General features: G+C 64.3%; 56 protein-coding genes, 1 tRNA gene and 1 riboswitch (2 of these 58 running past the window's edge). Of the genes, 18 read left to right on the forward strand and 39 right to left on the reverse strand.

Annotated features, from left to right (window positions below; translation table 11 throughout):
- From thpR to fabG, 3 genes are all read right to left on the reverse strand, one after another.
- Positions 1–204: the 5' portion of an RNA 2',3'-cyclic phosphodiesterase gene (thpR, locus tag BMG00_RS01880; RefSeq protein ID WP_078573220.1), read on the reverse strand. Its footprint begins 354 nt before the window's first position; 204 of the gene's 558 nt are visible here — the first part of the coding sequence; the start codon lies at positions 202–204; its stop codon lies off the left edge, out of view.
- An 84-nt stretch (positions 205–288) separates the two neighbouring features.
- The gene (locus tag BMG00_RS01885; protein WP_038073067.1) at positions 289–522 is read right to left on the reverse strand and encodes an acyl carrier protein; all 234 of its coding nucleotides are present in this window, start codon (positions 520–522) and stop codon (positions 289–291) included.
- A 214-nt stretch (positions 523–736) separates the two neighbouring features.
- Positions 737–1,474, reverse strand: coding sequence for a 3-oxoacyl-ACP reductase FabG (gene fabG / locus BMG00_RS01890; RefSeq protein WP_078528037.1), 738 nt, complete (start codon positions 1,472–1,474; stop codon positions 737–739).
- 152 nt (positions 1,475–1,626) lie between these two features.
- Here fabG and BMG00_RS01895 point away from each other — a divergent pair, with 152 nt between their 5' ends.
- Positions 1,627–2,361, forward strand: coding sequence for a DUF2726 domain-containing protein (locus tag BMG00_RS01895; protein WP_078573221.1), 735 nt, complete (start codon positions 1,627–1,629; stop codon positions 2,359–2,361).
- Positions 2,362–2,419: 58 nt separating this feature from the next.
- Here the strand turns inward: BMG00_RS01895 and fabD are convergent, their stop codons facing one another.
- The 5 genes from fabD to BMG00_RS01920 all read right to left on the reverse strand — a co-directional run bounded on the left by fabD (position 2,420) and on the right by BMG00_RS01920 (position 6,549).
- Positions 2,420–3,349: an ACP S-malonyltransferase gene (gene fabD, locus BMG00_RS01900; protein WP_078528041.1), complete on the reverse strand. Its 930-nt coding sequence runs from the start codon at positions 3,347–3,349 to the stop codon at positions 2,420–2,422.
- A 92-nt stretch (positions 3,350–3,441) separates the two neighbouring features.
- Positions 3,442–3,999, reverse strand: coding sequence for a sugar O-acetyltransferase (locus BMG00_RS01905; protein ID WP_078528043.1), 558 nt, complete (start codon positions 3,997–3,999; stop codon positions 3,442–3,444).
- A 78-nt stretch (positions 4,000–4,077) separates the two neighbouring features.
- Entirely contained in the window at positions 4,078–4,497 is a 420-nt protein-coding gene (locus tag BMG00_RS01910; RefSeq protein WP_146642535.1) for a glyoxalase superfamily protein, read from the reverse strand.
- 234 nt (positions 4,498–4,731) lie between these two features.
- Entirely contained in the window at positions 4,732–6,141 is a 1,410-nt protein-coding gene (gene glnA, locus BMG00_RS01915) for a type I glutamate--ammonia ligase (RefSeq protein ID WP_078573223.1), read from the reverse strand.
- 69 nt (positions 6,142–6,210) lie between these two features.
- Positions 6,211–6,549, reverse strand: coding sequence for a P-II family nitrogen regulator (locus tag BMG00_RS01920; protein WP_038073056.1), 339 nt, complete (start codon positions 6,547–6,549; stop codon positions 6,211–6,213).
- 185 nt (positions 6,550–6,734) lie between these two features.
- Here BMG00_RS01920 and BMG00_RS01925 point away from each other — a divergent pair, with 185 nt between their 5' ends.
- The 3 genes from BMG00_RS01925 to BMG00_RS01935 all read left to right on the forward strand — a co-directional run bounded on the left by BMG00_RS01925 (position 6,735) and on the right by BMG00_RS01935 (position 11,442).
- On the forward strand, positions 6,735–8,297 hold the full coding sequence (locus BMG00_RS01925; protein ID WP_078573224.1) for an NAD(P)H-hydrate dehydratase: 1,563 nt from the start codon (positions 6,735–6,737) through the stop codon (positions 8,295–8,297).
- A 146-nt stretch (positions 8,298–8,443) separates the two neighbouring features.
- Positions 8,444–10,141, forward strand: a complete 1,698-nt coding sequence (locus BMG00_RS01930) for a type I secretion system permease/ATPase (RefSeq protein ID WP_078574225.1) — start codon at positions 8,444–8,446, stop codon at positions 10,139–10,141.
- Positions 10,138–11,442: an HlyD family type I secretion periplasmic adaptor subunit gene (locus BMG00_RS01935; protein WP_078573225.1), complete on the forward strand. Its 1,305-nt coding sequence runs from the start codon at positions 10,138–10,140 to the stop codon at positions 11,440–11,442. The genes BMG00_RS01930 and BMG00_RS01935 overlap by 4 nt, the downstream gene beginning before the upstream one ends.
- A 99-nt stretch (positions 11,443–11,541) precedes the next feature.
- Here the strand turns inward: BMG00_RS01935 and BMG00_RS01940 are convergent, their stop codons facing one another.
- The 4 genes from BMG00_RS01940 to BMG00_RS01955 form a co-directional block, all read right to left on the reverse strand.
- Positions 11,542–12,126 carry a hypothetical protein gene (locus BMG00_RS01940; RefSeq protein ID WP_078528055.1) on the reverse strand — a complete coding sequence of 195 codons (585 nt, stop codon included), beginning with the start codon at positions 12,124–12,126 and terminating at the stop codon, positions 11,542–11,544.
- Between the two features lie 35 nt (positions 12,127–12,161).
- Positions 12,162–14,588 (reverse strand): calcium-binding protein, encoded by a 2,427-nt coding sequence (locus BMG00_RS01945; protein ID WP_078573226.1) that lies wholly within the window; start codon positions 14,586–14,588, stop codon positions 12,162–12,164.
- A gap of 286 nt (positions 14,589–14,874) precedes the next feature.
- Complete coding sequence (locus BMG00_RS01950) at positions 14,875–16,275, reverse strand: surface lipoprotein assembly modifier (RefSeq protein WP_093469866.1); 1,401 nt, start codon at positions 16,273–16,275, stop codon at positions 14,875–14,877.
- A gap of 116 nt (positions 16,276–16,391) precedes the next feature.
- Complete coding sequence (locus tag BMG00_RS01955) at positions 16,392–16,583, reverse strand: hypothetical protein (RefSeq protein ID WP_078528063.1); 192 nt, start codon at positions 16,581–16,583, stop codon at positions 16,392–16,394.
- 233 nt (positions 16,584–16,816) lie between these two features.
- Here BMG00_RS01955 and BMG00_RS01960 point away from each other — a divergent pair, with 233 nt between their 5' ends.
- Positions 16,817–17,569, forward strand: a complete 753-nt coding sequence (locus tag BMG00_RS01960) for a Crp/Fnr family transcriptional regulator (protein ID WP_078528065.1) — start codon at positions 16,817–16,819, stop codon at positions 17,567–17,569.
- Here BMG00_RS01960 and BMG00_RS01965 read toward each other — a convergent pair.
- Together BMG00_RS01965 and BMG00_RS01970 are read right to left on the reverse strand one after the other, a co-directional pair.
- A complete protein-coding gene (locus BMG00_RS01965; RefSeq protein WP_078573228.1) occupies positions 17,566–18,297 on the reverse strand; it encodes a Crp/Fnr family transcriptional regulator in 732 nt (243 codons plus the stop codon). The two genes, BMG00_RS01960 and BMG00_RS01965, sit on opposite strands and share 4 nt — an antisense overlap.
- A 288-nt stretch (positions 18,298–18,585) precedes the next feature.
- On the reverse strand, positions 18,586–19,062 hold the full coding sequence (locus tag BMG00_RS01970; RefSeq protein WP_158521666.1) for a Hint domain-containing protein: 477 nt from the start codon (positions 19,060–19,062) through the stop codon (positions 18,586–18,588).
- A gap of 178 nt (positions 19,063–19,240) precedes the next feature.
- Here BMG00_RS01970 and BMG00_RS01975 point away from each other — a divergent pair.
- The 3 genes from BMG00_RS01975 to tig all read left to right on the forward strand — a co-directional run bounded on the left by BMG00_RS01975 (position 19,241) and on the right by tig (position 22,419).
- Positions 19,241–19,324 (forward strand) — tRNA-Leu (locus BMG00_RS01975).
- A 123-nt stretch (positions 19,325–19,447) separates the two neighbouring features.
- Complete coding sequence (locus BMG00_RS01980; RefSeq protein ID WP_146642537.1) at positions 19,448–20,437, forward strand: hypothetical protein; 990 nt, start codon at positions 19,448–19,450, stop codon at positions 20,435–20,437.
- A 653-nt stretch (positions 20,438–21,090) separates the two neighbouring features.
- Entirely contained in the window at positions 21,091–22,419 is a 1,329-nt protein-coding gene (tig, locus tag BMG00_RS01985; protein ID WP_078573231.1) for a trigger factor, read from the forward strand.
- 130 nt (positions 22,420–22,549) lie between these two features.
- Here tig and BMG00_RS01990 read toward each other — a convergent pair whose 3' ends face one another.
- The 5 genes from BMG00_RS01990 to rpsF all read right to left on the reverse strand — a co-directional run bounded on the left by BMG00_RS01990 (position 22,550) and on the right by rpsF (position 25,566).
- Positions 22,550–22,807 (reverse strand): hypothetical protein, encoded by a 258-nt coding sequence (locus BMG00_RS01990; protein WP_078573232.1) that lies wholly within the window; start codon positions 22,805–22,807, stop codon positions 22,550–22,552.
- A gap of 73 nt (positions 22,808–22,880) precedes the next feature.
- On the reverse strand, positions 22,881–24,188 hold the full coding sequence (locus tag BMG00_RS01995) for a mechanosensitive ion channel family protein (RefSeq protein WP_078573233.1): 1,308 nt from the start codon (positions 24,186–24,188) through the stop codon (positions 22,881–22,883).
- A 149-nt stretch (positions 24,189–24,337) separates the two neighbouring features.
- The gene (rplI, locus tag BMG00_RS02000; protein WP_078528078.1) at positions 24,338–24,952 is read right to left on the reverse strand and encodes a 50S ribosomal protein L9; all 615 of its coding nucleotides are present in this window, start codon (positions 24,950–24,952) and stop codon (positions 24,338–24,340) included.
- Between the two features lie 12 nt (positions 24,953–24,964).
- On the reverse strand, positions 24,965–25,189 hold the full coding sequence (rpsR, locus tag BMG00_RS02005; RefSeq protein ID WP_038073027.1) for a 30S ribosomal protein S18: 225 nt from the start codon (positions 25,187–25,189) through the stop codon (positions 24,965–24,967).
- 23 nt (positions 25,190–25,212) lie between these two features.
- The gene (gene rpsF, locus BMG00_RS02010; RefSeq protein WP_078528080.1) at positions 25,213–25,566 is read right to left on the reverse strand and encodes a 30S ribosomal protein S6; all 354 of its coding nucleotides are present in this window, start codon (positions 25,564–25,566) and stop codon (positions 25,213–25,215) included.
- 291 nt (positions 25,567–25,857) lie between these two features.
- On the opposite strand from rpsF, the gene BMG00_RS02015 reads away from it, so the two are divergent.
- Entirely contained in the window at positions 25,858–26,265 is a 408-nt protein-coding gene (locus BMG00_RS02015) for a GFA family protein (protein WP_078528082.1), read from the forward strand.
- Positions 26,266–26,274: 9 nt separating this feature from the next.
- Here BMG00_RS02015 and BMG00_RS02020 read toward each other — a convergent pair whose 3' ends face one another.
- A complete protein-coding gene (locus BMG00_RS02020; protein ID WP_245794932.1) occupies positions 26,275–27,156 on the reverse strand; it encodes a DUF1223 domain-containing protein in 882 nt (293 codons plus the stop codon).
- 271 nt (positions 27,157–27,427) lie between these two features.
- On the opposite strand from BMG00_RS02020, the gene acnA reads away from it, so the two are divergent.
- From acnA to BMG00_RS02035, 3 genes are all read left to right on the forward strand, one after another.
- Positions 27,428–30,178, forward strand: coding sequence for an aconitate hydratase AcnA (gene acnA / locus BMG00_RS02025; protein ID WP_078528084.1), 2,751 nt, complete (start codon positions 27,428–27,430; stop codon positions 30,176–30,178).
- Between the two features lie 242 nt (positions 30,179–30,420).
- On the forward strand, positions 30,421–31,212 hold the full coding sequence (locus tag BMG00_RS02030) for an abortive infection family protein (protein ID WP_078573234.1): 792 nt from the start codon (positions 30,421–30,423) through the stop codon (positions 31,210–31,212).
- Between the two features lie 153 nt (positions 31,213–31,365).
- On the forward strand, positions 31,366–31,980 hold the full coding sequence (locus tag BMG00_RS02035) for a thioredoxin family protein (RefSeq protein ID WP_210401978.1): 615 nt from the start codon (positions 31,366–31,368) through the stop codon (positions 31,978–31,980).
- A gap of 58 nt (positions 31,981–32,038) precedes the next feature.
- Here BMG00_RS02035 and BMG00_RS02040 read toward each other — a convergent pair whose 3' ends face one another.
- Entirely contained in the window at positions 32,039–32,245 is a 207-nt protein-coding gene (locus BMG00_RS02040) for a cold-shock protein (RefSeq protein ID WP_078530713.1), read from the reverse strand.
- A gap of 164 nt (positions 32,246–32,409) precedes the next feature.
- The gene (locus BMG00_RS02045; RefSeq protein WP_146642538.1) at positions 32,410–33,174 is read right to left on the reverse strand and encodes an alpha/beta fold hydrolase; all 765 of its coding nucleotides are present in this window, start codon (positions 33,172–33,174) and stop codon (positions 32,410–32,412) included.
- A gap of 202 nt (positions 33,175–33,376) precedes the next feature.
- On the opposite strand from BMG00_RS02045, the gene BMG00_RS02050 reads away from it, so the two are divergent.
- On the forward strand, positions 33,377–33,955 hold the full coding sequence (locus tag BMG00_RS02050) for an ImuA family protein (RefSeq protein ID WP_078530711.1): 579 nt from the start codon (positions 33,377–33,379) through the stop codon (positions 33,953–33,955).
- Between the two features lie 5 nt (positions 33,956–33,960).
- On the opposite strand, the gene BMG00_RS02055 is transcribed toward BMG00_RS02050, so the two are convergent.
- The 13 genes from BMG00_RS02055 to speB all read right to left on the reverse strand — a co-directional run bounded on the left by BMG00_RS02055 (position 33,961) and on the right by speB (position 47,153).
- Complete coding sequence (locus tag BMG00_RS02055; RefSeq protein ID WP_078573236.1) at positions 33,961–34,725, reverse strand: DUF6969 family protein; 765 nt, start codon at positions 34,723–34,725, stop codon at positions 33,961–33,963.
- Positions 34,726–34,811: 86 nt separating this feature from the next.
- Positions 34,812–35,552, reverse strand: a complete 741-nt coding sequence (locus BMG00_RS02060; protein ID WP_078573237.1) for a protein tyrosine phosphatase family protein — start codon at positions 35,550–35,552, stop codon at positions 34,812–34,814.
- A 42-nt stretch (positions 35,553–35,594) separates the two neighbouring features.
- Positions 35,595–36,248, reverse strand: a complete 654-nt coding sequence (locus BMG00_RS02065; RefSeq protein WP_078530708.1) for a DUF6691 family protein — start codon at positions 36,246–36,248, stop codon at positions 35,595–35,597.
- Positions 36,245–36,760, reverse strand: coding sequence for a YeeE/YedE thiosulfate transporter family protein (locus tag BMG00_RS02070; RefSeq protein WP_078573238.1), 516 nt, complete (start codon positions 36,758–36,760; stop codon positions 36,245–36,247). The genes BMG00_RS02065 and BMG00_RS02070 overlap by 4 nt, the downstream gene beginning before the upstream one ends.
- A gap of 381 nt (positions 36,761–37,141) precedes the next feature.
- Positions 37,142–38,755 (reverse strand): FMN-binding glutamate synthase family protein, encoded by a 1,614-nt coding sequence (locus BMG00_RS02075; RefSeq protein WP_078530706.1) that lies wholly within the window; start codon positions 38,753–38,755, stop codon positions 37,142–37,144.
- 76 nt (positions 38,756–38,831) lie between these two features.
- The gene (locus BMG00_RS02080) at positions 38,832–39,623 is read right to left on the reverse strand and encodes a cobalamin-binding protein (protein WP_078573239.1); all 792 of its coding nucleotides are present in this window, start codon (positions 39,621–39,623) and stop codon (positions 38,832–38,834) included.
- On the reverse strand, positions 39,623–40,369 hold the full coding sequence (locus BMG00_RS02085; protein ID WP_078574227.1) for an ABC transporter ATP-binding protein: 747 nt from the start codon (positions 40,367–40,369) through the stop codon (positions 39,623–39,625). Before BMG00_RS02085 ends, BMG00_RS02080 begins: the two co-directional genes overlap by 1 nt.
- Entirely contained in the window at positions 40,369–41,352 is a 984-nt protein-coding gene (locus BMG00_RS02090; protein ID WP_078573240.1) for a FecCD family ABC transporter permease, read from the reverse strand. The genes BMG00_RS02085 and BMG00_RS02090 overlap by 1 nt, the downstream gene beginning before the upstream one ends.
- Entirely contained in the window at positions 41,349–42,098 is a 750-nt protein-coding gene (locus tag BMG00_RS02095) for an ABC transporter substrate-binding protein (RefSeq protein WP_245794933.1), read from the reverse strand. The genes BMG00_RS02090 and BMG00_RS02095 overlap by 4 nt, the downstream gene beginning before the upstream one ends.
- A gap of 88 nt (positions 42,099–42,186) precedes the next feature.
- On the reverse strand, positions 42,187–44,052 hold the full coding sequence (locus BMG00_RS02100) for a TonB-dependent receptor plug domain-containing protein (protein WP_158521667.1): 1,866 nt from the start codon (positions 44,050–44,052) through the stop codon (positions 42,187–42,189).
- A 138-nt stretch (positions 44,053–44,190) separates the two neighbouring features.
- A riboswitch (cobalamin riboswitch) is annotated at positions 44,191–44,396 on the reverse strand.
- Between the two features lie 29 nt (positions 44,397–44,425).
- Positions 44,426–45,472 carry a DUF475 domain-containing protein gene (locus BMG00_RS02105; protein WP_210401977.1) on the reverse strand — a complete coding sequence of 349 codons (1,047 nt, stop codon included), beginning with the start codon at positions 45,470–45,472 and terminating at the stop codon, positions 44,426–44,428.
- 287 nt (positions 45,473–45,759) lie between these two features.
- Positions 45,760–46,176 carry a DUF1499 domain-containing protein gene (locus BMG00_RS02110; RefSeq protein ID WP_078573243.1) on the reverse strand — a complete coding sequence of 139 codons (417 nt, stop codon included), beginning with the start codon at positions 46,174–46,176 and terminating at the stop codon, positions 45,760–45,762.
- A gap of 5 nt (positions 46,177–46,181) precedes the next feature.
- A complete protein-coding gene (gene speB, locus BMG00_RS02115) occupies positions 46,182–47,153 on the reverse strand; it encodes an agmatinase (protein ID WP_078573244.1) in 972 nt (323 codons plus the stop codon).
- 196 nt (positions 47,154–47,349) lie between these two features.
- On the opposite strand from speB, the gene BMG00_RS02120 reads away from it, so the two are divergent.
- On the forward strand, positions 47,350–48,408 hold the full coding sequence (locus tag BMG00_RS02120; RefSeq protein WP_078530698.1) for a cytochrome-c peroxidase: 1,059 nt from the start codon (positions 47,350–47,352) through the stop codon (positions 48,406–48,408).
- A gap of 403 nt (positions 48,409–48,811) precedes the next feature.
- Here the strand turns inward: BMG00_RS02120 and BMG00_RS02125 are convergent, their stop codons facing one another.
- Genes BMG00_RS02125 through BMG00_RS02135 form a run of 3 tightly spaced genes read right to left on the reverse strand, consistent with a single transcriptional unit; the run spans position 48,812 to position 51,566 of the window.
- Positions 48,812–49,822: an SLAC1 anion channel family protein gene (locus tag BMG00_RS02125; protein WP_078530697.1), complete on the reverse strand. Its 1,011-nt coding sequence runs from the start codon at positions 49,820–49,822 to the stop codon at positions 48,812–48,814.
- Positions 49,823–49,835: 13 nt separating this feature from the next.
- Positions 49,836–50,192, reverse strand: a complete 357-nt coding sequence (locus BMG00_RS02130) for a DUF5368 domain-containing protein (RefSeq protein ID WP_078530696.1) — start codon at positions 50,190–50,192, stop codon at positions 49,836–49,838.
- A gap of 12 nt (positions 50,193–50,204) precedes the next feature.
- Positions 50,205–51,566 carry an NAD(P)/FAD-dependent oxidoreductase gene (locus BMG00_RS02135; protein WP_078530695.1) on the reverse strand — a complete coding sequence of 454 codons (1,362 nt, stop codon included), beginning with the start codon at positions 51,564–51,566 and terminating at the stop codon, positions 50,205–50,207.
- A gap of 176 nt (positions 51,567–51,742) precedes the next feature.
- Here BMG00_RS02135 and BMG00_RS02140 point away from each other — a divergent pair, with 176 nt between their 5' ends.
- From BMG00_RS02140 to BMG00_RS02145, 3 genes are all read left to right on the forward strand, one after another.
- Complete coding sequence (locus BMG00_RS02140) at positions 51,743–52,231, forward strand: RrF2 family transcriptional regulator (protein WP_078530694.1); 489 nt, start codon at positions 51,743–51,745, stop codon at positions 52,229–52,231.
- Between the two features lie 213 nt (positions 52,232–52,444).
- Positions 52,445–52,579 carry a hypothetical protein gene (locus BMG00_RS17855; protein WP_273068572.1) on the forward strand — a complete coding sequence of 45 codons (135 nt, stop codon included), beginning with the start codon at positions 52,445–52,447 and terminating at the stop codon, positions 52,577–52,579.
- Positions 52,580–52,773: 194 nt separating this feature from the next.
- Positions 52,774–53,121, forward strand: a complete 348-nt coding sequence (locus tag BMG00_RS02145; protein WP_078573245.1) for a TfoX/Sxy family DNA transformation protein — start codon at positions 52,774–52,776, stop codon at positions 53,119–53,121.
- Here the strand turns inward: BMG00_RS02145 and ndk are convergent.
- Positions 53,118–53,540, reverse strand: a complete 423-nt coding sequence (ndk, locus tag BMG00_RS02150; RefSeq protein ID WP_078530692.1) for a nucleoside-diphosphate kinase — start codon at positions 53,538–53,540, stop codon at positions 53,118–53,120. The genes BMG00_RS02145 and ndk overlap by 4 nt on opposite strands.
- A gap of 261 nt (positions 53,541–53,801) precedes the next feature.
- Between ndk and BMG00_RS02155 the strand changes: the two genes are divergently transcribed.
- A protein-coding gene (locus BMG00_RS02155) for an ABC-F family ATP-binding cassette domain-containing protein (RefSeq protein WP_078573246.1) crosses the window boundary here: on the forward strand, positions 53,802–55,303 show its 5' portion. The gene runs 352 nt beyond the window's last position; only the first 1,502 of its 1,854 coding nucleotides appear in the window; its start codon is at positions 53,802–53,804; its stop codon lies beyond the right edge, outside the window.

Here is a 55,303-nt window from a genome sequence, read left to right on the forward strand (position 1 = left end):
CACCTGCGGCCCCGGCCCCCAGTCGACCCCCTCCAATGCCTCGTGAAGCTGCTCGGCTTCGAAGGGCTCGATCTCGCCCAGAAAAGCCAGCGTGAGATGCAGATTGTCGGGCTGCACGATGCGCCCCACCCCCAACTGGGCCTGCAAGACCGCGATCGCCTCGCAGATCGCCTCGGGCAACTCGATCGCGACGAAAATCCGCATCCGCCCCTCCCTGCCAACAGCCAGAAAAGCAAAACGGCGCCCCGGTTTCCCGAAGCGCCGTCCGCTAACTCGTTCTCGAAAGGCTTACGCGGCTTCCGAGATGAATTTCACCGCATCGCCGACGGTCTGGATGTTCTCGGCGGCGTCATCGGGGATCTCGATGCCGAATTCTTCTTCGAAGGCCATGACCAGCTCGACGGTGTCGAGGCTGTCGGCGCCCAGGTCGTCGATGAACGAAGCGCTCTCGGTCACTTTGTCCTCTTCCACGCCGAGATGCTCCACGACGATCTTCTTCACGCGATCAGCGATGTCGCTCATGTCAATTCCTCAAAGTTTATAGGGCAAATGGCCCGTTCCTGCTTGCTCGTTCGAGCGTCTCAACCCGCGCGCCCGGGTACAACCCCAAGACCGCAATCGGAACCGTGGCGCATGCGCCCGGCCCGTCTGCAGCGCTCATAGCGACTGCCGTGACGCATGGCAAGCCGTTTCTCTTGCATAACAAAGCGGAACCTGCCGTGGCGTCACAACTGCGTCAGACCATCGTCATGCCGCCATTGACATGCAGCACCGCCCCGGTCACGTAGCCCGCCTCTGGGCTCGCGAGATAACGTACCGCCGCAGCGATCTCCTCGGGCGTGCCCATGCGTCCGACCGGGATATTGCCCATCAGGGCCGCTTTCTGGTCGTCCGAGAGCTTGTCGGTCATCGCGGTCTGAATGAAACCGGGCGCGACGCAGTTCACCGTCACGCCCCGGCTCGCCACTTCCTGCGCGAGCGATTTCGACGCGCCCACGAGACCTGCCTTCGCCGCGGCATAGTTCACCTGGCCCGGGTTGCCCGTCTGACCGACGATCGAGGTGATGTTGATGATCCGCCCCCAACGCGCCTTCATCATCGGACGCATAACGCCGCGCATCAGGCGGAACGCGGCGGTGAGGTTCACGTCGATCACCGTCTGCCAATCCTCGTCCGACATCCGCATCATCAGCTGGTCGCGCGTGATGCCCGCGTTGTTCACGAGGATATCCAGACCGCCCATCGCCGCCAGCGCCGCTTTCGGCAGCGCCTCGACCGAATCCGGATCGCTCAGGTTCGCAGGACAGACATGCGCCCCCTCGCCAAGCTCGGCGGCCAGCGCCTCGAGCGGCTCGACCCGCGTGCCCGAAAGCGCGACGACCGCGCCTCCCGCATGCAGTGCCCGCGCGATCTCCGCCCCGATGCCTCCCGACGCTCCGGTCACCAGCGCACATTTCCCCGACAGTTTAAACATCATCTTCCCTCACCAGCTATCCGGGCGACTACTTAGCAGCGAAATCCGTGCGAGGCCACCTCCCGTCACGTCGGATCCGACTCGCCATAATCTCGCCCGGAACACCTGCCAAGATAGCTTTTTCGCCCGAGTTTTCTGAGAGAGATCCGCATATGTCGTTCATTTCCGCCCCAAGCAGCTCGGCCCCTTCCGCTATCAGCCCGGTCGCAGGTTTCCTCGAAGGGCTCGGATTTTCCGCCGAAGCCTCGCGCATGCTCATTCCACTCGCCCTGGCGCTTCTCGTCATCGCGGGGTCGGAGATTCTTCGACGCGCAAAGTTCAGGCGCCGCCGCTCGAATGGCTTTGCGGGCCGCTCTGCGCAACGCGACACCGGCCCCCGCCTCGTCCATGGCGACGATCACATGCGTCTCGTTGCCGGCGCGGAGTTCGAACGCACGCCGTTGTTGAACAGATCAGAGGCGCGGATCCTGCCGATCCTCGAAGGGATCGCCCGCGAAGTCGGGCGCGGCTACCGGGTGATGGCGCAGGTCTCGATGGGCGAAATCCTGTGCGCGAAAGGTTCGAATGGCAGCCGCGATCACCGCGCCGAAGCGAACCGTGCGATCAACGCCAAGCGGCTCGATTTCGCGATTTTCGACCCGCGCGGCCTTATCGTCGCCGCGATCGAATATCAGGGAAGCGGCCATCATCTCGGCTCGGAGGCGTTCATGCGCGACGCGGTCAAACGCGAGGCGCTTCGCAAGGCCGGCATCAATCTCGTCGAGCTCCAGCCCGACGCGGATGCCGCCTCGATCCGGATGCTGCTGCAAGAACTGACCGATTTACCACTGCGCAAGCCGCGCCCGGATGCGCCGAGGGCGCAAGCCTCGCGCGCCCCTTCTTCTTGATCCAAATATCTCAGGGGGTCCGGGGGAGGATCCCCCGGCCTGCCCCGCCCGCCCCCGCTCAGCCCTTGAGCGCGGCGATATCCTCAGGCGTGCCCACCGCGCGGCAGGTCACGTCCTTGGCGATCCGGCGGATCATGCCCGAAAGCGCCTTGCCCGCGCCGATCTCCCAGATCTCGTCGACGCCCTGACCGGCCATCCAGGCGACGCTCTCGCGCCAGCGCACCGATCCGGTGACCTGCTCGACCAGCAGCTTGCGGATCTCTTCGGGATCGCTCACCGCTTCGGCGCGCACATTGGCCACGACCGGAACGGCAGGTGCGTTGATCTGCGTGGCGGCGAGCGCCTCGGCCATCGCATCGGCGGCAGGCTGCATCAGCGCGCAATGGAAGGGCGCCGAGACCGGCAGCATCACCGCGCGCTTGGCGCCGGCTTCCTTGGCGAGAACGGTCGCGCGCTCTACCGCATCCTTGTGCCCCGAGATCACGACCTGGCTCGGATCGTTGTCATTGGCGGCCTGGCAAACTTCACCCTGCGCCGCCTCGGCGGCAACCTTTGCCGCCGTCTCGAAATCGAGCCCGAGCAGCGCGGCCATAGCGCCCACGCCCACCGGCACCGCCTCCTGCATCGACTTGCCCCGCAGGCGCAACAGCTTTGCGGTATCGGCCAGGCTCAGCGCGCCCGCCGCACACAGGGCGGAATACTCGCCAAGGCTGTGACCGGCGACGAAAGCCGCGTCAGAGATCGCGTAGCCCTCGGCCTCGAGCGCGCGCATCGCCGCGATGGAGGTCGCCATCAGCGCGGGCTGGGCATTGGCGGTGAGGGTCAGCTCTTCGATCTCGCCCTCCCAGATCAGCGCGGAAAGCGTCTCGCCCAGGGCTTCATCGACTTCGGCGAAGACCGCTGCAGCGGCCGGATAGGCCTCGGCCAGCGCCTTGCCCATCCCGATGACCTGCGCGCCCTGACCGGGGAATACGAATGCTCGGCTCATGACATGCCCTCCTCATAAATCGTTGCGCGTTCATTACCGCGCCCCCGCCGCTGGGGCAAGTTATGCAAATGCGACGCAGCCGCAGGCCGCGCTCACCCCTGTGGCGCGACTGCGCGCGCCGGTTTGCCGACGACCGTCGCGCCTGCGGCGACATCGCGCGTGACCACCGCACCGGCGCCGATGATCGCATCATCGCCGATCGTCACCCCCGGCAGGATGATCGCCCCACCCCCGATCCAGACATTGTCCCCGATCCGAACCGGACGTCCGAATTCCAGCCCCTCGCGGCGCTGCGCCGGGTCCCGCGGATGATCGGCAGTCAGGATCTGAACGCCGGGGCCGATCTGCGTCCCCGCCCCGATCGTGACCTCGACCACATCGAGCACGACACAGCCGAAATTCAGAAACGCCCCCGCGCCGAGACGGATATTGCTGCCGTAATCACAGTGAAAGGGCGGACGGATCCGCGCACCGTCACCCACTTCGGCGAAGATTTCGCTCAGGAGCGCATGGCCTTCCTCGGCGCTCATCGCAACCGAGGCATTGAAACGATCCATCCAGGCGCTCGCCCGGGCGGCGTCCGCCGCGATCTCCGGGCCGGTCGCCACATAAAGCTCGCCCGCGAGCATCTTCTCTTTTTCGCTGCGCATCCTTTTCTCCCTTGCCTGCCCGCATCCTGCCCGGCCTGCGCGCAAAGCAAAAGGGGCGCTCGAAAGCGCCCCTTTCCCTCAGTCCAGTTCGAGATGCGCAACCCCGTCCGACCGCCGCCCGATCGAGCGCCCATCCGCCCCGATGGTTGCGCGCACACGCCGCCTGAGCGATGAAAACGCTGCGCTTTCAACGACATCGACAGGCTCATCAAGCGCGATCTCGATATCGACATGCGCCTCGCCCTTGCGCCGCAGCGCATGGATCCGGCCGCTCACCGGATGGCCCAGATAACGCCCGCGCACCGTGTCCCCCAAGGCCAAACCCTGCGCCTCGGGACGCTTGAGCGCCGCAACCATCGTGTTCCAGTCGGCGTAACCCGCCGCCTGTGCATTGAGCTCATAGGCCTTCGACAGCGCCACGGGAGTGCCCGCGCGCGCCATGGCGTCAGCCAGACGTTTCGCCTGCGCCTTCGCCTCTTTTACCGTTTTCACAGTCATCTTTCTGGTCTCCACGGGGATCATCCACCGCTTCGGGGCCCGCATTGCCGAAGAGCCCCCGAAAATGGAGAGCCGTCGCGATCCGGATTTCACCATGGGTCTCCCCCGCGGGCGGCTGGCATCCGGCAGCCAAGGCCGACAGATGGGCGGTCGCACCCTCTGTGTCAAGAGCGCGCCCTGCACGCAAAGGGGCGCCCCGAGAGGCGCCCCTTTCCGAAACTCGTTCCGCTGCGATCAGCAGGAGTAGTACATCTGGTACTCGACCGGGTGCGGCGTGTGCTCGTAGGCGTAGACTTCGTCCCACTTGAGCGCCATGTAGCCCTCGATCTGGTCCTTGGTGAACACGTCGCCGGCCAGCAGGAAGTCGTGATCCTTCTCGAGGCTCTCGAGCGCTTCACGCAGCGAGCCGCAGACGGTCGGGATCGCGGCCAGTTCTTCCGGCGGCAGATCATAGAGGTCCTTGTCCGAGGACGGGCCCGGTTCGATCTTGTTCTTGATGCCGTCGAGGCCAGCCATCAGCAGGGCCGCGAAGCACAGGTAGGGGTTCGCCGACGGATCGGGGAAGCGGGCTTCCACACGCTTGGCCTTGGGCGACTCGGCCCACGGAATACGGACACAACCCGAACGGTTGCGAGCCGAGTAGGCGCGCAGAACCGGGGCTTCGAAGCCCGGGATGAGACGCTTGTAGGAGTTGGTCGACGGGTTGGTGAAGGCGTTGAGCGTCTTCGCGTGCTTCAGGATGCCGCCGATGAAGTACAGCGCTTCCTGCGACAGGTCAGCATATTTGTCGCCCGCGAAGAGCGGCTTGCCGTCTTTCCAGACCGACATGTTCACGTGCATGCCCGAACCGTTGTCGCCCTTGATGGGCTTGGGCATGAAGGTCACGGTCTTGCCGTAGGCGGCCGCGACGTTGTGGATCACGTATTTGTACTTCTGGAGGTTGTCGGCCTGCTCGACGAGTGTGCCGAAGATCATGCCCAGCTCGTGCTGACAGGTCGCCACTTCGTGGTGGTGCTTGTCGACCTTCATGCCGATGCGCTTCATCGTCGAGAGCATTTCCGAACGGATGTCCTGGCCCTCGTCCGACGGGTTCACCGGGAAGTAGCCGCCCTTGTAGCCCGGACGGTGAGCGAGGTTGCCCATTTCCATCGGGGTGTCGGTGTTCCACGCCGCGTTCTCGGCGTCGACCTGATAGGAGACCTTCTCGGGGGTGACCGCGTAGCGGACGTCGTCGAAGATGAAGAATTCGGCTTCGGGGCCGAAATAGGCGGTGTCACCGATACCCGAGGCCTTGAGATAGGCTTCGGCCTTCACGGCGGTGCCGCGCGGATCGCGGGCATAGGGCTCGCCGGTGTCGGGCTCGACAACCGTGCAGTGCACGCACATCGTCTTTTCCGCGTAGAAGGGGTCGATATAGACCGACGCCGCATCCGGGATCAGTTTCATGTCGGACTGGTCGATCGACTTCCAGCCGGCGATCGAGGAGCCGTCGAACATGAAGCCTTCTTCGAAGAAGTCCTCATCGACCTCGGTCGACATCAGCGTCACGTGCTGAAGCTTGCCACGCGGATCGGTAAAGCGGACGTCGACGTATTCGACCTCCTCGTCCTTCATCAGTTTGACAGCGTCCTTGATGCTGCTCATGTCACGATACCCTTTCGTTGAACATGGATTGTGCCCGAACCCCGCCGGCCCGGACGTGAAGTTGTACGATTACAGCGCGTCGTCGCCGCTTTCGCCGGTGCGGATACGGATCGCCTGCTCCATCGGAGAGACGAAAATCTTGCCGTCGCCGATCTTCTCGGTGCGCGCGGCACTGGTGATCGCCTCGATGGCGGCATCGACCATATCGTCGGGCAGCACCATCTCGATCTTAACCTTGGGAAGGAAATCCACGACATACTCGGCGCCGCGATAAAGCTCGGTATGGCCCTTCTGGCGACCGAACCCTTTCACCTCGATCACCGAGAGGCCCTGAATGCCGACCTCCTGAAGCGCCTCCTTCACCTCGTCGAGTTTGAAGGGCTTGATGATCGCCTCCACCTTCTTCATGCCGCCGACTCCTCCGTCGTTCTTAGTTCCGCCCCCCTCAGACCACTTTCCCAAAGCCCCCGCAATCGGCTAGGCTGGACGGGTGCGGAAAGGGGGTCGGAAATCCGAAACCCGCGCCCATCAATCGGGCGTCTAGCACAAAAAAAGAGCAGTTTGAAAACATTTCACTTCGAGGCCCTGCGAGAATGCGTGAAATCCTGACCGCCGAGCAGATGCGCGCCCATGAGCGCGCAGCGATCGAAGGCGGCGCCGTGACCGGGCTGGAGTTGATGGAGCGCGCGGGCGCGGGGGTGGTCGAGGCGATTTTCGCCCGCTGGCCCGATCTGGCCACCACCGGGGCCGTCATTCTCTGCGGGCCGGGCAACAATGGCGGCGACGGGTACGTGATCGCGCGTTTGCTGTCGGCGCGGGGCTGGAATGTGAGTTGCTTCGCCTATGGCGATCCCGCGCGGCTCCCCCCCGATGCGAAGGCCAATCACGACCGCTGGGCTGCAACCGGGGCGGTGCTGCGCTGGGACGATGCCGCGATCGAGGACCGGATCGACACTCTGCAAGACGGGCTGGTGATTGACGCGCTCTTCGGCACCGGCCTGACCCGCGCGATGCCCGAGGACACGGCGAAGACCTGGCGCGCGATCTATCCGCGCCGCTTCTCCAATCCGTCGGGGCCGCGCCCGCGCTTTGTCGCCGTCGACATCCCGAGCGGGATCTCTTCCGATAGCGGGCGCAATCTCGACGGTGCCTTTCCCGCCGATCTTACCGTCTCCTTTCACCGCGCGAAATGCGGCCACTATCTCGACCCCGACATGGACCCCGACCGCCCCGGCGGCGGCGCGACGATGAGCGGTGAGGTGGTCGTGGCGGATATCGGCCTGCCGCAAACGGGGGTGAAAGACGCGGCACAACTGATCGAACGTCCGTCGAATTTCCTCATGAAACGTACGGGGCACAAATACAGCCACGGTCACGCGCTGGTGCTTGCGGGCGGCACCGGCAAGGGCGGCGCTGCGCGGCTCGCGGCGCGGGCAGCCCTGCGGATCGGCGCGGGTCTGGTGACGCTGGCCTGCCCGCAATCGGCGCTCGCCGAGAATGCGGCCCAGTTGACGGCGGTGATGCTCACCCCCCTGCCCGATGGCTACAGCTTGCGCGGGATGCTGGCCGATGCCCGTCTCAACGCGCTCTGCCTCGGCCCCGGGCTGGGGCAGGCCCGCGCGCAGGAGATGGTGCCCGCCGCGCTTTGGGGCAAACGCGCCACCGTTCTCGATGCCGACGCGCTCACCGCTTTTCGCGATGACCCAGAGACGCTGTTCGCCCAACTGCACGAGGGCTGTGTGATCACCCCGCATCCGGGTGAATTCCGCGCCCTCTTCCCCAATCTCGCCGACGCCCTCGTCGATCCCGCGCGGCCAGCCTATTCCAAGCTCGACGCCACCCGCGAGGCCGCCGCGCGCGCTGGCTGCACGGTGCTGCTCAAGGGGCCCGACACCGTAATCGCCACGCCCGAAGGACGCGCGGCGCTTCACTCCGCCACCGGCGCGCATGCCGCACCCTGGCTTGCGACGGCCGGCGCGGGCGATGTGCTCGCGGGATTGATCGCAGGATTGCTGGCGCGCGGATTTTCCCCGTTCGACGCGGCATGCTCCGCCGCATGGCTTCACGCCGCAGCCGCCCGCAGCTTCGGTCCCGGCCTCATCGCCGAAGATCTCCCCGAGGAACTGCCCAAGATCCTGCGCGCTCTCGATTTGTGACCGCCCCGGGGTCGCCCTCCTCGGTTTCATTGACATGCATCAATGCTTTTGCCGTCCCGGGCGTGATGATCGGGACCGGGATGGAACTTTCATGGGGTGACTTCGTGGGCAATCACACCACGCCGTCGCAGCCTTCCGGGGCCGCGATGAAAAATGTATTCAAGGGCATGCGCGGGCTGATCGGCTCGGCTTTTCTGTTCAGCCTTTTCACGAACCTTCTGCTGCTTACCGGGCCGCTCTTCATGTTGCAGGTCTATGACCGGGTGATCGGGTCGCGTTCGGAAGAGACGCTGGTCGCGCTCTTCGGGCTCGTGGTCTTTCTCTACCTCTTCTACACGATCCTCGAATTCGTCCGCGCGCGCGTGATGGCGCGGGTCGGCGCACGCATCCATGCGCAGCTCAACGAACGGGTGTTCGACGCGATGCTCGAACGCTCGGCGCTGCGCAAGACCAACAAGGGCGCGAGCGCGCTCCAGGATCTCGATGCGGTGCGCACGGTCTTCGCCTCGCCGGTGCTGCTGTCTCTGATGGACGTCCCATGGACCCCGGTCTTCGCCGCCGCGATCTTCATCTTCCATCCGCTGCTGGGCTGGCTTGCGATCGCGGGCGGAGCGCTTCTGATCGCGACCTCTCTGGCGAACCACTGGCTGACCAAACGCCGGCTGAACGAGGCGCAATCGGTCGGTTTCGCAAGCAACCAGATCGCGCGGCAGAGCGAGGACGGCGCGGATTATCTCTGGGCGCAGGGCATGGGTCCGGTGATGCGCCGCCGCTGGCTGAGCAAACAGGAAGAGGCGCAGGGCAAGACACTTGCGGCGGCCGACTGGACGGGCGCATTCGGCTCCTTCTCGAAAGGGTTCCGGATGCTTCTGCAATCGGCGGTGCTTGCGGTCGGCGCCTGGCTGGTGCTGCGCCACGAGATGACCGCAGGCGCGATCATCGCGGGCTCGGTGCTGCTGGGTCGCGCGCTTGCCCCGGTCGAACAGGTTCTGGGCCAATGGAGCCTGCTGCATCGCGCCCGCACCGGCTGGCGCGGGCTTGCGGAATTCCTCGACGAGATCCCCGAACGCCCCGAACCGACCCGCCTGCCCGCCCCTGACGCCCAGCTGAGCGTGCGCGGCCTCTCGCTCTCGCTTCGTCGCGGCGAGAAACCGATCCTCTATAATATCGGCTTTGACGTCTCCCCCGGCGAGGCCGTGGGCGTGATCGGCAAGAGCGGCTCGGGCAAGACCACGCTCGCCCGCGCGCTCGTGGGCCTCGTCACCCCCACAGCGGGCGAAGTCCGGCTGGCAGGGGCGAAGCTCGACCAATACAGCCCAGAGCGCCTCGGCCAGTTCATCGGCTACCTGCCGCAGGTGGTGAAGACCTTTGATGGCACGATCGCCGAGAACATCGCGCAGATGGCGCTCGAACCCGATCCCGACCGGATCGTGGCCGCCGCGCAGAAAGCGCAGATCCACGACATCATCCTCAAGCTGCCGAAAGGCTACGACACGCGCCTGAGCGGCAGCGATTCCGTCCTGTCGGGCGGCCAGCGCCAGCGTCTGGGCCTTGCCCGCGCGCTTTATAACGACCCCGTGCTGCTGGTGCTCGACGAGCCGAACTCGGCGCTCGACGCCGATGGCTCGGAAGCGCTCAACGAGGTGGTGCGCGTGATGACCGAAGAGGGCAAGGCAGTGGTGCTGATGACCCACCGCACCAACGCGATCAAGGGCTGCACGCGGCTCATCATCCTCGAGAACGGACAGGTCTCGGCGCAAGGCCCGCGCGACGAGATCATCCGCTCGATGATCAAGAACGCGCAGGATGTGAAACGGGTGCTGTCGATGAGGGCGGATTCATGAGCAAGACATCGGAACTCAAGAGCACGCGGCTTCTGCTCGCGGCGGGCTTTGGCTCGATCGCGATCCTCGTGGGCGGGATGGGCGCCTGGAGCGTCGGGACGAACATCTCCGGCGCGGTGGTCGCGCGCGGCACCGTCAAGGTCGAGAGCGACCGTCAGGTGATCCAGCATCCCGATGGAGGGGTCGTGGGCGAGATCCTCGCGCGCAACGGCGATCACGTGAAGGCGGGCGACGTGCTGGTGCGCCTCGACGACACCTTCCTGAAATCCGAGCTTGCGATCGTGCAAAGCCAGCTGATGGAGATCGCCGCGCGGCGGATCCGACTCGAGGCGGAACGCGACGGGCGCGACACACTCGATTTTTCCACCCAACCGACCTATTCGCTGCTGAACCCGAAACAGGTGGCCGACCAGATCGAGGGGCAGCGCAACCTCTTCGCGGCGCGGCGCAGTTCGCTGGCGCAGAAGACCGGGCAGCTGCGTGAACAGCAACAGCAGATCCGCAAGCAGGTCGAGGGGATCGAAGCGCAGCTCGCCTCGCTCAACGCCCAGCTCGAGCTGATCGCGCAGGAGCTGGCCGACAAGCAGTCGCTTCTCAAACGCAAGCTGATGGAGGCCTCGCGCGTGTTGCAGGTCCAGCGCGAACATGCGCGGCTGACCGGCGAAATCGGGCGGCTCAATTCGGCCATCGCGGAATCGCGGGTGAAGATCTCGGGCATCGAGATCGAGATCCTCGGGCTGGCCGAACAGCATCGCGAATCCGCGATCACCCAGCTGCGCGACCTGCAATATAACGAGATCTCGCTGCTCGAACGCGAAACGACGCTGCGCGAAAAGCTCACCCGTCTCGACGTGCGCGCGCCGGTGGACGGGGTCGTGTTCGGCTCGCATGTCTTCGCCCTGCATTCCGTCGTTCAGGCCGCGCAGCCGATGATGTATCTCGTGCCGAGCGATCAGCCGCTGGAGGTCTCGGTCCGCGTCGACCCGACCAATATCGACCAGGTCTATGCGGGCCAGGAAGTGTCGCTGCAATTCTCGACCTTCAACCGCCGCACGACGCCTGCGGTCGCGGGCGAGGTGGTCCGCGTCTCGCCCGACGTTCAGACCGACGAGGCCACCCGCGAGACCTATTACGAGGCGACGGTCGAGCCCGATGCACAGGTGCTGGCCTCGCTGGAGGACGTGAAGCTGATGCCGGGCATGCCGGTCGAGGCCTTCCTGAAAACCGACGCCCGCACGCCGCTGTCTTATCTGACCCACCCGCTGACGGTCTATTTCAACCGCGCCTTCCGGGGCGATTGAGGAGGCGTCGGGGGCGAGCGCAGCCCTCGTCAACCGCTGCGGGGGAAACACAAAAAGGCCCGGCAATCGCCGGGCCTTTTCTTTGGTGGGGTCGTCGCCTCAGGGCGTCTGGGTCGCGATGAAGAGGCCGGGGTTCGGAAGGCCGCCATCGATGGAGATCGAAGCATCGCCCGCAACGGTGTTCGTGCCGTTGCCGTCGTAGAAGTTGCCGGTCAGGTTGATATCCGTGGCATAATCCGTTCCGCCATTCGTAAGCGTCCCCGTGAGGTTCCCTGAGAACTCATCGGGATCAGTGTTTTGAATGGTCGTCGTCGGCATAGTCAGCGTGCCGGTATAGGCGCCATCGACCTCATGCTGGAAATTCGTCGCAGAACCGCTGATCTCGGTCCGCGAAAGCGCGACCTCGAGGGTAAGATCACCGATGAGCCCCGCCCCGTTGGCATCCCCCTCGACATAGCCCTTGTAGGTGCCCGACCCATCAGCCGGCACATCCGCGAGCGCCGTGCCGACGATCGTGCCACTGCCGCTATCGATGACACCGGTGGCATCCCCCATAGCCTGCGCCTTGGCGAGCATGCTGTCATAGGTTTCACCGGTCGAAAGCGTAGTTCCGCCGCCTCCACCACAGCCGGCCAGAGCCGCCACCGTGCCCGCCAGCACGAGATACTTCATTTGATGTTTCATCTTCTTGGTCCTTTCAAATTCGTCAGCAGGCAGGGTCAAACGGTCAGAGTGGTATCGGGAATGAAGTCAGCCGGATCGATCTGGGAGGAGTCGACGCCCCGCAGGATCATGTAGTCATTCCCCGCGGTCAAAAGCGTGCCGATCGAGCCATAATCGGAGACGGCAACTTCGCTCGCATCGAAGCCGGACAGCTGGATGGAATCCACGCCCACTTCGAAGTCGAAGACCATGTCCACGTTCGTCCCGTCCGCGAAGACGAAGGTATCCGCGCCGAGCCCGCCATAGAGCAAGTCGAAACCGGCGCCACCGTCGATCGTATCGTCGCCCGAGAGGCCATAGATCGTGTCGTTCCCGCCGAGGCCAAGAATCGTGTCATCGCCCAGCGTCCCGTTGATCAGTTCGGCGGCATCGGTTCCGACGATCGGTTCATCCGGGCTCGGCGCAACGCCCGCGCCGGGATTGGCGAGCAGGAAATCGGCCTCCATGTCGAGCTTCCCGCTCGGACCGAGATCGCCCGCCACGCCCGTCAGCGTCGCAAGCAGAACCGGGTCGGCATCAGTCCCTTCCCCGTCACTGTCGAGCCAGATCTCGAGATCATCCCCGTTCAGCGCCTGGAAGACCTTGTGGTCGAAATCGCTGACACCGTTCTCGTCGAGCACATCGCTCACCCCGAGCCCGATCAGGCCGATCGCATCCTTTCCGACCTCGAAATCGGTGATCGTGTTGGCGGTCAGCGGCACGCCCTCGACCGAAGAGCCGTAGCTGAGCACGAAGAGATCCGCGCCCGCGCCACCGGTGAAGTTGTTCGACCCGATCCCGACGAGGAAGTCATCGCCATCCGTGCCATTCACCTCGGCATCAGCGGCGAAGGGCGTGATGCGCTCATAGCTCATCACCAGCTCGGCGCTGTAGACCGTCGCGGGCTTGATGTCGCCCTTGATATAGACCGCCACGTCGAAGCCGTCGGTATAGTTCATCCCGTTGATCGAGACCTCGCCGGGCTTGTCCTGCCAGCCCGCGCTGATCGCGAGCGGCTGGGCCGGCATGCCCCAGTCGAGCAGGTTCAGAACGGTCTGCGTCTCTGCACCGACCTCGTATTTCACCTCGTCCTTCGTGGGCGGCGGCGGCTCGCTCGGATCGACCGGGATCACCACCGAGGGCAGGTCCTGGCCATATTTGTCCGGCATCAAGCGCCAGCGCGGACCGCTATCGGCATAATCCGTGCCGTCCTCGTTGAGCACCGGCTCGAAGGGCTCGCGGTCCATCGTGGTGTACCAGGCATTGGTGAACCCGTCCGCCCCGTCAACGGCACCGATCTGGCCAAGGGTGCTTGCGTCCCAGAGATCCGCCAGCGCCTGATCGCGCAGGATCGTACCCGCCGGATAAAGCGTGCCATCCCCGGCATAATAATCCTCGGCCGTCACCCAGACTTCGCGCGGCGCGCCGCCGTCGAGATCGTAGTTTTCGATGACTTCGTAATAGGGCAACGTCCCGATCGCGGCCTCGTTCTCGAAATCCTCGGGACGGACCTGATCGTTGGGGTTGTTGGTGATCGTGTGATGGATCACCAGCTCGGCCTGGGTCACCGCGTAGAGATCGCGCAGCGAGGTATAGGGGTTATACTCGCTCCAGTCGTCGGGCAGGTCGAGCGTCGCCTCGAGCCGCACGTCATTGGGCTTCTTGATCACGTTGCCCCAGCGATAGAGCAGCTTGCCGTCATCCTTGAGCGTGACCGAGTAATCCGAGCTGACCGCGATATTCTCGGTGATCTCGGTCTCGTTGGGCTGGAGGATATCCTTGATGTCGATGACGCCGTCGCCGTTCACATCCTCGATGATGAACTCGGGCCCGTAGTCTCCGGCCAGCAGACCCTGCACGGACATTCCGTCATAGGTGCCGCCCACGACGATCAGATTGTCGTCGAGCGGATAGAGCGCATCAGGGTCACCCGGATATTTCTGATCCGAGAGCACGTTCTGCATCACCACGTAATGCTCGGTCGAGGCCTTCACGGTCTCACCGCCCAGACCACCCAGCCAGGTGCCGAAAACAGCCGGGGTCTTGAAGGTGTCGGTGGGCGAATCCGAAATGACGATGCCAAGCTGGTTGCCCTGCGCGTCGGTCAGGTCACCCGCCCAGCCTTCCTCGTAAAGATAGACCGGGTTGTTATTTTCATCGTAGCTGATGATTTCCTTCTGCTCCGCGTCGGTGAAATCCGCGACGACATAGCCGAACTCGCTATTGATCGGAAACAGGGTCACCCCGTCCTGGGTGACCTTGGTGCCGTTCGCGCCGGAAGTGTCGTAATAGATCGACGGATCTTCCGCCGTCCCGACAGTCATGCCGTCGAAGGTCACCGTAAGGTCGGCGGTGCTGAAGACATGCGACGAGCGGAACATCGGATCGGTGTTCAGCGGTTCATCCCAGTCGTCTACGTTGGTTGGATCAATTGGCGTCGCCATGGCGTGTCCCCTCTGTCAAAAATCGGGTGACGACACCGCAGGCAATTCAGCCCCCACACGCGACATCCATAGCCGCAATGCGTCACCCCCAAAACATCCGACCTTTCCGAAAAGGAGGCTCTCCACTCCTTTTCCCACCACGGTCGGACCTGTCTCGGTCATCACGCTCGCGTGAGGCCGCCATGATTCGCATTGATGCTTGTCAATGACCCGCGCAAGCCTGTGTTCTGCGCGAAAAAGATCACATTTTCAGGAAGATCGCGCCGACGACAGCGCTCTGCCCCGATCAGAAGACCGAGCGCAGACCAAGCCGGATCGTGGTGTCGTAGCGCTCGTAGTAATCGACATTCGAATTCGTCTTCTCGGCCTCGATCCGCAGAGTCGGGGAAAAACCGTAATAGTCGAGTTTCGGGAAGCCGATGCGCAACGCGACCTGCCGCCGCCAGTCGCGCCGCGCGCCGGTCGCATAAAGCGAGGCATCATAGTCGCGCCGCTCGATCTGGAATCCCGCGCCAAGCGAGACCCGCCCTGCGATCGGGCGCCCCAGATCGTAGCTCACCCCGGCGATCACCGCGCGGTGGTCGATCTCGATCGAGTCCGAATTTGCCTTGCGCACGCCCAGTGACAGCCCGAGCCGGTCGCCCGACGGCAAGAGCCAGTCGCGCCGCGCCGCGAGCGCGAGGATCGTCGCGGTCTTGCGCCGGTCATCGAGCCGGATCTGACGCTCGCCAGTCACGGTCAGGGTCGTCACCGCACGCCGCGCATCCCCCCATTGAGCCGCCCCCGAAAGCCGCAGGTAATTGCTCAGATCCGCGCCGCCATACCAGTTCTTGCCGATCACCCCGTCGAGACGCACCCGCAGCGGATCGCTCGGCTTGTTGAGCGCCTGACCGAGAGACAGTTCCACAGCGCTGAAAGCGTAATCACTCCCCTTCGCGTCGGGCACGGTCCGCTTGGCCTTGTCCGAGAGCACGACCTGCTGGGTAAAGACCGTCAGCCCCGCCTGCGCGGGCAGATCACCGAAGCCCTTGAACCGGTAGCGCAGACCCAGCTGCGCCGCGATCTCATAGCCCGAGAGCGCGCGCGCATCGGGATTCAGGATGAAGTCGATCCCTCCGATATCGACCTGATCGGCGAGACTTCCATTATTCACGTTCGAGGACGGACCGGCATTCAGATCAAAGCTGATTTCCCAAGGGGTCGCGGCCATCACCGCGCGCAGATCGCGCAGGCTGCGGGCCTTGAGAGTATCGTCGGGCGCCATCTGCACCGCGCGGCGCAACCAGAGCTGCGCAGTCATCGGATGGCCGAGATCATAGCTCGCCGCCGCCAGCTCGACCGCGCTGATGTAATGTTCGCGCGGGTCGCGCGAAGCCGCCTCCGCGCGTTCGGCCGCAGCCTGCGCCCCTGCCGCATCGCCTTGCGCCCGCAGCGCCCGCGAGAGCACGACGAGCGTGCCGACATCCTCGGGCCGGTTCTGCAAGATCGCGCGGGCCAACGCCTCGGCCCCGCGCCAGTCCTTTTGGCGCAACAGATCAAGGAGCTGCTGATCCTGGCGCGCCGCCACCGTTTGATCCTGCGCCAGAGCAGACGACACCGGCGCAAGCACCAGCATCCCGCCGAGCATCACCCCCGCTAGGCTGCGGCCCAGCCATGCCAATGCTCTAGATCCGAAAGCCCCGCCCATCCCTGATCCTGCCTTGCCCCGTGCTCAGCCTAGCCCGTCTGCGCCATCGTGGAAAAGGCCCGCCTTGTCGCAGCGGACAAGACGGGCCCTGAATGCGTGCGTGACTGAGCGCCGTCTTAGCGGCTCGTCTGCTCGCGATCGCGCTCGTTGGTCGTCTCGTGGGTGCCCGAGGTGGAATCCGCCGTGTCCCCCGACGTTTCAGCCGCCATCGCGGCCTCGTCGGCCACATCGGAGCCCGCCGGCTGCTGCATCATGTCACAGCCCGCCAGCAGCCCCGTAACGCCAAGAATGATAAGAAGATTTTTCATGTGTCCCTCCATTGTTCGGAAGTAACGCTATCGGCGCGCCCCGATCCGATTCATTGATGCCCGTCAACGAGATGCGCGCTGACGAAGATATTTCTTGCTCCGGCGCGCGCGCCCAGATTGCACAGCTTGGCACTTCGCCGCAGACGTCGTCGGGCGCGCAATCTCCCGTTGGATTTTCGCCCCGCGCATTCTAGGCTAGCGCGAGTTGCGAACAGAATGGTGAAACGCGCCCCATGACAGAACATCAACGCCAAGTGACCTCCTCAGCTCTTGAGGGGCGGGCGGCCAATGGCAAGATGCAACGCCTTCTCGACGCATTGCCTGCTGATCTCCGCAACGACATGCTCGCCATTTGGGAGCGCGAGAAAGTCCCCGTCGGCCACATTCTGATCGAAGAGAACGCCGAGGCCGAGCGCATCGGCTTCGTGCTCGACGGGCTGCTCGCGATGGTCAAGACGCTGCCCGACGGGCGCCGCCACATCATCGGATTGCTCACTCCCGCGGATCTGTTCGGCCGCGCCTTCAACGGCAAATCCGGCTACCGGATCGAGGCGTTGACCGACGCCGAGTTGCTCACCTGCCCGCGCACGCCCTTCGAAGAGCTCCTGACCCGTTCGCCCGAAGCGGAACGGTTGTTCCTCCTCAACGTGCTCGACGAGTTGGATGCGGCGCGGGAATGGGTGATGGTTCTGGGCAGCGGCAAGGTGGTGCAACGGGTCGCGTCGCTCCTGTTGATCCTGTGCCGCCACAAGGTGCAGGGCGCCATCGCACCGCGCGCGCCGATCAACCTGCACATCCAGCTCAAACGGGTCGATATCGCCCATCTTCTGGGGACATCGCCGGAATCGCTGAGCCGGTCTTTCAAACAGCTCGAACGCGACGGGATCATCGCGATCAACACGCCCTACAATATGGATGTGCTCGATCTGTGCGAACTGACCGAGGCTGCGGGCAACGCTCTGCTGATCGAGGATTTCGGCCTCTAGGCAGAGACCAGCCCATCAAGCCCCTCGGCAAGCCGCTCGAAATCGATCAGACGGATCTTGCGCGGATTGATGATCTCGATCAGCCCTTCATCTTGGAACTGATGCAGCAACCGGCTCACCGTTTCTTGCGTCGTAGCGAGATAATCCGCGATGTCCTGACGCGGCAACTCGAGCGACAACACCCCAGTCCCGTCCTCGAGCGGGCGCCAGGGCAGCCAGTCACGCGCCAGCAGAAGGATCGCCCGCAGCCGGGCGTTTGACCCCAGCGCGCCCAACAGCCAGGTCAGGCGGCGGGTCTTCTCCAGCCAGATCTGCGACTGCTGGAACAGCGCGCGGCGCAATTCCGGTTCATCGAAGAGCAGCAGTTCGAACGTCTGCCGGTCGAAACGACACAGCCGCACCGGCGTCGCGGCCTCGACCTCGTAAACTCCGATCCCGCCGCGCGGCGGACCGATGCTCTCGCCCGGACGCGCCATTCCGAGAATCTGGCGCCGTCCCGCCATCGAATGGCTCTGCATCCGCAGGTAGCCGCTCTGCACGAGATGGAAATGCGAACATCCCCGCTCTGCATCGCAGACCCGCGCGTTTGCCGGAAGACTGACCGATTGCGCCAACGACCAGATACGGCCGAGCGCTGACTCTGAAAGGCTTCCGCAGACACCGCTGTCACGCCCCCGACACGCGGCACAGGCAAATGCAGCCTCCGCATTTCGCAAAGGTGCTGTCATGAATTTTCTCCGGGTTTTTCCCACAGGCAGGCGTGTTTTACCACGCAGCGCTCACCCCCTAAGCAACTGTCAAAAAATGGCAAGTTGGAGAGGGCCCTGTCAATCGCAAATGCAAATTAAGGGACACTAACGGGGTATTAACCTCGCAAGTCGCGTGTCCACGCCTCGGTTTGATGCATTTTGCAAAAAGCGAACGCAAAGCGCGAACGAGAGAAACCGCTCCGGCTGCCCAAAGGTTAATGTCTGACAGAATCTCTCCGGGTTGAGGTCAGACCCGCCCGGCAGCCGTCAGACCTGCGCATGCTCCGCCGCAGCCGCGATTTCCACCCCATCGGCATAAATCACCTCGGGCACCTCGAACTCCAACCGGAAAAGCCGCGCGCGGCCACGTCCGAGCGTGACATAGCGCCCGTCGACCATCGCTTGCGCAGGCACCAGCGCCTCACGCTTGCCGTAGATGACCTCGACCCGCCAATCACGCATCAAGAGCCGCGCCGCGGACCCGAGCAGAAGCGGCGCCCCGGGCCGGTCATGGCCGAGCGCGCCCGGCGCGACGCGGATCAGGCTCCCCGCGTAATCGCCCGAGACGACGCGCCGCAGCCGCCGCGCGCCTGCCCGCGTCACCACGCGATCGCCGGGTTCGAGAAATTCCACCGGAAGCGCGCCGTCGAGCGTGTAGATGCGCGCACCTGCGGCAATTCCATCCGCCAGAAGGCTTCCCGGCGCTGCGTCGGGGTGGTCGATATCGAGAACTTGCCGGAGCACGGAAATACCGCCCTCCCGCCGCGGATCCTGCTCCATGGCGATACCTGCTCTGCCTACTGCACTTTCGGCGTCTGACGCGCCTTTTATGAAACGCTACCCCTGAAGGCGGGGTTAACACGAGCGAAAACGCGCAGCCCCCCTTCCCCAGCGCGCGGGCTGTTGCTATTACGCCCCGCATGCGGGTGTGGCGGAACTGGTAGACGCACCAGATTTAGGTTCTGGCGCCTTTGGCGTGGGGGTTCGAGTCCCTTCACCCGCACCAACTCCCCGATATTTCAGGTCAGCGCCGCTCGCGGTCTCGTGCGCACCGCACGACCTCCGGCCCCTTTCTTTTGCAAGGTTTTGTTTTATCATCGCTTTCGGGAAACGTACGTAGGGGAAAGCGATGACCGACCTTTCGAAGGGTCGGCGGTCGCCAGACAGGCCACAGCCGACGGATGACGACAGCCTCCGCCTGACCGGATCGGCGCCCCCCCTTGGCATGGGCGCGAAGGGGCCCCTGCACGGGGTCGCGATGCGGCGCTGCGAGATCGCCAATCATCCGCAATTCTTCAGTGCAGAGAAACAGATCGCGGTGGTTTTGCTCGACGTTCAGACCGCGAACCCGCGTATGGCGCGCCTTCTGGCCTCCTACCGCAAATGGCTCGTGACCCATGCCTGTTTCGCGTTGAGCATGCGCGGGCGCTTTGCGCCGGGCGATATCGGCCTCACGCCCGGTCGTCTGCATGAGGTGCTGCGACCGCATGTGAAGGTCAACCGCAACACGCTCAGCCTCTATATGTCCGAACTCGCGGCCTATGGTTTCCTGAACTGGCTCGACGACCGGGAGGACGCGCGCTTGCACCCCGCCACGACGACCGAGCTGGCCGAGACCGGGATGCAGCTGTGGTGCCGGGGCCATCTGCGCTGCCTCGATCTTCTCGACGGCGGCAATCGCGATGAGGTCGCGGGCGAGGATACCGACATCCTGTTTCGCGCTCAGTCACGCATGCTCGAACTGATCCTGAACGATCACGAATGGCTCAACCCGCCCCCCTCGATGGCGCATTTCCTGAGCTCGGATGTCGGCGGGCTGCTGCTCCATTACCTGATCTCGAAACTCACCACGCTCGAGGCCCCCGAAGGGCGGATCCGGCTCGAACCGATCAGCATCGCAGCGCTGGCCGAACGGTTCCTGATCTCGGTCTCCAATGTGAAACGCATGATCCACAAAGCCGAGCTCGACGGGCTGCTGGGATGGGAACATCCGCGACGCCGGGGCTGCCTTTGGGTCACGAGCGACTTCGTGAGGGATCATTTCCGCCGTCAGGCGGTGAAGTTCGAGATGGTTGATCGGGCCTTGCGCGAAACGGTCGCCGCGGATGCGGGCCGCTGACCGCGCCAAACCGCCGATCTGCCCGGAATTGGACGCTGCATCGCCCTTACGCTTTCCCTAATGTCACCCACGAGGGCATTGCGCATGGGTCAGGCGAAGACCGTACCATGCGCGACCGGGGGCAAGACATGTCGTGCAGCGCGAGACGAGACGCCGGACACCGTCACCCGGGCGGATCTCCCTCCGCCGCGGCGCGCGATGCGACCGCCTTGCCCAGCCCTTCGCGCGTCATCGGCCCGGCCGGTGACGCGACCGCATCTGGCGAGACCCGCGCCGCCTCCGCATCGGGGGCAGCCCTGTGCGCGCCGGATCCGGGTCATCGACGCCGCCTCGACCGGCACGACGCCTGAAAGGGGGTCCGCGTGGCTTGTGTGGGCAAGCCGGACCGGACGGTGCGTGCGGGTCTGGCGGCGTCGATGACTCGCCCATCCGGGGCGTTGCCTTGAGCATCCGGGAACGCCGCGCCAGGCAGGCAAGCCGCAGCGAACGCCCCCTTCCCCGTCCACGCCGGCCCGCGCGCGTCACATTCCCTTCGGGACGGGCCCGGCACACCCCGTTTTCGCCTTGCCACCAAGGCGCGCGCCCAATAGAAGGGCGGCTGAAATTGCGAACCCGGCCGCGATCCGCGCGGCGCATAAAGATAAGGACATCCCATGCAGGTCACCGAGACCCTCAACGACGGCCTCAAGCGCGGCTACGAGATCACCATCACCGCCAAGGAGCTCGACGACAAGGTCACCGCCAAGCTCCAGGAAGCGCAGCCCGAGATCGAGATGAAGGGCTTCCGCAAGGGCAAGGTGCCGATGGCGATGCTGCGCAAGCAGTTCGGCCCGCGCATCCTCGGCGAAGCCATGCAGGACGCCGTTGACGGCGCGATGAGCGACCATTTCGACAAGACCGGCGACCGCCCCGCGATGCAGCCGAAAATCGAGATGAAGGACGGCGAGAACTGGAAAGAGGGTGACGACGTGATCGTGACCGTCGAGTACGAAGCGCTGCCGGAAATCCCGGAAGTCGACCTCTCGGGCGTCTCGCTGGAGCGTCTGGTCGTGAAGGCTAACGAAGCCGAGGTCAACGAGGCACTCGACAGCCTTGCGGCCACCGCGAAGAACTTCGAAGCCAAGGACGGCAAGGCGGAGAACGGCGATCAGGTCGTGATCGATTTCGAAGGTTTCGTCGATGGCGAAGCGTTCGAAGGCGGCAAGGGCGAAGGCTACCCGCTCGAACTCGGCTCGGGCTCGTTCATCCCGGGCTTCGAGGATCAGCTCCTCGGCGCCAAGACCGGTGACGATGTCGACGTGACCGTGACCTTCCCGACCGAATACGGTGCCGAGCACCTCGCGGGCAAGGAAGCGCTCTTCAAGTGCAAGGTGCACGAGGTGAAGACCGCGAAAGCCGCAGAGATCAATGACGATCTCGCCAAGCAGTTCGGCGCCGAGGATCTCGCCGCGCTGAAAGGCCAGATCGCCGAGCGTCTCGAAGCCGAATATGTCGGCGCGGCGCGTCAGGTGATGAAGCGCGGCCTGCTCGACCAGCTCGACGAGAAGGTCAAGTTCGACCTGCCGCCCTCGCTGGTGGAAGCCGAGGCCAAGCAGATCGCGCACCAGCTCTATCACGAAGAGCATCCCGAAGATCACGGCCATAACCACGGCGAAATCGAAACGACCGACGAGCACACCTCGCTCGCCGAGCGTCGCGTGCGCCTTGGTCTGCTGCTCGCCGAAATCGGCCGCAAGCAGGAAATCGAGGTCTCCGATGCCGAGATGACCCAGGCGGTGATGAACCAGGCACGTCAGTACCCGGGCCAGGAACGCGCCTTCTTCGAATTCGTGCAGCAGAACCCGCAGATGCAACAGCAGCTGCGCGCGCCGATCTTCGAAGACAAGGTCGTCGATTACATCGCGGGCGAAGCCAAGGTGACCGAGAAGGAAGTCACCAAGGAAGACCTGCAAAAAGAGATCGAGAAGCTCGACGAGGTCTGACCCCCGTCAGCGATCGCAATGATCGAAAGGCCGCTCCTTCGGGGGCGGTTTTTTTTTGCCATGCGCGATGCGCGGGTCAGGACCAAGAGGCAGAGAGTCGACGCGGCCACAGCGCCTTGGGGAATGCGCCTCAGGGTTTGGCGGTGATCATGTTCGTAGCCGCCGCCCCGATCTCGCGGCGCGCACCTTCGAATTTTGCGCCGATGCTATAGGCCGCGGTGCGCAGCGCCTCGGTGCCTTCCTGATCGCCCTTGATCACGGCCTGAAGCACTTCGCCCGCATCCGCCAGCCGCCCCTCGAAGGCGGCCGGGTTGTGCAGGTAGAGCAGACCAGCGGTGACCAACGCGGTGTGGGTCAGCGCCCCGTGGATGATCGAAAACAGCTTCATCTTGCTTCTCCAGATCGGCTGAAGGGCCAGTCTGGCGCGCAAAAACGGCGAATTTGAGGCTTGGCTTCCGGGCTCAGGCCTCCGGTGTCGGGGCGATCCCGGGCGTGCGCATCTCGATCACGCGGCGCGGATAGGGGATCTCGATCCCTTCGGCCTTGAGCGCGTTCCAGATCAGGAAGAGCACATCGGAAGTGTATTTGTTCGGCCCGTCATCAAGCCCGCTCACCCAGAACTCCACCGCGAAATCAATCCCGCTCTCGCCAAAGCCGCGCAGTTCGCAATCGGGGGCCTGGGGTTCGGACAGCACCGCCGGGTGGGTCGAGACGGCGGCCTCGACGATCTCGGGCACGCGGTTGATATCGGTCTCGTAGCTGACCGAGAACGGCGCCTCGAGCCGGTTGGCCGAGCCCTGATCGGAATAGTTCACGACGCGGGTGGTGATGAAATGCTCGTTGGGCACAACGATCCACTTGCCGTCGAAAGTCTCGAGAATGATCGAGCGCATGGTCATCTTCACGATTGTGCCCTGCTCGCCCCCGTCCAGCTCGACGTAGTCACCCACCGTCGCCTGCCCTTCGAGCAGCAAGATGATACCCGAGATGAAGTTCGACGCGATCTGTTGCAGGCCCAGACCGATACCGACGCCAAGCGCACCGCCGAGCACGGCAAGCGTCGTCAGGTCCACGCCCATCACGTTCATCAGGATCAGGAAGGCGGCACCGAAAATCGCGATCTCCGAAGCCTTGATCGCGAGGATGCGGGTGGCGGGGCGCAGCTCCTCCTGGTTCTCGAGGTAGCTTTGCGATCGCTCGTTGGACCAGCGGCCCAGCCAGAAGATCAGGCCGCCGAAGAGGCCGAACTTGATCGCCCAGAGCAGGCTGAAAGACAGGTTGCCCAGCGGCACCTTGACATTGGCAAGCGCCGCGCTGGCCGCGGGCAGAAGCCCCACGACATAGACCAGCGCGATCGGCAGCACGAGAAAGCGGCCGAAGGCGCGCAGGAACGGATCCTTGAGAACGTCGCGCACATAGGCACGCACGGCGAGGAACAGAAAGAGACGCTTGAGGAAGCCGACGATCCCGGCGGTGCCGAAGATCGATGTGAGAATGCTTTCGGCCAGAAGCGCGAGCGCCGCCGCGAGCAACGGCCAAAGCAACGGCATCAGGCGCAGGATCTGACGTCGCGCCGTCGCACGCAGCCCCTTGTCCCCTTCGGCCGGGGTCAGCCAGCTGCGCAGGCGCGGACGCAACAGCCGCGTGAAGAGCCCCGCGAGCGCAAGCACCACCGCGATCGCCGCGATCTGCCCCCAGGCGGCGGGCGTCTGCGCCCAAGCCCAAGCCGTTTCCACATAGGGTTGGATGCGCTCGATCAACTCGTCCATGACTGCCCTCTTCTCCTCGCGCTTTCACCTAACGAAGGGCGCCCCCGCGAGGCAAGCGCCTTTGCGCGCACATGGAGCAGGACAAAGAAAAACCGCGCCCCGGGAGGCGCGGTTTCAAACTTTGGCAGTTCTGCCGGAGCGAGCTCCGATCAGGCCTTGTCGGCTTCGGCTTCCGGGGTCGCGACCGGGCCTTCGTCCTCGTCCGAGGCGGCGCCGCCGATATCGTCGAACAGTTCCGCGATCTCGAATTCGGCCGCGGCTTCTTCTTCCGCTGCCAGTTCCTGGATCGACTTGCCCGAGGCTTGCAGTTCGGCTTCTTCGGCCGAGCGCGCGACGTTCAGGTTGATCTCGCACATCACTTCGGGGTGCAGGTGCACTTCAACGGTGTGAAGGCCGAGGACCTTGATCGGCTGACGGATCACGACCTGCTTGCGGTCGATCGAGAAGCCCTCTTCGGTGGCGATCATCGCCGCGTCGCGGGTGGTGACCGAGCCGTAGAGGTTGCCGCCGTCGGATGCCGAACGGATCACGACGAACTGCTGGCCGTCGAGGCGCGATGCCAGCGCTTCGGCTTCCTGCTTGGTTTCGAGGTTGCGCGCTTCGAGCTGAGCCTTGCGCTCTTCAAAGCCCTTGATGTTGGCTTCGTTGGCACGCAGCGCCTTGCCTTGCGGCAGAAGGTAGTTGCGACCGTAGCCGTCCTTGACGGTGACCACGTCACCCATCTGGCCGAGCTTGGCCACGCGTTCGAGAAGGATCACTTCCATTGGTCGGTCTCCTTATTTCACGGCGTAGGGCAGCAGGGCGAGGAAGCGGGCGCGCTTGATCGCGCGGGCCAGTTCACGCTGCTTCTTCGCCGAAACGGCGGTGATGCGGGCGGGGACGATCTTGCCGCGCTCAGAGATGTAGCGCTGCAGAAGACGGGTGTCCTTGTAGTCGATTTTCGGCGCGTTCTCACCCGAGAACGGGCAGACCTTGCGACGACGGAAAAACGGTTTTGCCATGGGTACTACTCCTTAGCTCGGGATCAACGACGCTCACGGCGCTCGGAGCGCTCGTCGCGTTTCTGCATCTGGACCGAGGGGCCCTCTTCGTGGGCGTCGACCTTGATGGTCAGCACGCGCATCACGTCGTCATGCAGACGGGCCAGACGCTCCATTTCCTGCACGGCCGACGACGGGGCGTCGGTTTTCAGGAAGGCGTAGTGCCCCTTGCGGTTCTTGTTGATCTTGTAGGCCATGGTCTTCACGCCCCAGTATTCGGATTCGACGACTTTGCCGCCGTTGTCCGACAGGACCGTGGAGAAATGTTCGACAAGGCCTTCGGCCTGCGCGTTGGACAGATCCTGACGCGAGATGAGGACATGCTCGTAAAGCGGCATGCGAACTCCTGTTTTTTCAAGGCGGCTTCAAAGTTGGGCAAATGAGGCTTCCGCGACCCAACACGAGAGGCTCCGCCGGTTCATAGCAAACGCGGAAGATGCGGCCTTATACGGGATGCGCTCCGGGATGCAAGGAAAAATCCGCCGCGCGCCGCCTCCGCCGTCGCCCGCCTAAACGCGCTGCGCGGGCAGGTTTGATCTCACCGTGGATCCCCGTTATGCAAGGATCATCGCGCGGACGCAGGCAAAGCGATGATCTGCGTTCGACATCTTCGCACCGGAGACCCGCCGATGGAACATCTGGCCTCGGGAAGCTGCCTTTGCGGCGCCGTCAGGTTTCGCCTTTCGGGCACATTCGAGAGTTTCTTTCTCTGCCATTGCTCGCGATGCCGCAAAGATACCGGCTCGGCCCATGCGGCGAACCTGTTTTCCTCCGGCGCGTCGATCAACTGGCTCGCGGGGGACGACAAGGTGAAGACGTTCACCCTCCCCCATACACGCCACGCGAAGAGTTTCTGCACAGACTGCGGCTCTGCCCTCCCGACGGTTCAGATCGAGGGGCGCCTGCTCGTGGTGCCTGCGGGGTCTCTGGACAGCGAGCCCCCGCTCGCGCCGACGGCGCATATCTGCTGCGCGGATCGCGCGCGCTGGACCGACGGGATGGATGCCGCGCCGAAATTCGACGGTCTTCCTCGCTGAGCGAAGGGGTTAGTCGAGGCGCCCCGCCGCGAGGATCGGGCCAGGCAGCGGCATCGAATGACCTTCGCGCGCGGCCTGGACGATCAACACCGCCGGCGAATCTCCCTCAAGTTCGATCGAGAGCCTGGTCGGTGTCTTGCCATCCCAGTCGGCGACGGCGCGCCAGCTGGTGACGATATTGGAATAGATCACGGTGCGGCCCGCATTCTCGCCGCGCAGGATATCGACCGTCGCGCGCGGCTGGTAGCGCACGACCTGCACCACGGCGGGTTCGCCCGCACCATCGACCGGGCGCAGCGAGACCTCGTAGCGCCCGCCCTGCCCCGTAATCGTCAGATCGACCTGCGCGGCCTCTTCCACCTCGCGCGCGATCGCGGCGATCAGATCGTTGCGCTGCGGGCCCACGAGCGCCTCGCGCCCCTCGACGATCATCTGCGGCGTGTAGACGGTGCGCTCGCCCGCAGCCAGCGCATAGGCCTTCTGGCGGGCGGTGAATTCGGGCTTTCCGAAAGGATCCTTCCAGCCGAGATAATCCCAGTAATCGACATGCAGCGCGAGCGCGATCACGTCGGGGCGTTCCGCGATTTCCTCGAACAGCGCATCGGCCGGCGGGCAGGATGAACACCCCTGCGAGGTGAAGAGCTCGATCACGACCGGACCGCTTTTCGCCATCTCGGAAGACGCAGGCTGCGCCGCGGCCTCAGCGTCGGGCGCCATCGACTGGACCATCGCCTCGGAGACGCGCTGGCGCATGCCGGGCGGCGCGTCGGGAACGAGCGTCACACCCGTGCCGGGAACCACTTCCTCGGCCCGCAGGCAATCGGGCAAGCCGACGCTTCCCAGCGCTGCCGCCATGCCGATCCAGATCGCGGTAAAACTGCCTGCGCGCACCGTGCAACCTCTTCCAAACGTCCGCCTTTATACTTACCGTCGCGGCCGATACCATGACCAATCAAGGTTTTGAGAGATTTCTTGCCGTTTCCGCGCAAAAAGCGAAATTACGTGTAAAATCACGTCAGGCTTCCCCGCGGGAAGGACCGGGACGTGATTTTTTGTGTGCAACGGTATACAAAAATGCGTCCTCCCTCTTGAACGGATGGAAAGCTTCAGGCAAATACGGCGCCAGCGACACCCTTAGGACCCATGAAGGGAGGCCATTCTCATGCCCATCGTTACCGGTAAAGATACTGCCAAGACCCGCCGCGAACTCAGCGTCGGCGGCAAGAGCTATGCCTTTTACTCGATCCCCGCGGCCACCGAAGCAGGCCTCGGCGATTTCTCGAAGCTCCCCGCCTCGCTGAAGGTGGTGCTCGAGAACCTGCTGCGCTTCGAGGATAACGGCTTCACCGTTTCGGTGGACGACATCAAGGCCTTCGGCGAATGGGCCGAAAAGGGTGGCCAGAACCCGCGCGAAATCGCCTACCGCCCCGCCCGCGTGCTGATGCAGGACTTCACCGGCGTTCCGGCCGTGGTCGACCTCGCCGCGATGCGCGACGGCATCAAGGGCCTCGGCGGCGACGCCCAGAAAATCAACCCGCTGGTTCCCGTGGACCTCGTGATCGACCACTCGGTGATGATCGACGAGTTCGGCAACCCGCGCGCCTTCCAGATGAATGTGGATCGCGAATACGAGCGCAACATCGAGCGCTACAAGTTCCTCAAATGGGGCCAGACCGCGTTCGAGAACTTCCGCGTCGTTCCCCCGGGCACCGGCATCTGCCACCAGGTGAACCTTGAATATCTCGCCCAGACCGTCTGGACCGACCGCGATCAGGACGGTACCGAAGTCGCCTATCCCGACACGCTCGTGGGGACCGACAGCCACACCACCATGGTCAACGGCGCCGCCGTGCTCGGCTGGGGCGTGGGCGGCATCGAGGCTGAAGCCGGCATGCTCGGCCAGCCGATCTCGATGCTGATCCCGGAAGTCGTGGGCTTCAAGCTGACCGGCGAGATGGTCGAAGGCACCACCGGCACCGACCTCGTGCTGAAAGTCGTCGAAATGCTGCGCGCCCATGGCGTGGTCGGCAAATTCGTCGAATTCTACGGCCCCGGCCTCGACAAGCTGCCGCTGGCGCAGCGCGCGACCATCGCCAACATGGCGCCCGAATACGGCGCGACCTGCGGCTTCTTCCCGGTCGATGCCGAAACCCTGCGCTACCTCGAGCAGACCGGCCGCGACAAGGACCGCATCGCTCTGGTCGAAGCCTATGCCAAGGAAAACGGCATGTGGCGTGATGCGGACTATGCGCCGATCTACTCCTCGACGCTCGAACTCGACATGGGCACGATCGTCCCGGCGATCTCGGGCCCGAAGCGTCCGCAGGACTACCTGCCGCTGACCGGCGCCGCCGATGCGTTCTCCAAGGTCGTCGCGGATTACCGTGGCATCGACATCTCGGAAGCCGCCAAGGACATGGCCGACGAAGGCCCGGTCGCGACCAAGTCGGTCACCATCGGCAAGACCGCGAAGGTCGAAGGCGAGGATTACGAGCTGCGCGACGGTTCGGTCGTGATCGCCTCGATCACCTCGTGCACCAACACCTCGAACCCCTATGTGCTGATCGGCGCGGGTCTCGTGGCGCGCAAGGCGCGTGAGCTGGGCCTGACCCGCAAGCCGTGGGTGAAAACCTCGCTCGCACCTGGCTCGCAGGTCGTTTCGGAATACCTGGAAGCCGCCGGCCTTCAGGAAGATCTCGACGCGGTCGGCTTCAACCTCGTGGGCTACGGCTGCACCACCTGCATCGGCAACTCGGGTCCGCTCCAGCCGGAAATCTCGAAGGCGATCAACGAGAACGACCTGATCGCGACCTCGGTGCTCTCGGGCAACCGCAACTTCGAAGGCCGGATCTCGCCGGACGTGCGCGCCAACTATCTCGCCTCGCCGCCGCTCGTCGTGGCCTATGCGATCGCGGGCGACATGAATATCGACCTGAGCTCCGAGCCGCTGACCCACACGGAAGACGGCAAGCCGGTCTATCTCAAGGACATCTGGCCGACCGACAAGGAGATCGCCGATCTCGTCGAGAAGGTCGTGACCCGCGAGAAGTTCCAGTCGAAATATGCCGACGTGTTCAAGGGCGACGAGAAGTGGCAGGGCGTCGAGGTTTCGGGTGGCGAAACCTATGACTGGCCGCCGACCTCGACCTACATCCAGAACCCGCCCTACTTCCAGGGCATGTCGCCGGAGGCCGGTGAGATCTCGAACATCAAGGGCGCGGGCATCCTCGCCGTGCTGGGCGATTTCGTTACCACCGACCACATCTCGCCCGCGGGTTCGTTCAAGCCCGATACCCCGGCCGGGAAATACCTGGTCGAGCATCAGGTCGCTCCGAAGGACTTCAACAGCTACGGTTCGCGCCGCGGCAACCACGAAGTCATGATGCGCGGCACCTTCGCCAACATCCGCATCAAGAACGAGATGCTCGATGGCGTCGAGGGCGGCTTCACCAAGGGCCCCGATGGCAAGCAGACCTCGATCTACGACGCCGCGATGGCCTATGCCAAGGAAGGCAAGCCGCTGGTGATCTTCGGCGGCGAGCAATACGGCGCTGGCTCCTCGCGTGACTGGGCCGCGAAGGGCACCAACCTGCTCGGCGTGAAGGCCGTGATCGCGGAAAGCTTCGAGCGCATCCACCGCTCGAACCTCGTCGGCATGGGGGTCATCCCCTTCGAATTCACCGAAGGCATGACCCGCAAGGATCTGAACCTCACCGGTGAGGAAGAGGTCTCGATCGAGGGTCTGGAAGGCGATATCAAGCCGCAGTCGATCGTGCCCTGCACCATCACCTACAAGGATGGTTCGACCAAGGTCATCAATCTCAAGAGCCGCATCGATACCGCGGTCGAGATCGAATACCTGCGCAATGGCGGCGTGCTGCACTACGTGCTGCGCAACCTCGCCAAGGCCTGATCGGTCTGACAGAATTGGAAAAGGCCCCGCGATTGCGGGGCCTTTTTCGTATCGGCAGATATCGCCGGACGGCGGATGCCGTCGGGGGGCTCTCCGAGGGGCAAGGGCGGGATTGAGGCCAGATTGACCGATGCTGCAGGTTCCTCGAATGTCCGGTGTCCCGATAGCTAAAACGTTCGAGACCTTGCACGTGGGGCGCTACATGGATCACATTCAGGCAGCCTTTAGTGCGAGGAAAGTTGATGACCTATGGCGATTTCGGTGAACCTGAGATTCCTCACGACCTCTTTGAATGTGCACTGTTTCTAAGAAACAATATCATTGACCTCACAACCCAAGGGGGGTCGGAGGCCGAGTACAAATTAGCCAGAAGAAGGCTACTGGAAGACCCGGCAAGCAAGCGACTTCTGCCGAGCTTTGTGCGCTTCTCAAACAATGCCGCTTCTGTGCAGTCAGCATTATCGAGCGTTGCAAGTGGTTCAGGTTCTTGGGCCATGCGCCGGGGCCACGTCACTGACGCCTTCATACCTCTATTAACCTTCCTAGAGGCAGGTGGCGGTGCAGCAGACGCCACGATCACAGACGGCCTTGATGTCTATGATGCTCCTGCTGTCCAAGCTTTTTGGGCGAAGGCTTTGGAAAGACGAACAACAGACCCGGACGGCGCTGTCACCGCCGCAAGTACGTTACTTGAAGAGGTCTGCAAACACATCATCGAGGACAGCGGCGCAGAGTGGGAAGCAAAATGGAATGTGCCGAAACTCTATTCTGAAACGGCAAAAATCTTGAAGCTCGCACCATCGCAACACCAGGAAGAGGTGTTCAAAATGATTTTGGGAAACTGCCAGAGCGTCGTACAGAGTATTGGTTCTTTGCGCAACAAAGGTGGTGATGCTCATGCTGGGGGGCGCTCGCGAGTTCCATTCAAGCCGCGTCATGCCGCTTTGACGGTTAACCTTGCTGGGTCCATGGCCCTGTTTCTGATTGAGACGTGGCATGCGAGAGTTGAGGAACAACGGATCAGTAATCATTAGCCGCGTCACAATCCTGAAGCAGACCTTCTCCTCAGCAACGGGAGCATGTCGCCACACCGGGCATGCGTTACCGGAACGCTCAATCCACCCCAACATCGCCGATCCCCGCCCCCTTGTGCTATACTTCCCGCCATCACAAGGGAGGACGACGCGATGAATAGGCGCGAGATGTTGGCCCTGACGGGCGGTGCGATGGCCGCAAGCGGGGTGTTGGGAGGTGCTGCCCGACCGGCGCGGGCGGAGGCCGTGATGGGCGATGGCGGGCTTTACCAGCAGAGCTTCTTTCACGACAGTTTCCTCGACCTCGGAGAGGATCTGAGCGAGGCCGCGGATCAGGGAAAGGGGCTGCTGGTGCTCTTCGAGCAGCGCGGCTGCCCCTATTGCCGCGAGATGCATCTGGTGAACTTCAAGCGCTCCGAGATCACGGATCTGATCGAGGCCAGCTTCGTGGTCTTGCAGCTCGATCTCTGGGGCGCGCGGGAGGTTACCGATTTCGACGGCGAGGCGCTGGAGGAGCGTGCGCTGGCACAGAAATGGTTCGTGAACTTCACGCCGACGCAGGTTCTGATCCCGGCTCAGAACGCGGGCGCAACCGATCTGCGCGCGGCCGAGGCCTTCCGGATGCCGGGCTATTTCAAACCCTTCCACCATCTGTCGGGGCTGGAATATGTCGCTAGCGGCGCCTATCGCGACCAGCCCTTCCAGCGTTTCTTGCAAGACAAGTTCTCGGCGCTGGCGGAACAGGGGATCGACCCCGACGTGTGGTGAGCCCCAAACGCAAACGACCCGCGCGATGCGCGGGCCGTTCTCGAACTTTCGCTCAGGCTCAGGCGAGCTCGAGGTTGCTCGCGGACTGGCGACCGTCACGGCCGGTTTCCAGTTCGTAGGTCACTTTCTGACCATCGTCGAGGCGCTGGATGCCGGCGCGCTCAACCGCCGAGATGTGCAGGAAGATGTCCTTGCCGCCATCATTCGGGGCAATGAAGCCGTAACCCTTGGTGCTGTTGAACCATTTCACGGTGCCTTCGGCCATCGTGAGTCTCCTTAGATAAAGTGCTGCCCGCGGAATGCGTCAGCCCGGCCGTGTCAGTTCTTGAAAGCAAACTGAAGCCGGTAAGGGAGACAGTGCGTGTCGGAAGCAAACTTAGCGAGACAGCAGATAGAGGTTCGGCACCGCAAATGCAATGGCCGATCGGATCACGCTGCCGTGGCAGAGGGAGGATTGCGGTCCTCACGCTGGATGAAGCGCCCGCCCGCGGATTTCACCCGCAGCGCGAATTTGCGCTTCTGCCCACGGATCGCATGGCTCACCAGAGCGCGCAGATGGCCCTCGGATTTGAGTTGGCGCGCCATGCCGTGATGGTAACCGGGCAGCAGGAAATGCGCGATATTCGGTGCGATCGGGAAGCGCCGGGCATGGATCATCTCGTCGGGATGATCGGCATGAAGCGCGAAGATCCGAGGCGCGCGCGGCATATGCGCGCCAAGCGTCGGCACCCGGTAGCCGCCGATGCGGTTGCGCAGGAAACGCCAGCGATGCTCTTCGGGGACATGATCGGGATGGACCGAGACCTGGGGCGAGATCGCGCAGACGGTGTCGAAGGGCAGATGCCGCGTCATCTCGAGCGCCATGAACCCGCCCATCGAATTGCCGATCCCCACGAGGCGCTCCGCACCGGTCTCGGCCTGCGCGCGTTCGATCGTGAGGGCGACCGCCTCGATCAGGCCGGGCGCGTTGAGCCAGCTGCGCGCGGTATCGGCAATGAAGAGAACCGGGTTTTCGCCCCCCTGGCTTGCGATGGCGCGAAACTCGGGCGGTTGCGGGGCGCTGCGCGAATTCCCGACACCGGCAAAGGAAACCACGAGCGTCTTGCCCGTTCCGGGAAGAAAATGCGCATGGAGCGGCGCGCGCGTCACCACGGCGCGCAACTCGTTTCCATGTCTTGCCGGAAGAAATACCATTGATCGCCCTTGCCCGTTCCTTCGGGCCTTTATTGACTCGGATTGCTCACCAAACCGTTACCAACCTCAGCTTTCGCGAAATGGGCAGAATCGTGGCATTTTGGTGATCTGCGCGCTTTGAGAAAAACGCTCAGGCACGACAGCCCTCCAGGGCGACCGGAAAGGGATTTTGTTCCCCTTATGTTCACGCTAAATTATCACCATGAGCACCTCCCTGCCCCTTCCCCTGCGCCCGGGCCGCACCCATGAGGTCTGCGGCCTTGGCGCCACAAGCTTTGCCTGCGCGGTGGCCGCCACCACGAGCGGTCCGGTGATCTGGGTGAGCGAACGCTATCGGCGCGACGGGCTCAATCCGCGCGGACTGGTGAGCTTCTTCGATCCGGCGCGGCTTCTGATCGCGCGGGGAAAGGATCAGACCGACACGCTCGCGGTGATGGAAGAGGCGTTGCGCGACGGCTCGGCCCCGCTGGTGATCGGCGAGACGCCGAAGGCGATCAGCCTCACCGAGGGGCGACGACTGCAACTCGCGGCCAAGCAAGGCGGGGCGACGGGGCTGTGCCTGATCACACCGCAGGGCGGCTCGAACGCGGCCGAGACGCGCTGGCAGGCAATGCCGGTCTTCGAGCGCGATCTGCGCGAGGGGGTGGATGCGCCACGGCTGCGCTGGCGCCAGATCAAGAACAAGTCCGGCCCCTGCCGTGCCTGGGAGGTGCGCTGGAACGCGCGCGACCGCGGCCCCGAGATCCTGAGCGTTGCCGATTGCGCGCCCGAACCCGGCTGATCGGCTCAGAGGTCGAGCTGATCCTCGAGCATCCCGATCTGGGCGACGTGATCGACGGGCCATTCGGTGATGTTCTGAAGCCCGCGATCCTCGAGCACGTCCGAGCCCGGATGCTCGGCCAGCCAAGCCTCGATCTGCGCATCGCGCGCGCGCAGAAGCGCCTCGACCTGCGGGCGGTACAGCGTGACCATCCCGCTCAGCCAGAGGTTCACCGCCCAGTTCGGATGCGCCAGCTCGATCGCGAAATGATCGAGCAGCCGGATCACGTCCTCGGCGCGGTAGAAGCATTCATCCGTCACCCAGCGGTTGGTGGTGAAGATGCGCAAGGCGCGCCCCTGCGCATCGACACTGATCGCGCCGATATGGACGAAGCGCGACGCGCCATCCTCGGGAATGCGCGCGCCGGGCAGATCCCAGGGCTCCAGCCCCGGAATGATCCCCTCGGGGCGCATGAAGAGATGGAAATGCCCGTTTTCGCCCTGCGCCATCTCGCGCGCGTCATGGGCATGGTAGAAATAGTGGCAATGGGTCTCGGTATCGAAGACATCCCCGCGCGGGTAGCGTTCCCAGGTCAGGAAATCGCCCTGCCCGCGCAACACTTCCGAGACCACGCTCATGCTCGACTTGGCGAGCACGGTTTCGCATTCGAGTACGGTCTCGGCGGCGTCATGCATCTCTTCGAGGCGCGCGCGCGGCAGGCGCTCGATCGCGGGGGTCGGAATGCGCAGGGTCGGTGCCGGGCGGTGCGGCGCGGGGTCCATTTTCGTCATCGGGCCTCTCTTCTCATGCGAACAGGGCCAGCCTAGCGGCTGACCCCGTCCTTGTCATCGCGACAATCGTTCTAGAGCGGCCGTTCTCAGAGCGGCGACATCCCGAGCATTTCGCGCACGGCCGGCTCACGCGAGGTCTTCAGACCGATCTGGCGGCCTTCCTCGACGGCGATCTCGGCGGGCACGCCCTTCGAGGCGCGGTAGAGCGCCCACATCGCGCCAACCCGGTTCGAGCTCTCGCAATGCAGCAGGATCGGGTAGTTGGCCGGATCTTCGACGATCTTCGCGAATTCGGCGACCTGCTCGTTCGTCGGCGCCTTGGTCGGCACGGAGATCTGGATGTAATTCATCCCGGCCTTCTGGACCAGTTCACCCTCGTTCGGCGCGCCCTCGTCGGGCTTCAGCAGGCTCACGACGGTCTTGAATCCGAGCATCTTGAGCATCGGGATGCCGGTCGGGTCGATGAAGCCACCGGTGCCGACATAAGGCGTGGCACGCAGGTAATTGTCGACGATCGGGGGCATCTTGTCGCCATAGGGCGCCTGGGTGGCCTTGACGGTGGTGTCATAGGGGCCCTTGGCCATCGGTGCCGCCTCGGCGGTCGCCGCCGGAGCCGCACCCGGAGCGCAGGGGTTCGCCGCTGCGGCCGGGGCGCAGGGGTTGGCCGGCATCGCTGCGGGCGCGCAGGGGTTCGCGACTGCGGCCGGGGCGCAGGGATTGCTTGCCTGTGCGTTCGACATGGCGGGCACGGCGGCGCTCATCGCGACGGCGGTCACCGGAACCAGAGCTGCGCGCAGCAGGCTCTTGCGTTGCTTCTTGGTCTTCATGGACATATTCCTCCCTTGAACTTTGTCCGAATTTTCAAAGCGTCAGCCGCGCGCGGTCGAGGTATCCCCCGAGCGCATGGCGAATTCGTCAGCCTCATCATCGGGTGCGCAGACCTCTTCGGCGGTGAACGGGCCGCCACGGGCACGTTCCATCATCGAGCCGAGACGGAAACCGATGGCCGCGAACACGACCAGCACCGCAAGGATCACCCATTCGGGCAGGCCGAAGAGTTGCGGCAGCGTCTGGGCGTTCGGGCCCTTGCCCGCCATGTAGAAGCCGATCAGCGGCTCGTAGACCCAGGCGAAGGCCGAGGTGCCGATCACCATGCCGATGGCGAAGACCACCGCGTCGATGCGGCCCGAGGCGACGCCCACGACCGAGGTGCCCGGGCAATAGCCGCCCATCGCGAAGCCCGCGCCGATCAGCACGCCACCGGCGAGGATCGCCCAGAAGAAGAGCGTCGGGATGAAGACCGCGTTCGGCCCCATCCACCCCATCGTGCGCAGGACATAAAGACCGATCGCGCAGACCAGAACGGCGGTGAACATCACCTTGAAGACCGAGAAGTCGCGCAGCGTGAACTGCCCCGTCAGCTTGCGCGGGGAGCCGAAACCGGCGGCCTCGAGCGCGTAGCCGAAGAGGACGCCCGACAGAAGACCAGAGGCGACGCCGCCATCGTAGAACGGAATGGTCATTGCCAGAGCCTCCGCATCATGAAGGACACGGCGAAGCCCGCCGCGAAGAAACCGATCAGGAAGACGAAGCCGGCCACGGCCAGCGTCGCGCCGCCCGAAAGCCCCACGCCCGAGGTGCAGCCACGCGCCAGACGCGCGCCGAAGCCGACAAATGCGCCGCCGACCAGAGCGTAGCCGATCCGGCTACCGCTCGAGACGCGCGGCCCACGCTCGACCTTGACCGAGATCCGGCCCGCGCCTTTCGCGCCCAGCCAGGCACCGATGAGCACACCGATCACCTCCCAGGTGATCCAGCTCAGAAGCGGTGCGCCCGCTTTCATGAAGGGGCCGAAATAGGCATTCTCGGCGGTCGCCTGCGGCGCCACCCATTCATTCGCCTGCGCCGCGAATCGCGTCACGAATCCCGAAGCGCCGAGCCCGTGCCCGGTGATGACGAAGGTCAGCAGCAAAGCCAGGCCCAGCACGGTGCCGGCGGCCAGCGGAGACCAGAACGGTTTGGGGGTGTCCCTCATGGCAGCCTCCCTTTCTCCCATGATGATAAACATATTCAAAGGTGATGATACAAATTGCGAAAGCGCTTTCAACTCGATTGAACGCCGCAGCGCAGCGTCATTCTCGGATCTAAACCCGGATTCCACCTGCAAGGCGTTCCATATCCGCACCACGGTCAAGCTCGGCCCTCGGGAAAATAATGTGATTTTACATACCGTTCAGCGCGAAGGCCGCGCGCCCGCAAGGGCTGCACGATTTCGTGAAGGTGCTGAAAGTGCCGTGATCGGACGCGAGGAGATCACACCGAGGACGTCGGCACACGCCGGTTGCACCCGTCTCAGGGCGCCAAAACAAAAGGCTGGGACACTGCCCGGCCTTCTTTCAATCGTCATCGGGCGTGCTCACACGCCGCTGTCGAAGGGCTCGAACGCCTCCGCCCGCGCGCGTTTCCAGCGCTTGAGATAGCCGAAGCGGTCGTCATCCTCGCGCAGCAGGAACCCTTCGGGCATGTAGTGATAAATCTCGTCGCCCACCTTGAAGTCGCGCTCGCGGTCGCGCACCAGCAGGTGATGCGGCAGGAACTGCCCGGGATGGGTGAGGCCCGCCGCCCCCGTCATCTCGGCCAGCGCCTTCATCGTGTTGCGGTGGAAATTGGCCACGCGGGTCGCCTTGTCGGGCACCACCAGCGCGCGCTGGCGCACCGGATCCTGCGTGGTCACGCCGGTCGGACATTTGTTCGTGTGGCACGACTGCGCCTGAATGCAGCCGATCGCGAACATGAAACCACGCGCCGAGTTCGCCCAATCCGCCCCGATCGCGAGCACCTTGGCGAGATGGAAGGCGGTAACCAGCTTGCCCGAGGCGCCGATCTTGACCTTGTCGCGCAGCCCCGCCCCGCGCAGCGTATTGTGCACGAAGCTCAGGCCCTCGACGAGCGGGAAGCCCATGTGATTGGCGAATTCCAGAGGCGCCGCCCCCGTGCCGCCCTCCTTGCCGTCCACGACGATGAAATCGGGCACGATCCCGGTTTCCAGCATCGCCTTGACGATGCACATGAACTCGCGCCGGTGCCCGACGCAGAGCTTGAACCCCACCGGCTTGCCGCCCGACAGCTCGCGCAGCTGGCCGATGAATTCCATCATCTCGAGCGGAGTCGAGAAGGCCGAATGCGAGGCGGGCGAGATGCAGTCCACCCCCATCGGAATGTCGCGGGCCTCGGCGATCTCGGGCGTGATCTTGGCCGCCGGGAGCATCCCTCCATGCCCGGGCTTGGCGCCCTGGCTCAGCTTCACCTCGATCATCTTCACCTGATCGTCCTGCGCCCGCATCGCGAATTTCTCGGGGTTGAAACTGCCATCATGGTTGCGACAGCCGAAATAGCCCGAGCCGACCTCGTAGATCAGATCGCCCCCGCCTTCGCGGTGGTAGCGCGAGATGCCGCCCTCACCGGTGTCATGGGCAAATCCCCCCGCCTTCGCGCCCTTGTTGAGCGCCATGATCGCATTGGCCGAGAGCGCCCCGAAACTCATCGCCGAGATATTGTAGATCGAGGCCTTGTAGGGCTGCTTGCAGTCGGGCCCGCCGATCTCGACGCGGAAATCGCTATCCTCGATATGGCGCGGCTTCACCGAATGGGTGATCCACTGATAGCCCGATTCCGACACGCGAATGCGGGTGCCGAAGGGCTTGGCGTCCTCGATATCCTTGGCGCGCTGATAGACGATGGTGCGGGTGGCGCGCGAGAACGGCACCTCCTCGTCATCGCCCTCGATCAGATATTGCCGGATCTCGGGGCGGATCTCCTCGAAGAAGAAGCGCAGATGGCCGAGGATCGGATAGTTGCGGGTGATGGCGTGCTTGGTCTGGATCAGGTCGTAGATCCCGACGAACGTCAAAAACCCGAAGATGATGGCTGCGATCAAAAACCAGTCGGTCAGGATCAGGCCGGAAAGCGCGCCGAGTGTCAGAAGAGCCGACAGGGCGAGTGGCGAAAACCGTATGAAACGCGTGAACATGCCCCCTCCCCGGGGTTGTTATCGTTTGTTCCTGCGCGGCCAGTCTAGCGCGCGACGTCTCTATGTCGAGGGAGAGTTAGGCCCGCAACCCCCGATCGAACCAGAGCGCGGCTTCGAGCGCGTCGAGCCCGTCGGTCAGAGCTGCCGGGCCCGGTTGCAGGATCAGGGTCGATTTGACCTCGTGGAGGCGATTTCGCGCAACAGCCGGCACGTCTTGCCAACCGGGTCTTGCGCAAACTTTCTCGGGCCGGAATTTCTTGCCGCACCACGAGCCCACGATGACCTCGGGCGCCGCCGCAATCACTTGTTCGGGAGTGACGATGCGATCCTTCGCCTTGCCCTCTCTCGCCCGCTCCGCGAACACGTCCTGCCCGCCCGCGATTTCGATCAGCTCCGACACCCAGCCCACGGCGGAGATCAGCGGCTCGTCCCATTCCTCGAACCAGACGCGCGGGCGATAGGGGCGCGGTTTCGCGGCGATCGCGGCGAGCCGGGCCTCGTAACCTGCGGAAAGGGTGTCGGCGCGCTCCGGGCAGCCCACAAGTGCTCCGAGCGTGCGGATCATGTCGAGGATCCCCGCGATCGAGCGCTGGTTGAACGCATGTACCGCGATCCCTTCGCGCACCAGCCCCGCGACGATCTCGGCCTGAAGGTCCGAGAAGGTCAGCACGAGGTCCGGCTCCAGCGCGAGGATCTTCGGCAGGTCGGCGGAGATGAAAGCCGAGACGCGCGGCTTTTCGAGGCGCACGCGTTTGGGGCGCACCGCATAGCCCGAGACACCGACGATGCGCACCTCCTCACCCAGCAGATAGAGGGTCTCGACCGTCTCCTCGGTCAGACAGACGATGCGTTCGGGCGGGAAAGCCATCAGATCCCCAGCGTGGAAAGCGGTTGGAAAACAGGGCCTTCCGGCGTGATCCTGAAATGCGCGCGGATGTGGAAGACCTCGGCCAGAAGCTGTTCGGTCAGAACCTCCTGCGGTTTGCCATCCGCCACAAGCCGCCCGCGATCCATCACCCAAAGGCGCGTGCAATGACGCGCGGCCAGCCCCAGATCGTGCAAGGAGGTCACGACCGCCCCGCCCGCGCGCGCATGGGCCTCGAAGACCTCCATCGTCGCGATCTGCGCCGCCGGATCGAGCCCCGCGATCGGCTCGTCGGCAAGGATCAGCGGGCTTTCCTGCGCGAGGGCGCGGGCGATCAGAACCTGGGCCTGCTCGCCCCCCGACAGATGCGTGGCCGTGCGGTCACGATAGGTCTCGAGCCCCATGCGGCGCAGCGCCTCTTCGACCGCAGCCGCACCCGCCCCTTGCGTATCGCGCCCATGCGGCAGACGCCCCAGCGCCACCAGTTCGGCCACCGACAGCCCCCAGGCGATCTCACGCGCCTGCGGCAGCCAGGCGGCGGCCCGCGCCCGTGCCATCGGGTCGAGACCGGCCAGAGAGCTTCGCCCTCTCGCGGCGATCAGCCCAAGCGCGCCGCGCATCAGAGAGGTCTTGCCCGCTCCGTTCGGCCCGATCAGGCCGATCAACTCGCCCGCGTCGACCTGCGCCGAGACGCTGTCGACTACTGGGCACTGGCCGCGTAAGACGGAGAGGTTGTCGAGCTCCAGCATCATCCCTCGCGCCCCATCTTGCGGATCATCGACAGGAAGAACGGTGCGCCCACCAGCGCGGTGAGCACGCCCAGTTTCAGATCACGCTCGGGCGCGATCACCCGCGTCGCGATATCGGCGAGCGTCAGCATCGCCGCCCCGCCAAGCGCAGAGGCGGGAAGCAGCCGCGACGGGCGCGCCCCCACGGGCTTGCGCAGCAGGTGCGGCACGACGAGGCCGACGAAACCGATCGCTCCGGCCACTGCCGTCGCCGCGCCGACCATGAGCGCCGTGCCCAAGACGATCTGAAGCCGTAGCTTCTTCAATGAGATCCCCATCGAGGCCGCCGCATCCTCGCCCAGGCTCAGCGCATCGAGCCCCGCACCCGCGCGCAGCAGGATCGCGGCACCGACGATCAGGAAGGGCAGCGCCAGCGCCACATGGGTCATCGAGCGATCGGCAAGCGATCCCATCATCCAGAACACGATCTCGGCCGCCGCATACGGCGAGGGCGCAAGGTTCAGGACCAGCGCGGTCGCCGCCGCCGCGAGCGCCGAGACCGCGATACCCGCGAGGATCAACACCAGTGCCCGCCCCTCGCGCCCGGCAAGGATCAGGATCAGCGCCACCGCGACACCCGCTCCCGCCAGCGCGGCAAGCGGCAGCGCCAGAGCGAAAATCGCGTAAAGCCCCGTCTGGATCGCGATCACCGCCCCCAAGGCGGCCCCGGCGGAGGTGCCGATCAACCCCGGCTCGGCCAGCGGGTTGCGCAGAAAGCCCTGCATCGCCGCGCCCGACAACCCGAGCGCCGCCCCGACCCCCAGTCCCAGAAGCGCACGCGGCAGGCGCAGCTCGCGCATCACCAGCCCCGCAGCCCCGTCGCCGGAGATCAGTGCCGAGAGCCCTTGCAGCGGCGAAATGCCCGACGGGCCGATCAGCAGCGAGGCAAGAAACAGCGTCGCGCAGGCCACGGATAGCCATATGAGGATCGCACGATAACTCATTGCGTCAGCTCCTCTTTCTCGATCTGTCGCCCGAGCGCCGCCAGCTCCGCCACCGCTGTCAACATCGCAGGCGCCCCGCAGGTCCAGCTCGCATCGCGCAACCCCCGCACGACCGGCAGGTCGCGCAGCACCGGATGCGCGAGCACCTCCTGCGCGCGGCTCGTGCCTTGCCCTTTCATCGAGCCGCCGACGACCACCAGATCGGGGCGGTCCATCACCAGATCCTCCAGCGGCAGACGCCCGCCCCAGTCCAGCCCCGGCCCGCTCACGACATTGGAAAACCCCGCCATTTCGAGGATTTGACCTTCGAGCGTGCGCGGCCCGTAACCATAGCCCGAGGGCCCGATGATCGCCGCGCGCAACCCCGGCGCGGGTTTCTCGATCGCGGCCAGTCGCGCATCGAAATCGGCCAACATCTTCGCGGCGCGATCGGGATGCCCCAGCAACTCGCCCGTCGTCGCAATCCGCGCGCGGATCTCGGGCAACGAGGTGCCGGGCGGGAGCTGCTCGACCTCGATGCCAAGGGTGCGCAGCATTCGGATCGTGTCGGGGTTCGACCAGGTATCGGCCAGCACCAGATCGGGATGGAGGATCGAGATTTCCTCGGCACGCCCGTAGTTTAGAGGATAGTCTTCAGCCTGTTTCCAAGACACAGACATCGTCGGATCGGTCGCGAAATGGCTGAGCGAGACGATCTGGTCCGGATCGGCCAGCGCCAGCGCCAGCTGATCCGTGCAAAGGTTCATGGAAACGACGCGCGCGGGTTCCTCAGCCCAAGCGGACGTCGCCGCCCCAAGGGCGGCAAAAAGGGCGGCCAGAGCCGCCCCTTTCAGGTCAGAACCGCGCACGCAGCCCCACATAGGCCGCACGGCCCGAAGTGCCGTAGCCCGGCCAGAGCTGGTAATCGGTATCGGTCACGTTCTCGATGCGCAGATACGCCTCCTTGCCCGAACCCAGATCGTAGGTCATCTGGGCGTTCAGCAGACCATAATCGGGTTGGTCCTGTCGATCGGTGACGATGCGCATATCCGCAGCCAGCGTGATCGTATCGGTCACTTTCGCATCGATCCCGGCCGTCAGCGTATGGCGCCCGAACGCCGAGTTCCAGGTCGAGCCCGAGGACAAGCCCGAGGGGTTCTTCTTGTCGAGATAGGTATAGCCGAGCGAGTAACCGATGTTGCCCGTGATCGGCCCCTTCATTCCCAGCTCGACACCCTGGCGCGTAGCCGTGCCAGAAGTCTGGTAATAGGCCGGGTAGGCATAGTCGATCAGGTCCTTCACATCGATCCGGAACAGCGTCGCCGTCAGCGTGTGAGCCCCGAACTTTTGCTCGATCCCGAAATCTCCGCTGATCGATTTTTCGGGGCGCAGCGTCGCGTCACCGTAGGGACCATAGAGTTCATACCCGGACGGCGCACGATAGCCATTGCCGAGCGAGACCTTCAGCAGCGTGTCAGGCGCCGCCCGCCACGTCACCCCGAGACGCCCCGTCGTCTGATCGCCGAAAGACGAAAGCTGGTCGTGGCGTGCCGAGGCGATCACATTGACGCCCTCGACGGGAGCGAAAGCGTATTCGGCGAAGATGCCGGTGACGCTCGTGAACGCATCACTTCCCCCATAGGTCGAGTTGCTGGTGTAGTTCTCCAGCGTCCGGTCGAACCCGAAACTCGCCTTGCCACTGCCGATCTCTGCATGGCCGAGCCATTCGAATTTGCGCCGCTTGCCGACATAATCGTAGTAGGTCGGCCCATAGAGGGCGGTGGACCCCGCCGTATGCCGGTCGAGCCTGAAATAGCTCAGCGCGACTTCCTGCGACACCGGGCCAGTCTCGAACTGCGCGAACAGGCGCGCGCCCCGCGTTTTCGCATCGGTTACTTCATCGGGGGTGCCATCGACCGGGTAGGATGCGTAGGTCACCGGATCAAAGGCGGTTTCGTCGTACTCGCCACGATCATTCTGCGCGAAACCCGCAAAACCGATCAGCAGATTGTCGGAGACACGCTTCTGCGCGCGAAGGCTGACCCGGTCGGCCTTGTAGCCGTCTTTCTCGGTATTCCCATCCTTTTCATCTGCTGCCGAGAAACCGGCGGTGTAGATCTTCGACAGTTGGATCGAGAGTTCATCGTCGCCCTGCTTCCAGCCGAAGTTATAGGCAAAATTCGCAGTCTTGTAGGAACCGAGCTCCAGAGCCACGCTTTGCGACACGCCCTCCTCGGTCGGACGCGGCGTGTCGAGGTTGATAACCCCCGCCACGGCCGAGCCACCGTAAAGCGCCGATTGCGTGCCGCGCATGATCTCAACGCGGTCATAGTTGAAAGTATTCAAACGGCCCAGATCGGTTGCGACCTGCGGCGCGGAAGGGTCGGACACGTCGATCCCGTCGACCAGCACTTTCACGTAGTTCTGCGAAACGCCACGGATCGTGAAGCCGGTCTGCGCGCCCATCGGTCCGCGCGCGAGAATGCCCACGCCCGGGGTCTGCGCGATCAGGTTGGACAGGCGGGTCTCACCCGACCGCTCCATGTCCTTTTTCGACAGCACCGTCACTGCCTGCGCGGTCTTGTCCGCCGATTGCGGCTCGAGGGCGCCGTAATAGATCACGATCTCGTCGAGCTGATAGGGTTGGTCGTCTTGCGCCAGCGCCGGTGCGGCAAGCGCGGTGGTGAGCATCAGGCCCATCGTCAAACGGGTGCGGTTCATATCCAAAGCCCTCATGTCGCGCCCCGAAGGCAACGCGAACTTCTTGTAGCAAGTCTTTGGAAAGAGATGCTTTCCGCCGACGGTGAAGAGTGTCACCACTGACGGAAATCCGCCTTGCCCGAGCGCCCCGCACAGGCAGAAAGGATGAGCGCCTCGGCAGGTCTCCTGGCTCGCGGGTCTCAACTCGGGCTGGCCTTCCCGGGATCTCCCAGTGGCTCAGTCAGCCTTCGCTCACCGCTCACAGTTGCGGGGGCAGCCCCGGAATGGATGCGCGACCTCGCCGCACGGCGCACCGGGTTCCCTTTTCATCCGCCTGAGGCGGAACCGAAGTGGGGCCGATGTGCCGCGCAGGGCCGCATCTGTCAAGAAAAATTCAGCTCTCGTGAGCGAGGCGCGCGCGCTTGTTGAAACGGATCGACGACATCAGCGCCAGCCCGATCAGCCCCGCCCCCACCAGACCGGTGATCAGCTCGGGGACATGCACGAGGGTCTGCGCGAACATCACCACCGACAGGATCAGGATCGACCAGAAGGCGCCGTGTTCGAGATAGCGGAACTCGCTGAGCGTGTTGCGCTCGACGAGCATCAGCGTCATCGAGCGGACATACATCGCGCCGATCCCCAGACCGATCGCGATCAGGAAGAGGTTCTGGGTCAGCGCAAAGGCCCCGATCACCCCGTCGAAGCTGAACGATGCGTCGAGCACCTCGAGATAGAGGAAGGCCCCGATCCCGGCCTTGGCGGTCTCGTTCGAAAGGCTCGCCCGGTCGAGCACATGGCCCAGCACCTCGACGCCGAGGAAAGTCACCAGGCCCGCGACGGAGGCAAAGAGGAAATCCCCCTCGCGCCCCTCGGGCAGGATCCAGGTGAAGAGCATGATCACCAGCAGCACGAAGCCGATCTCCAGCCCGCGGATCGAGGCGCAGGCGCGCAGGCGGCATTCCAGCGTGCGGATCCAGTCGATCTCCTTGCCCTCGTCGACGAAATAGGTCAGCGCCACCATCATCAGGAACGCCCCGCCGAAACCCGCGATCGACAGATGCGCGCCGTCGATGATGCGCGCATATTCGGCCGGGTGCTGGGCTGCGAGTTGGATTGCCTGCCACGGTCCGATGCCGGCAGCGATCACCACGATCATCAGCGGAAACAGGATACGCATCCCGAAAACCGCGATCAGGATGCCCCAGGTGAGGAAACGGCGCTGCCATTTCGGCGTCATCTGGTGAAGCTTGTTGGCGTTGACGATCGCGTTGTCGAAACTCAGCGAGATCTCCAGCACCGCCAGCACCGCGGCGATCAGCAGGAAGGATGCAGCCCCGGCCAGCGTGCCGCTATGGTGAAGCCCGAGCGCGAAGGCGCCCACGAGCCCCGCGAGCGTGACGGCGAAAGCCCAGGAAAAATAGCGGAAGGCGGTTTGCATGCTGGCTCCGGCTGGCATTGGCAGGTGACATAGGTCGGGGGCCGGGGCTTCGCAAGGGAGCGGCTCGGGGAGAGTTGTCCTCTGTGGCCATGGGAGCGCGTTGGGGGGCGTTTGGCGATGAGGCCGCGCCCGAGCCTCGGGTGGGCGTTTTGACCCGATTGTGGCTGGGCACTTTATCTCGAAAGCCCGCGAATGGGTCGTGCGCGCGATGTCATCGCCAATGCGCCCTCCCGGGGGGAGGGTCGGGCGGCCCGGGCTGATTGCCCGTGCCAGCGATGGCCTTCATCCTAGAGACCCGCCTCGTCGAGCCAGCCGAGGATCCTTGCCCTGTTCACTCCCAGATCGGAGCGCCCGAAAACGAGATGGCCGCGAATCTGCACCGTCTTGCCATCAACCCAGAGGGTCGTGACATCCGGGAACCCCCAGAATGCCGAGCGGGTGACATAGGCTGCCTGCCCCGCCTCCGGGCTGCCCTCGACGCGGCGGGTGCGGGCGGTAGCGCGGATGATCTTGTCGAGCGCCGTCATCTGCGCTTGCGGTTCCGCCACCTCGCGCACCGCCTGAAAACCGCCGGTTTCGGGGTGATCCCCGGTCGGTTTGGCCAGCCCCTCGACAGAGAAGCGCGCCGGATCGATCCGGGCGAGACGCACCCAGGCATCGGCGGCGATCACCACAAGAATGATCGCAAGCAGAACGATCCCCATGCGCGTCACCCCTGCCCCCCACGCATGTTCCAGCCCGCAAGCGCGATCAGCTCGGTCGCGACATGCGCCCCCGCGATCGCCGTGGCCCCTGTCGTGTCGTAGGGCGGCGAGACCTCGACCACGTCGCCACCGATCAGGTTGATCCCCTTGAGCCCGCGCAGCAAGGCCGCGGCCTGCCAGCTTGCCAGCCCACCCCAGACCGGGGTTCCGGTGCCCGGCGCGAAAGCCGGATCGAGACAGTCGATATCGAAGGTGACGTAGCAGGGCTTGTTTCCGACGACCGCGCGGATACGCGAAAGCGTGGCCTCGATCCCCTCCTGATGCACCATGGGCGCGTCGAGGATCGTCACCCCGAGCGTATCGGGATTATCGGTGCGAATGCCCACCGAAACGGTGTTCTGCGCGGCGACGACCCCGGTCTTGATCGCCTTGTAGAGGAAGGTGCCGTGGTCGATCCGGTCCATGTCGTCATCGGCCCAGGTGTCGGAATGCGCATCGAACTGGATCAGCGCGATCTCTCCGTGATGCGCCGCGATGGCGCGCAGGATAGGCAGGGTGATGAAGTGATCGCCCCCCAGTGTGATCGGGACCACGCCCGCCGAGACGATCCCCGCCAAATGCGCCTCGATCCGGCCCGGAACCTCCGCGACATTCGCGTAATCGAAGGCCATGTCGCCGTAATCGGTGATCGCCAACTCGGAGAAAGGGTCATAGCCCCAGTCATAGGGCGCGTCGAAGGCCTGAAGCGTGCTGGCCTCGCGCAGCGCGCGCGGCCCGAAACGGGTGCCCGGACGGTTCGTCACCGCCTGATCGAACGGAATGCCGGTCACGGCGATCTGCACGCCGGAAAGATCCTTGCTGTAGCGCCGACGCAGGAAACTCGTGGCGCCACCGAAGGCATTCTCGAAACTCAGCCCCCGTGCATTGGCCCGCGTAAAAGCCTGATCCACTTGGGTTTTCGCATCTTCCAGAGCCATCGCACCCTCCCTGTCGAGAGCGCGACTTTCGCGCGCCTTCCCCGCGAGGTCAAGCGAGCCACGCGCGCCCGGGCGACAGCATGTCGCAGGGCTGTGCAATGAATTCTCGCCTCGTTTCTTGATCTGGATCAAGCTGCTCACGATTTCGTGAAATTAGAATAATTCCACCTTTCAGGAGCTACGGAGGAATTTAGCCATGAAAAGGATACTGGTTACCGCTCTTGCCGCCTCGACGGCGCTTGCGGCACCCGCTCTCGCCGATGATGCGGCACTTCGTGAACAGGCCAGAGAGATGTTCGAAGCGATCCCGCTTCAGCCCCCCATGCTTGAGGATAACGTGATCTCGCGTGACCGCGTCGATCTGGGCAAGGCGCTGTTCTTCGACCCGCGCATGTCGCGCTCGGGGCTGTTCTCGTGCCAGTCGTGCCACAATGTCGGCATCGGCGGCGTCGACGGTCTCGAGACCTCGATCGGCCATGGCTGGCAGAAGGGCCCGCGCAACGCGCCGACCATGCTCAACGCCGTGTTCAACGTGGCGCAGTTCTGGGACGGGCGCGCACCCGATCTCGAAGCCCAGGCCAAGGGGCCGGTGCAGGCCGGCGTGGAGATGAACAACACGCCCGATAACCTCGTCGCGACGCTGAAATCGATGCCGGCCTATGTCGCGTCGTTCCAGACCTCTTTCCCCGGCGAGGACGACCCCGTGACCTTCGACAACTTCGCGAAAGCGATCGAAGCCTTCGAGGCCACACTGATCACCCCGAACTCTCCTTTCGACAAGTTCCTGATGGGACAGGATGCGGCGCTAAGCGATCAGCAGAAGCGCGGCCTTGCCCTGTTCATGGATGAGGGCTGTGCGGCCTGTCACCAGGGGATCAATGTCGGCGGGCAGGATTACTACCCGTTCGGCGTGGTCGAGAAACCCGGCGCGGACGTGCTGCCCGAGGGCGATCATGGCCGGTTCGCGGTCACCGAGACGGCCGACGACCAATATGTCTTCCGCGCCGGCCCGCTGCGCAACATCGCGCTGACGGCCCCCTATTTCCACTCCGGCACGGTTTGGGAACTGCGCGACGCGGTGGCGATCATGGCGACTTCGCAGCTCGGCTCCGAGCTCGACGACGCACAGATCGACGACATCACCGCCTTCCTCGAAGCCTTGACCGGCGAGCAGCCGCAGGTCGTTCACCCGATCCTGCCGCCGCGCACGAAGGACACGCCCAAGCCCTACACGATGCTCACCGAGCAGAAGTGAGGCAGACCGCCCGAGACCGGAAGACGCGCGCGGGAGACCTCGCGCGTTTTCTCATGGTCGGACGCGGTATCAGGGCCGGTTCGGCCAGACCGGTTCGACAGGTTAGAAGGCTTCGAGACAGGCATGCTTCCCGCGCATCCGGTTTTCATCGCGGGATCTCTCATGGCGGCGTTTCCCGCTCCGCAAACCGAAAATGAGAGAGCCGATACCGCAGCAAGTCTGCCGACCCGTTCGCAGATTACATGCGGCGGTCGCCCAACGAACCCCTACCGGGCCCAACATGCCTAGCCCGGACCGCCTCGCGCCCGGTCCGAACGCGCACGGGGGCTCAGGGCGCGGCGCTTCATATTGAAAAGGGGCAGGCTCGCGCCCACCCCCTTCCGACGGAGACTGCAAACCCCGATCACTCGGGCTGACAGATCTCGCCGCGCATGATCCCGATGAGCGTGCGCACCACCAGACCCGCGATGAGCAACGCCAGCATCACGAGGAACGCCGTCCCGATGCGCATATGCGCGTCCGAATGGGCGTATTCCGCATGCAGGAAAGTCGCGATGGTGAGGGCGGCCAGCGGGAAGCTCAGCGCCCAGAAGCTCATCGCGAAGGGCAGCCGCAGGATACGCGGCACCTGCACCGCCACCAGCGCGGCGAAGACATAGGCCAGCGACAGAAGGATATGGGCAAAGGGATCGACGCCAAGCGCCTCGGTCGCGCCGGGAAGGATCGGCTCGGCGGTCAGGCGCAGCCAGGCGATGAAAGCCACCGCGGGCGGGGCGATCATGATCACCAGCGTCGGCTGAAGCTTGCCGGGCAGCGGGTCGTGGAAGACCAGACGGTTGAAGACCAGCGTCAGCAGGATCATCCAGAAGATCATCCCCGCCGAGAAGAAGAGCCAGCTGATCTCGGTGAAACCAAGCTGCGCGCCCGCGACTGGCACGATCACATTGCCGACCGCCGGGATGAACCAGGCAGGGTTGAGCTGGCCATGCTGGAAGCTGCGCGTGCCGATCCAGTTGGTCACCACCGCCAACGTCATCAGGCCTTGCAGCGTGGTCCCGATCAGCCACAGCGAAAGCGCAAGCGGCGTCGAAACCGTCATCGCGATGATCGACAGCAACAGCAGCGAAATCGCGATGGTCGGGAAGAAGGACAGGCGCACCGGGTGATGCCATTCGCCCGAGACCGCCTTGGGATGCTTGAGCGCCTTGAGAAGATAGAAGAGCGAAATGAGCACGAAGGCGGCTGCGGTGACGACGAACATCACCTGATAGGGCACCGGCCCGAGCCCGAGCGGTTTCGCCGCGGCGCGCAGCGCGAGGGTGAAACCTCCCAGCCCCATCGTGGTGGCATAGAAGGTGATCGGGAAATGCTCGAGCCGGTTGTGCTCGGCACTTGCTTCGACTTGCGTGCTCATTGCGCTCTCCGTTTCATTCGGCGGTTTGCCGGCCCTTGGTCAGGGACTGAACTGTGTAGACCAGAATAGCCGTTCCCACGGCCCCTGCACCTGCGACACCGAGCAGCACGATCCAATCCACCGGGCCGCCGATATCGGCAAAGCTCGAATGGGTGACCCTCTGCACGAAGATCACCGAAGCGATCGCGCCCAGCGGCATGAACATCTGCGCCAGCAGGAACTTGCGAGCGCTCAGATGGCGGTCGCGGATCAGAACGTAGAGGTAAGCCAGCGTCACGACCACGGCGACGGCGACCATCGTCCAGAACAGGCCGCGCCCGAAGATTTCCTCGAAGACGGCGATCAGGGTTTCAAAGGTGAGTTGTTTCATCTGTCGGTCTCCTTACGCCTTGCCGCGCAGCATCGCGTTATAGGTGGGCTTGAGCGCGATTTCCTTCATCAGCCACGAGATCCACAGCTCTTCGAGCGGCGCGATCACGCCCGGGAAGGAAGGCGTCAGGCGGTTTTCGTAATCGAACTCGACCAGCATCGCGCGGCCGACCTTGGTGATCAGCGGGCAGGAGGTGTAGCCGTTGTAGATCTCGGTGCCATCCTTGCCTTCAATCGCGGCGACGAGGTGATCCTCGACCACGGGGATCTGCCATTTGACCGAGGCCGCGGTCTTGCCCTTGGGTACGCCCGCGATATCGCCAAGCCCGAAGACATTGGCGTAGCGGCGGTGACGCAGGGTCTGCTGATCGACCTCGAGCCAGCCCTGGCCGACCCATTTGTCTTCCCAGGCAAGGCCGCTCTCGCGCACCACGTCGGGGGCGACCATCGGCGGAATGACGTTGGTGAAGTCGAATTCGATCTTCCGCTCGGACGCAGGCGTCACGGTGACGATGCCGTTCTTGTCGACCGAATGCTGCTCGGGGGTGCGGAAATAGGCGGTACGCGTGCCCGCGTCGATGCCCGTCAGGACATGGTCATACCGGGTCTCGAAACCACGATCACCGAACAGCAACTTGACCTTCTCGTTCACCACCGGAACCGAGAACAGGCCCTTGTTATTGGCTGCATAGATGATCTGGCTCGCTTCGCGGGTGCCCTTCTTGCGCAGGTAATCGTCGGTCAGGAAGGTGTATTTGAGCGGAGCGCCCGCGCATTTCATCTCGGTCGCCGGACGACCGAAGAGCGCAACGCCCCCCTTCTCGGTGAACTGGTCCATCGCGGCCCAAGTCTTCGCGGCGTAATCGGGACCGGCATAGACTGCACCAAGACCGTTCTGCCCCACCTGGTCGAGCGAGAAGCCCTCGATCGCGCCCCAGTCGAGCTTCAGGCCGGTCGCGACAACGAGATAATCATACTCGATCGCCTCGCCGCCCACGGTGGTCACGCGCTGCGCTTCCGGGTCGATCGCGGCGGCATAGTCTTCCACCCAGTTCACGCCCGTGGGGAGCCAGTCGCCAGTACCCGAAACCGAATAGTCGGCGTTCTTGAGACCGGCGGCGATCAACGTGAAACCCGGCTGATACCAGTGCTGCTTGCGCCCGTCGACGATGGTGATCTGCGCGCCGTCGAGGCGCTGCACCAGACGGTTCACCAGCCCCGTGCCCGCGGCCCCCGAGCCCACGATCACGACACGGGCCTTGGTCTGCACCGCTGCGGTCGCGGGTTTGGCTGCGCCCATTGCGCTCAGCGCGGCAGCTCCGCCGGCCAACCCCAGAAATCCCCGCCGCGACGGGCTGAAAACGTCTTTAATCATACCGATCTTCTCCCTCGGACATATTCCGGTATGTGCATGTATTCAAATTTCGGAGAGCCGTGAGCCTGACAAAAGGACGCATCGGGAATGCATCTTTTTTCGTCGGACCTGACTTAAATCAATTCCACATCCCCGATTGATCTATATCACCACGTCGTGAACTCGGAGGAGAGCCCATGCGTCTGACCACCCGTACCAACCTCGCGATGCGTGTCCTGATGTTCTGCGCCGTCAATCCCGGCAGGATCGTCCGAAAACACGAAATCGCCGAGGCCTGTAACGCCTCCGAGAACCACCTTGCCCAGGTGATCAACACCTTGGCGCAAAAGCGCTTCATCGAGACCCAGCGCGGTCGCGCGGGCGGCATGCAACTGGCCCGGCCGGACTCCGAGATCGGCGTGGGAGACGTGCTTCGCGCCTTCGAGGCCGGCCTGCCCTTCGCGGAATGTTTCGACCCCGAGTCGAATACCTGCCCGCTGCGCAATGCCTGCCTCTTCCGCGACGCGCTCGCCGATGCTCTCGAGGCCTTCTACGGAGCGCTCGACCGTAAGACGCTGGCCGATCTCGTGGAGGACAACACCGCGCTCGAGTCGATGCTGAGCCTGCCCGGCGCGATGAACATCTCGATCTGCGGAGCCAAGGAAGGCGCCGCCAAGGCGCTCTGATTTCAAACCGGTTCGTTTGAAATACCCCTGTTTTTGCAGGGCCTGCGCGTATTTCGTGGCGGCTTTGTCACAGTTTCGTGACAGCCAATCACGCGAGCGCGAACAGAATTCAGTTTTGCTTGATCCCCTCTTTTCGATGCGGGAGCCTGTGTCTACTTGTCGCACCAGAAGCGGGGTATCCCGTCATCGCGACTCACAATGAGGCATAAGGTCATGCAACAGCAATCGGGCAGCCAATCGGGCCAACAACAGCAAGGCGGCGCACCGCGTCCCAGCCAGCAGCAGGGACAAAGCGGCACGTCGAACCAGCAAGGCGGCACCGTTTTCAACGACTGGGCGTCGATCTGACCCCACTCCTTCGCGACGCGACCACGCCGATGTGAAAGCGGCCCGCGGCAGACCCTGCCCCGGCGCGATGCGATCCCCGAAGCTCACCTCGCGCCGCCCCTTGCGTGGCGCGGGTCCGCGGATCACAGTGATCGGCAGATCTTCGATTTGCCATCCCTGATTTTTACGAGGCGCGCCCGCCGCGCGATCCGCCCATGCCCCAACCCATCACCAGCATTCATGGCATCGGCCCTGCGACCGCCGAGGGCTTCGCACGCGCGGGGATCACCTCGGCCGAGCAATTGCGCGAGATCGGTGCCGAAGCGGCTTACGAAGCTTGGATCGCCGCCGGAAATCCGCCCCACTTCATCGGCTATTACGCCTTGCACATGGCGCTTCAGGGCCGGCCCTGGAACGATTGCCGGGGCGCGGAGAAGGCGGCATTCCGCGTCAAGTTCGACGCGCTCAAGGCACGGATCGACGCGGGCATCCCGGAAATGGACAAGGGCCGCGCCCGGCTGGACGCGGCCCTTGATGAAATCGGTTTGATCCGGCGCGATTAGCCGACGATCTCGAGACCCGAGAAGAAGAAGGAGATCTCCTGCGCGGCGGTCTCGGGCGCGTCCGAGCCGTGCACCGAGTTCTCGCCGACCGAGAGAGCGAATTCCTTGCGGATCGTGCCATCGGCCGCATCGGCCGGGTTGGTCGCGCCCATCACTTCGCGGTTTTTCGCGATCGCGCCTTCACCCTCGAGCACCTGCACGACGACCGGCTCGGACGCCATGAATTCGCACAGCTCGCCGTAGAAGGGGCGTTCCTTGTGGACTTCGTAGAACTTGCCGGCCTGTTCCATGGACAGCTTGATGCGCTTTTGCGCGACGATGCGCAGACCCGCTTCCTCGAACTTGGCATTGATCTTGCCGGTGAGGTTGCGCTTGGTCGCGTCGGGTTTGATGATGCTCAGCGTGCGTTCGATGGCCATGTGAGACCCTTTCCTTGTGCTCGCGGCCGGAAATCCGGTCCGAAATATCCCGCGCCTGCTATCACGGGGGGCGTGAGTTGAAAAGCCCTCTAAAAGGCGATCGCGGGCACATTAGCGCGGGAATGTGACCATCTGGTCAATGCGCGCTCAAATCGGGCGGCGGCACCTGTGAGACGCACCGAATGCCTCCGGCGGGGATATTTTAGCCAAGAGGAAGGGGGACGATTGACTGTCGCGCGGCCCTGCGCCAAGTCAGACCGCATGTTGCGCATCTCCGATATCTCCTTTTCCATCGAGGGCCGACCGCTTTTCGCGGGCGCCTCGGCCACCATTCCCGAGGGTCACAAGGTCGGGCTCGTCGGCCCCAACGGCGCGGGCAAGACCACGCTCTTTCGCCTGATCCGGGGCGAGCTGACGCTGGACGGCGGCGAGATCTCTTTGCCCTCGCGCGCCAAGGTGGGCGGTGTCGCGCAGGAGGTGCCGTCCTCTTCGACCTCGCTTCTCGATACGGTTCTGGCCGCCGATGAGGAACGCGCAAGTCTTCTGGCCGAGGCCGAGAGCGCAACCGATCCGCACCGCATCGCCGAGGTGCATGCGCGGCTCGCCGATATCGACGCCTGGTCGGGCGAGGCGCGGGCCTCCTCGATCCTGCGCGGGCTGGGGTTCGACACGGAGGCGCAAGCGCGCCCCTGTTCGGATTTCTCGGGCGGCTGGCGGATGCGGGTGGCGCTGGCGGGCGTGCTGTTCGCGCAGCCCGATCTGCTGTTGCTGGACGAACCGACGAACTATCTCGATCTCGAAGGCGCGCTGTGGCTGGAGCAATATCTGGCGCGCTATCCGCACACCGTCATCGTCATCAGCCACGACCGCGACCTGCTGAACCGGGCCGTGGGCGCGATCCTGCATCTCGAGGACAAGCAACTGACGCTCTATCAGGGCGGCTACGATACATTCGCGCGCACGCGCAGGCTGCGACGCGAGGCGCAGGCGGCGCAGGCCAAGAAGCAGGAGGCGCGCCGCGCCCATCTGCAGAGCTTCGTCGATCGCTTCCGCGCCAAGGCCACCAAGGCCAAGCAGGCGCAGGCGCGGGTCAAGATGCTCGAGAAGATGGAGCCGATCACCGCGCCCGAGGAGGCCGCGAAGCAGGTCTTCACCTTCCCCGAGCCCGAGCAGCTCTCGCCCCCCATCATCGCGATGGAAAGCGCGGCCGTGGGCTATGGCGGACCGGCGATCCTGAAGCGGTTGAACCTGCGGATCGATCAGGATGACCGGATCGCGCTCCTGGGGCGCAATGGCGAAGGGAAATCCACGCTTTCCAAGCTATTGGCGGGCAAACTTGACGTGATGGAAGGCAAGATCACCCGTTCGTCCAAGCTGCGGATCGGCTATTTCGCGCAGCATCAGGTAGACGAGCTGGATCTGGCCGAGACTCCCCTGACCCACTTGCGGCGCGAGCGCCCCGAAGAGCATCCCTCGAAACTGCGCGCGCGGCTGGCGGGGTTTGGCCTCGGCGCGGATCAGGCGGAGACGAATGTGGGCAAGCTCTCGGGCGGACAGAAGGCGCGGCTGTCGCTGCTGCTGGCCACGCTCGACGCGCCGCATCTGCTTATCCTCGACGAGCCCACGAACCACCTCGATATCGAGAGTCGCGAGGCGCTGGTGACGGCGCTGACGGAATATTCCGGCGCGGTCGTGCTGGTCAGCCATGACATGCACCTGCTGGGGCTGGTCGCGGATCGGCTCTGGCTGGTGAAGGGAGGCGC

The organism is Thioclava marina (assembly GCF_002020135.1).
Lineage (GTDB): Bacteria > Pseudomonadota > Alphaproteobacteria > Rhodobacterales > Rhodobacteraceae > Thioclava > Thioclava marina.

Coding starts and splice junctions, on each gene's coding strand:
- BMG00_RS01980 (WP_146642537.1), top strand. CDS start 19,448: ATGACCGACCTTTCGAAGGGTCGGCGGTCGCCAGACAGGCCACAGCCG.
- rplI (WP_078528078.1), bottom strand. CDS start 24,952: ATGGAAGTGATCCTTCTCGAACGCGTGGCCAAGCTCGGCCAGATGGGT.
- BMG00_RS02090 (WP_078573240.1), bottom strand. CDS start 41,352: ATGAGTTATCGTGCGATCCTCATATGGCTATCCGTGGCCTGCGCGACG.
- ndk (WP_078530692.1), bottom strand. CDS start 53,540: ATGGCCATCGAACGCACGCTGAGCATCATCAAACCCGACGCGACCAAG.
- BMG00_RS01930 (WP_078574225.1), top strand. CDS start 8,444: ATGAAAAATGTATTCAAGGGCATGCGCGGGCTGATCGGCTCGGCTTTT.
- BMG00_RS17855 (WP_273068572.1), top strand. CDS start 52,445: ATGCAACAGCAATCGGGCAGCCAATCGGGCCAACAACAGCAAGGCGGC.
- BMG00_RS01960 (WP_078528065.1), top strand. CDS start 16,817: ATGACAGAACATCAACGCCAAGTGACCTCCTCAGCTCTTGAGGGGCGG.
- BMG00_RS02120 (WP_078530698.1), top strand. CDS start 47,350: ATGAAAAGGATACTGGTTACCGCTCTTGCCGCCTCGACGGCGCTTGCG.
- BMG00_RS02125 (WP_078530697.1), bottom strand. CDS start 49,822: ATGAGCACGCAAGTCGAAGCAAGTGCCGAGCACAACCGGCTCGAGCAT.
- BMG00_RS01945 (WP_078573226.1), bottom strand. CDS start 14,588: ATGGCGACGCCAATTGATCCAACCAACGTAGACGACTGGGATGAACCG.
- BMG00_RS02130 (WP_078530696.1), bottom strand. CDS start 50,192: ATGAAACAACTCACCTTTGAAACCCTGATCGCCGTCTTCGAGGAAATC.
- BMG00_RS02040 (WP_078530713.1), bottom strand. CDS start 32,245: ATGGCCGAAGGCACCGTGAAATGGTTCAACAGCACCAAGGGTTACGGC.
- speB (WP_078573244.1), bottom strand. CDS start 47,153: ATGGCTCTGGAAGATGCGAAAACCCAAGTGGATCAGGCTTTTACGCGG.
- BMG00_RS01925 (WP_078573224.1), top strand. CDS start 6,735: ATGCGTGAAATCCTGACCGCCGAGCAGATGCGCGCCCATGAGCGCGCA.
- BMG00_RS02110 (WP_078573243.1), bottom strand. CDS start 46,176: ATGGGGATCGTTCTGCTTGCGATCATTCTTGTGGTGATCGCCGCCGAT.
- acnA (WP_078528084.1), top strand. CDS start 27,428: ATGCCCATCGTTACCGGTAAAGATACTGCCAAGACCCGCCGCGAACTC.
- BMG00_RS01895 (WP_078573221.1), top strand. CDS start 1,627: ATGTCGTTCATTTCCGCCCCAAGCAGCTCGGCCCCTTCCGCTATCAGC.
- BMG00_RS02135 (WP_078530695.1), bottom strand. CDS start 51,566: ATGATTAAAGACGTTTTCAGCCCGTCGCGGCGGGGATTTCTGGGGTTG.
- BMG00_RS02050 (WP_078530711.1), top strand. CDS start 33,377: ATGAGCACCTCCCTGCCCCTTCCCCTGCGCCCGGGCCGCACCCATGAG.
- BMG00_RS02105 (WP_210401977.1), bottom strand. CDS start 45,472: ATGCAAACCGCCTTCCGCTATTTTTCCTGGGCTTTCGCCGTCACGCTC.
- fabD (WP_078528041.1), bottom strand. CDS start 3,349: ATGAGCCGAGCATTCGTATTCCCCGGTCAGGGCGCGCAGGTCATCGGG.
- BMG00_RS02085 (WP_078574227.1), bottom strand. CDS start 40,369: ATGCTGGAGCTCGACAACCTCTCCGTCTTACGCGGCCAGTGCCCAGTA.
- tig (WP_078573231.1), top strand. CDS start 21,091: ATGCAGGTCACCGAGACCCTCAACGACGGCCTCAAGCGCGGCTACGAG.
- BMG00_RS02080 (WP_078573239.1), bottom strand. CDS start 39,623: ATGGCTTTCCCGCCCGAACGCATCGTCTGTCTGACCGAGGAGACGGTC.
- glnA (WP_078573223.1), bottom strand. CDS start 6,141: ATGAGCAGCATCAAGGACGCTGTCAAACTGATGAAGGACGAGGAGGTC.
- BMG00_RS02140 (WP_078530694.1), top strand. CDS start 51,743: ATGCGTCTGACCACCCGTACCAACCTCGCGATGCGTGTCCTGATGTTC.
- BMG00_RS02055 (WP_078573236.1), bottom strand. CDS start 34,725: ATGACGAAAATGGACCCCGCGCCGCACCGCCCGGCACCGACCCTGCGC.
- rpsR (WP_038073027.1), bottom strand. CDS start 25,189: ATGGCAAAACCGTTTTTCCGTCGTCGCAAGGTCTGCCCGTTCTCGGGT.
- BMG00_RS02030 (WP_078573234.1), top strand. CDS start 30,421: ATGACCTATGGCGATTTCGGTGAACCTGAGATTCCTCACGACCTCTTT.
- BMG00_RS01935 (WP_078573225.1), top strand. CDS start 10,138: ATGAGCAAGACATCGGAACTCAAGAGCACGCGGCTTCTGCTCGCGGCG.
- BMG00_RS01955 (WP_078528063.1), bottom strand. CDS start 16,583: ATGAAAAATCTTCTTATCATTCTTGGCGTTACGGGGCTGCTGGCGGGC.
- BMG00_RS02035 (WP_210401978.1), top strand. CDS start 31,366: ATGAATAGGCGCGAGATGTTGGCCCTGACGGGCGGTGCGATGGCCGCA.
- BMG00_RS01950 (WP_093469866.1), bottom strand. CDS start 16,275: ATGGGCGGGGCTTTCGGATCTAGAGCATTGGCATGGCTGGGCCGCAGC.
- rpsF (WP_078528080.1), bottom strand. CDS start 25,566: ATGCCGCTTTACGAGCATGTCCTCATCTCGCGTCAGGATCTGTCCAAC.
- BMG00_RS01995 (WP_078573233.1), bottom strand. CDS start 24,188: ATGGACGAGTTGATCGAGCGCATCCAACCCTATGTGGAAACGGCTTGG.
- BMG00_RS02045 (WP_146642538.1), bottom strand. CDS start 33,174: ATGGTATTTCTTCCGGCAAGACATGGAAACGAGTTGCGCGCCGTGGTG.
- BMG00_RS02145 (WP_078573245.1), top strand. CDS start 52,774: ATGCCCCAACCCATCACCAGCATTCATGGCATCGGCCCTGCGACCGCC.
- BMG00_RS01940 (WP_078528055.1), bottom strand. CDS start 12,126: ATGAAACATCAAATGAAGTATCTCGTGCTGGCGGGCACGGTGGCGGCT.
- BMG00_RS02070 (WP_078573238.1), bottom strand. CDS start 36,760: ATGAGGGACACCCCCAAACCGTTCTGGTCTCCGCTGGCCGCCGGCACC.
- BMG00_RS02100 (WP_158521667.1), bottom strand. CDS start 44,052: ATGAACCGCACCCGTTTGACGATGGGCCTGATGCTCACCACCGCGCTT.
- fabG (WP_078528037.1), bottom strand. CDS start 1,474: ATGTTTAAACTGTCGGGGAAATGTGCGCTGGTGACCGGAGCGTCGGGA.
- BMG00_RS02015 (WP_078528082.1), top strand. CDS start 25,858: ATGGAACATCTGGCCTCGGGAAGCTGCCTTTGCGGCGCCGTCAGGTTT.
- BMG00_RS02075 (WP_078530706.1), bottom strand. CDS start 38,755: ATGTTCACGCGTTTCATACGGTTTTCGCCACTCGCCCTGTCGGCTCTT.
- BMG00_RS02095 (WP_245794933.1), bottom strand. CDS start 42,098: ATGAACCTTTGCACGGATCAGCTGGCGCTGGCGCTGGCCGATCCGGAC.
- BMG00_RS01965 (WP_078573228.1), bottom strand. CDS start 18,297: ATGACAGCACCTTTGCGAAATGCGGAGGCTGCATTTGCCTGTGCCGCG.
- BMG00_RS02065 (WP_078530708.1), bottom strand. CDS start 36,248: ATGACCATTCCGTTCTACGATGGCGGCGTCGCCTCTGGTCTTCTGTCG.
- BMG00_RS01905 (WP_078528043.1), bottom strand. CDS start 3,999: ATGCGCAGCGAAAAAGAGAAGATGCTCGCGGGCGAGCTTTATGTGGCG.
- BMG00_RS01920 (WP_038073056.1), bottom strand. CDS start 6,549: ATGAAGAAGGTGGAGGCGATCATCAAGCCCTTCAAACTCGACGAGGTG.
- BMG00_RS02060 (WP_078573237.1), bottom strand. CDS start 35,552: ATGAAGACCAAGAAGCAACGCAAGAGCCTGCTGCGCGCAGCTCTGGTT.
- BMG00_RS01910 (WP_146642535.1), bottom strand. CDS start 4,497: ATGACTGTGAAAACGGTAAAAGAGGCGAAGGCGCAGGCGAAACGTCTG.
- BMG00_RS01990 (WP_078573232.1), bottom strand. CDS start 22,807: ATGAAGCTGTTTTCGATCATCCACGGGGCGCTGACCCACACCGCGTTG.
- BMG00_RS01885 (WP_038073067.1), bottom strand. CDS start 522: ATGAGCGACATCGCTGATCGCGTGAAGAAGATCGTCGTGGAGCATCTC.